Annotated in this window: 46 protein-coding genes and 1 pseudogene (1 of these 47 running past the window's edge); 32 read left to right on the top strand and 15 right to left on the bottom strand. The window is 71.9% G+C overall.

Annotated elements, in window-relative coordinates; all coding sequences use genetic code 11:
- Nucleotides 1-841 carry the 5' portion of a nucleobase:cation symporter-2 family protein gene (locus IE124_RS32045; protein WP_189513183.1) on the bottom strand. 659 nt of this gene lie to the left of the window's left edge, so the window shows 841 of its 1,500 coding nt (coding positions 1-841); it begins with the start codon at nucleotides 839-841; its stop codon lies off the left edge, out of view.
- A 669-nt stretch (nucleotides 842-1,510) separates the two neighbouring features.
- Between IE124_RS32045 and IE124_RS32040 the strand changes: the two genes are divergently transcribed.
- The 6 genes from IE124_RS32040 to IE124_RS32015 all read left to right on the top strand — a co-directional run bounded on the left by IE124_RS32040 (nucleotide 1,511) and on the right by IE124_RS32015 (nucleotide 10,659).
- The gene (locus tag IE124_RS32040) at nucleotides 1,511-3,601 is read left to right on the top strand and encodes a phosphocholine-specific phospholipase C (RefSeq protein WP_189513181.1); all 2,091 of its coding nucleotides are present in this window, start codon (nucleotides 1,511-1,513) and stop codon (nucleotides 3,599-3,601) included.
- A 197-nt stretch (nucleotides 3,602-3,798) separates the two neighbouring features.
- Nucleotides 3,799-6,036: an MMPL family transporter gene (locus IE124_RS32035; RefSeq protein WP_189513179.1), complete on the top strand. Its 2,238-nt coding sequence runs from the start codon at nucleotides 3,799-3,801 to the stop codon at nucleotides 6,034-6,036.
- Nucleotides 6,014-6,580: a GNAT family N-acetyltransferase gene (locus IE124_RS32030; protein ID WP_189513177.1), complete on the top strand. Its 567-nt coding sequence runs from the start codon at nucleotides 6,014-6,016 to the stop codon at nucleotides 6,578-6,580. Before IE124_RS32035 ends, IE124_RS32030 begins: the two co-directional genes overlap by 23 nt.
- Before the next feature lie 35 nt (nucleotides 6,581-6,615).
- Complete coding sequence (locus tag IE124_RS32025) at nucleotides 6,616-7,248, top strand: hypothetical protein (protein ID WP_189513175.1); 633 nt, start codon at nucleotides 6,616-6,618, stop codon at nucleotides 7,246-7,248.
- Nucleotides 7,249-7,409: 161 nt separating this feature from the next.
- On the top strand, nucleotides 7,410-7,595 hold the full coding sequence (locus IE124_RS32020) for a hypothetical protein (RefSeq protein WP_189513173.1): 186 nt from the start codon (nucleotides 7,410-7,412) through the stop codon (nucleotides 7,593-7,595).
- A gap of 7 nt (nucleotides 7,596-7,602) precedes the next feature.
- Nucleotides 7,603-10,659: a helix-turn-helix transcriptional regulator gene (locus tag IE124_RS32015; RefSeq protein WP_306432453.1), complete on the top strand. Its 3,057-nt coding sequence runs from the start codon at nucleotides 7,603-7,605 to the stop codon at nucleotides 10,657-10,659.
- Here IE124_RS32015 and IE124_RS35140 read toward each other — a convergent pair.
- The 3 genes from IE124_RS35140 to IE124_RS32005 form a co-directional block, all read right to left on the bottom strand.
- Entirely contained in the window at nucleotides 10,543-10,824 is a 282-nt protein-coding gene (locus IE124_RS35140) for a DUF6191 domain-containing protein (protein WP_229833080.1), read from the bottom strand. The genes IE124_RS32015 and IE124_RS35140 overlap by 117 nt on opposite strands.
- Before the next feature lie 14 nt (nucleotides 10,825-10,838).
- Nucleotides 10,839-11,981, bottom strand: a complete 1,143-nt coding sequence (locus IE124_RS32010; protein WP_189513169.1) for a PQQ-dependent sugar dehydrogenase — start codon at nucleotides 11,979-11,981, stop codon at nucleotides 10,839-10,841.
- Between the two features lie 104 nt (nucleotides 11,982-12,085).
- Nucleotides 12,086-13,108: an aldo/keto reductase gene (locus tag IE124_RS32005; protein ID WP_189513167.1), complete on the bottom strand. Its 1,023-nt coding sequence runs from the start codon at nucleotides 13,106-13,108 to the stop codon at nucleotides 12,086-12,088.
- Nucleotides 13,109-13,183: 75 nt separating this feature from the next.
- Here IE124_RS32005 and IE124_RS32000 point away from each other — a divergent pair, with 75 nt between their 5' ends.
- The 7 genes from IE124_RS32000 to IE124_RS31970 all read left to right on the top strand — a co-directional run bounded on the left by IE124_RS32000 (nucleotide 13,184) and on the right by IE124_RS31970 (nucleotide 23,692).
- Nucleotides 13,184-14,149: a 2-hydroxyacid dehydrogenase gene (locus IE124_RS32000; RefSeq protein ID WP_189513165.1), complete on the top strand. Its 966-nt coding sequence runs from the start codon at nucleotides 13,184-13,186 to the stop codon at nucleotides 14,147-14,149.
- 441 nt (nucleotides 14,150-14,590) lie between these two features.
- A complete protein-coding gene (locus IE124_RS31995) occupies nucleotides 14,591-17,458 on the top strand; it encodes a putative bifunctional diguanylate cyclase/phosphodiesterase (RefSeq protein WP_370468853.1) in 2,868 nt (955 codons plus the stop codon).
- Between the two features lie 228 nt (nucleotides 17,459-17,686).
- Nucleotides 17,687-19,531, top strand: a complete 1,845-nt coding sequence (locus tag IE124_RS31990) for an acetolactate synthase large subunit (protein WP_189513163.1) — start codon at nucleotides 17,687-17,689, stop codon at nucleotides 19,529-19,531.
- A gap of 31 nt (nucleotides 19,532-19,562) precedes the next feature.
- Complete coding sequence (gene ilvN, locus IE124_RS31985) at nucleotides 19,563-20,090, top strand: acetolactate synthase small subunit (protein WP_024756291.1); 528 nt, start codon at nucleotides 19,563-19,565, stop codon at nucleotides 20,088-20,090.
- Nucleotides 20,091-20,209: 119 nt separating this feature from the next.
- A complete protein-coding gene (gene ilvC, locus IE124_RS31980; RefSeq protein ID WP_055641191.1) occupies nucleotides 20,210-21,211 on the top strand; it encodes a ketol-acid reductoisomerase in 1,002 nt (333 codons plus the stop codon).
- A 237-nt stretch (nucleotides 21,212-21,448) separates the two neighbouring features.
- Nucleotides 21,449-23,038, top strand: coding sequence for a phosphoglycerate dehydrogenase (gene serA / locus IE124_RS31975; protein ID WP_189513161.1), 1,590 nt, complete (start codon nucleotides 21,449-21,451; stop codon nucleotides 23,036-23,038).
- 78 nt (nucleotides 23,039-23,116) lie between these two features.
- Entirely contained in the window at nucleotides 23,117-23,692 is a 576-nt protein-coding gene (locus tag IE124_RS31970) for a TetR/AcrR family transcriptional regulator (RefSeq protein WP_189513160.1), read from the top strand.
- Here the strand turns inward: IE124_RS31970 and IE124_RS31965 are convergent.
- Nucleotides 23,664-24,656, bottom strand: a complete 993-nt coding sequence (locus IE124_RS31965; RefSeq protein WP_189513158.1) for an NAD(P)-dependent alcohol dehydrogenase — start codon at nucleotides 24,654-24,656, stop codon at nucleotides 23,664-23,666. The two genes, IE124_RS31970 and IE124_RS31965, sit on opposite strands and share 29 nt — an antisense overlap.
- Before the next feature lie 138 nt (nucleotides 24,657-24,794).
- The gene (locus IE124_RS31960) at nucleotides 24,795-25,907 is read right to left on the bottom strand and encodes a PucR family transcriptional regulator (RefSeq protein WP_189513156.1); all 1,113 of its coding nucleotides are present in this window, start codon (nucleotides 25,905-25,907) and stop codon (nucleotides 24,795-24,797) included.
- A gap of 185 nt (nucleotides 25,908-26,092) precedes the next feature.
- Here IE124_RS31960 and IE124_RS31955 point away from each other — a divergent pair, with 185 nt between their 5' ends.
- Both IE124_RS31955 and pruA read left to right on the top strand, forming a co-directional pair.
- Complete coding sequence (locus tag IE124_RS31955) at nucleotides 26,093-27,019, top strand: proline dehydrogenase family protein (protein WP_189513154.1); 927 nt, start codon at nucleotides 26,093-26,095, stop codon at nucleotides 27,017-27,019.
- Between the two features lie 33 nt (nucleotides 27,020-27,052).
- The gene (gene pruA / locus IE124_RS31950) at nucleotides 27,053-28,684 is read left to right on the top strand and encodes an L-glutamate gamma-semialdehyde dehydrogenase (RefSeq protein WP_189513152.1); all 1,632 of its coding nucleotides are present in this window, start codon (nucleotides 27,053-27,055) and stop codon (nucleotides 28,682-28,684) included.
- An 80-nt stretch (nucleotides 28,685-28,764) separates the two neighbouring features.
- On the opposite strand, the gene IE124_RS31945 is transcribed toward pruA, so the two are convergent.
- Nucleotides 28,765-29,646: an alpha/beta fold hydrolase gene (locus IE124_RS31945; protein WP_189513149.1), complete on the bottom strand. Its 882-nt coding sequence runs from the start codon at nucleotides 29,644-29,646 to the stop codon at nucleotides 28,765-28,767.
- Nucleotides 29,647-29,757: 111 nt separating this feature from the next.
- Here IE124_RS31945 and IE124_RS31940 point away from each other — a divergent pair, with 111 nt between their 5' ends.
- The gene (locus tag IE124_RS31940) at nucleotides 29,758-30,294 is read left to right on the top strand and encodes a GNAT family N-acetyltransferase (RefSeq protein WP_189513147.1); all 537 of its coding nucleotides are present in this window, start codon (nucleotides 29,758-29,760) and stop codon (nucleotides 30,292-30,294) included.
- A gap of 7 nt (nucleotides 30,295-30,301) precedes the next feature.
- Here IE124_RS31940 and IE124_RS31935 read toward each other — a convergent pair whose 3' ends face one another.
- From IE124_RS31935 to IE124_RS31925, 3 genes are all read right to left on the bottom strand, one after another.
- Nucleotides 30,302-31,048: a hypothetical protein gene (locus tag IE124_RS31935; RefSeq protein ID WP_189513145.1), complete on the bottom strand. Its 747-nt coding sequence runs from the start codon at nucleotides 31,046-31,048 to the stop codon at nucleotides 30,302-30,304.
- On the bottom strand, nucleotides 31,045-31,386 hold the full coding sequence (locus IE124_RS31930) for a PadR family transcriptional regulator (RefSeq protein WP_189513143.1): 342 nt from the start codon (nucleotides 31,384-31,386) through the stop codon (nucleotides 31,045-31,047). The genes IE124_RS31935 and IE124_RS31930 overlap by 4 nt, the downstream gene beginning before the upstream one ends.
- A 140-nt stretch (nucleotides 31,387-31,526) precedes the next feature.
- The gene (locus tag IE124_RS31925; RefSeq protein WP_189513141.1) at nucleotides 31,527-32,528 is read right to left on the bottom strand and encodes an MDR family NADP-dependent oxidoreductase; all 1,002 of its coding nucleotides are present in this window, start codon (nucleotides 32,526-32,528) and stop codon (nucleotides 31,527-31,529) included.
- 101 nt (nucleotides 32,529-32,629) lie between these two features.
- Between IE124_RS31925 and IE124_RS31920 the strand changes: the two genes are divergently transcribed.
- From IE124_RS31920 to IE124_RS31910, 4 genes are all read left to right on the top strand, one after another.
- Nucleotides 32,630-33,514, top strand: coding sequence for a LysR family transcriptional regulator (locus IE124_RS31920; RefSeq protein ID WP_189513139.1), 885 nt, complete (start codon nucleotides 32,630-32,632; stop codon nucleotides 33,512-33,514).
- 263 nt (nucleotides 33,515-33,777) lie between these two features.
- Nucleotides 33,778-33,909 (top strand): hypothetical protein, encoded by a 132-nt coding sequence (locus IE124_RS35460; RefSeq protein ID WP_268246768.1) that lies wholly within the window; start codon nucleotides 33,778-33,780, stop codon nucleotides 33,907-33,909.
- Between the two features lie 124 nt (nucleotides 33,910-34,033).
- On the top strand, nucleotides 34,034-35,074 hold the full coding sequence (locus IE124_RS31915; RefSeq protein WP_189513137.1) for a 3-isopropylmalate dehydrogenase: 1,041 nt from the start codon (nucleotides 34,034-34,036) through the stop codon (nucleotides 35,072-35,074).
- A gap of 259 nt (nucleotides 35,075-35,333) precedes the next feature.
- On the top strand, nucleotides 35,334-36,422 hold the full coding sequence (locus tag IE124_RS31910) for a branched-chain amino acid aminotransferase (RefSeq protein WP_189513135.1): 1,089 nt from the start codon (nucleotides 35,334-35,336) through the stop codon (nucleotides 36,420-36,422).
- A gap of 115 nt (nucleotides 36,423-36,537) precedes the next feature.
- On the opposite strand, the gene IE124_RS31905 is transcribed toward IE124_RS31910, so the two are convergent.
- A complete protein-coding gene (locus IE124_RS31905; RefSeq protein ID WP_189513133.1) occupies nucleotides 36,538-37,959 on the bottom strand; it encodes a cytosine permease in 1,422 nt (473 codons plus the stop codon).
- A 251-nt stretch (nucleotides 37,960-38,210) separates the two neighbouring features.
- Here IE124_RS31905 and IE124_RS31900 point away from each other — a divergent pair, with 251 nt between their 5' ends.
- Nucleotides 38,211-39,227 carry an agmatine deiminase family protein gene (locus IE124_RS31900; protein ID WP_189513131.1) on the top strand — a complete coding sequence of 339 codons (1,017 nt, stop codon included), beginning with the start codon at nucleotides 38,211-38,213 and terminating at the stop codon, nucleotides 39,225-39,227.
- Here IE124_RS31900 and IE124_RS31895 read toward each other — a convergent pair.
- Nucleotides 39,202-39,597 carry a hypothetical protein gene (locus IE124_RS31895; RefSeq protein ID WP_189513129.1) on the bottom strand — a complete coding sequence of 132 codons (396 nt, stop codon included), beginning with the start codon at nucleotides 39,595-39,597 and terminating at the stop codon, nucleotides 39,202-39,204. The genes IE124_RS31900 and IE124_RS31895 overlap by 26 nt on opposite strands.
- A gap of 123 nt (nucleotides 39,598-39,720) precedes the next feature.
- Here IE124_RS31895 and sigJ point away from each other — a divergent pair, with 123 nt between their 5' ends.
- From sigJ to IE124_RS31870, 5 genes are all read left to right on the top strand, one after another.
- A complete protein-coding gene (gene sigJ / locus IE124_RS31890; RefSeq protein ID WP_189513127.1) occupies nucleotides 39,721-40,638 on the top strand; it encodes an RNA polymerase sigma factor SigJ in 918 nt (305 codons plus the stop codon).
- A 96-nt stretch (nucleotides 40,639-40,734) separates the two neighbouring features.
- Nucleotides 40,735-41,280: a TetR/AcrR family transcriptional regulator gene (locus IE124_RS31885; protein WP_229833082.1), complete on the top strand. Its 546-nt coding sequence runs from the start codon at nucleotides 40,735-40,737 to the stop codon at nucleotides 41,278-41,280.
- A 75-nt stretch (nucleotides 41,281-41,355) separates the two neighbouring features.
- Nucleotides 41,356-42,696 carry an MFS transporter gene (locus tag IE124_RS31880; protein ID WP_189513123.1) on the top strand — a complete coding sequence of 447 codons (1,341 nt, stop codon included), beginning with the start codon at nucleotides 41,356-41,358 and terminating at the stop codon, nucleotides 42,694-42,696.
- Between the two features lie 282 nt (nucleotides 42,697-42,978).
- Nucleotides 42,979-44,610: a citramalate synthase gene (gene cimA, locus IE124_RS31875; RefSeq protein WP_189513121.1), complete on the top strand. Its 1,632-nt coding sequence runs from the start codon at nucleotides 42,979-42,981 to the stop codon at nucleotides 44,608-44,610.
- A 64-nt stretch (nucleotides 44,611-44,674) separates the two neighbouring features.
- Nucleotides 44,675-46,027, top strand: a complete 1,353-nt coding sequence (locus IE124_RS31870) for a hypothetical protein (RefSeq protein ID WP_189513119.1) — start codon at nucleotides 44,675-44,677, stop codon at nucleotides 46,025-46,027.
- A 20-nt stretch (nucleotides 46,028-46,047) separates the two neighbouring features.
- On the opposite strand, the gene dnaN is transcribed toward IE124_RS31870, so the two are convergent.
- Nucleotides 46,048-47,190 (bottom strand): DNA polymerase III subunit beta, encoded by a 1,143-nt coding sequence (gene dnaN / locus IE124_RS31865; protein ID WP_189513117.1) that lies wholly within the window; start codon nucleotides 47,188-47,190, stop codon nucleotides 46,048-46,050.
- On the opposite strand from dnaN, the gene IE124_RS31860 reads away from it, so the two are divergent.
- Complete coding sequence (locus IE124_RS31860; RefSeq protein WP_189513115.1) at nucleotides 47,189-47,494, top strand: DUF4267 domain-containing protein; 306 nt, start codon at nucleotides 47,189-47,191, stop codon at nucleotides 47,492-47,494. The two genes, dnaN and IE124_RS31860, sit on opposite strands and share 2 nt — an antisense overlap.
- A gap of 125 nt (nucleotides 47,495-47,619) precedes the next feature.
- Here the strand turns inward: IE124_RS31860 and IE124_RS31855 are convergent, their stop codons facing one another.
- Nucleotides 47,620-48,231: a YceI family protein gene (locus IE124_RS31855; protein ID WP_189513199.1), complete on the bottom strand. Its 612-nt coding sequence runs from the start codon at nucleotides 48,229-48,231 to the stop codon at nucleotides 47,620-47,622.
- Nucleotides 48,232-48,459: 228 nt separating this feature from the next.
- Here IE124_RS31855 and IE124_RS31850 point away from each other — a divergent pair, with 228 nt between their 5' ends.
- The 5 genes from IE124_RS31850 to IE124_RS31830 all read left to right on the top strand — a co-directional run bounded on the left by IE124_RS31850 (nucleotide 48,460) and on the right by IE124_RS31830 (nucleotide 57,384).
- Nucleotides 48,460-48,969 carry a hypothetical protein gene (locus tag IE124_RS31850; protein WP_189513113.1) on the top strand — a complete coding sequence of 170 codons (510 nt, stop codon included), beginning with the start codon at nucleotides 48,460-48,462 and terminating at the stop codon, nucleotides 48,967-48,969.
- 139 nt (nucleotides 48,970-49,108) lie between these two features.
- A complete protein-coding gene (locus IE124_RS31845) occupies nucleotides 49,109-52,984 on the top strand; it encodes an endo-alpha-N-acetylgalactosaminidase family protein (RefSeq protein WP_189513111.1) in 3,876 nt (1,291 codons plus the stop codon).
- A gap of 120 nt (nucleotides 52,985-53,104) precedes the next feature.
- Complete coding sequence (locus tag IE124_RS31840; protein WP_189513109.1) at nucleotides 53,105-55,438, top strand: polysaccharide lyase 8 family protein; 2,334 nt, start codon at nucleotides 53,105-53,107, stop codon at nucleotides 55,436-55,438.
- Nucleotides 55,439-55,591: 153 nt separating this feature from the next.
- Complete coding sequence (locus IE124_RS31835; RefSeq protein ID WP_150265741.1) at nucleotides 55,592-57,175, top strand: acyl-CoA carboxylase subunit beta; 1,584 nt, start codon at nucleotides 55,592-55,594, stop codon at nucleotides 57,173-57,175.
- A gap of 14 nt (nucleotides 57,176-57,189) precedes the next feature.
- Nucleotides 57,190-57,384: an acyl-CoA carboxylase subunit epsilon gene (locus tag IE124_RS31830; RefSeq protein ID WP_150265739.1), complete on the top strand. Its 195-nt coding sequence runs from the start codon at nucleotides 57,190-57,192 to the stop codon at nucleotides 57,382-57,384.
- 214 nt (nucleotides 57,385-57,598) lie between these two features.
- Here IE124_RS31830 and IE124_RS31825 read toward each other — a convergent pair.
- Nucleotides 57,599-57,671 (bottom strand): annotated as a pseudogene (locus IE124_RS31825) (ATP-binding protein); the annotation flags it as partial.

Genomic DNA, 57,671 nt, shown 5'->3' with positions numbered 1-57,671 from the left:
ACGTGTCCCCGGTGGTCTCCACCATGGTGATCAGCATGACGATGAGCATCAGCACGATCGGGAACCACTCGAACTTCGGGGCGCCGAAGTGGAACGGGGTGGTGACACCGACCCAGTCGGCCGTGGAGACACCGCCGAACTCGACGTCGCCGAGCAGGGCGGCCACGACGGTGCCGCCGACCAGACCGAGCAGGATGCCGATGCTGCGCAGGAACGGTCCGCCGAACTTCATCAGGGCGAGGATGAAGAGCATCGTGCCGCCGGCGTAGGCGAGCTGGGTGGGTACACCGCCGTCACCGACCGTGGTGGCGCCGCCGACCGCGTCCCGGAGGCCGACCGGGATGAGGACGATGCCGAGCACCGTGATCACCGTGCCGGTGACCACCGGCGGGAACAGCCGCATGACGGCCCGGAACGCCTTGGGGGGCAGCCAGGCGAAGGCGAACGTCGCGATGCCGGCGGTGATGACGGCACCGTAGATGACGAGCAGCGCGGCGGTGCCCCCGCCCGCGCCGAGGCCGATGGCGATCATCGGCGAGACCGCGGTGAAGGTGACGCCCTGGATCAGCGGCAGCCGGGCGCCGACCCGGCCGATGCCCCACGCCTGGATGATCGAGGCGATACCGCAGGTGAAGAGGTCCGCGTTGATCAGGTAGACGAGCTGTTCGGGGCTCAGCTTCAGTGCGCTGCCGACGATGATCGGGACGATCACAGCACCGGCGTAGAACGCGAGTACGTGCTGGAATCCGTACAGCGCGAGCTTGGGGAGGGGGAGCACCTCGTCGACCGGGTGCGAGCTCTGCTCTCCGTTGGCGGAAAGCCGGGCGGCGACACGTGCCATCTCTGCCTTGCCCTTCAAGGAGGTAGGTGACTGAGAGGGAATGAGTGAGATCTGGTTGTCCCTGCTCGGAGTGGGTCGTCATCCCGTTGATCCGCCAGGGTTGTCCGTGCGTTCACGTCATCGAAGTCGCGCGGTGTTTCCGGCGCACTCCGGTCGTGTGTCCGGAATTGAACGCCTGTGGGGAGCACCACAGATATCGTCGACTGCCACAAACTGTTGAGCCCCTGGGTGGGGCAGGTACGGAGAATCGTCCACTGGCGGCCGGTCGTGCAAGGCGTGTATGGCGAGGGAGCGTTGAAGGTCGCCTTCCGCTCCTTTCCCCCTGCGCATGCGCGAACGCGCCCCGGGGCCGCGCCTCTGGTGTGCGGAGATGTGGGCGGCGAGGGTTTCGGTCGGCGAACGAGGCACAGGTGCGGCGGTGTCCAGCAGGTGGACTCCTCGTGGCCGGACGGCTGCATTCCCTCTGTCCGGGAAGTGCCTTGCGGCCACGGCGAATCCGGATCGTTACCCGCCGACGGTCCCGGTAGGGGCCGGGCAGGTCGTCCGGGACGTTCATCGTCGGGACGCGGTCGGGCCTCCTCCCGGCCACCCGGCGTCACTACCGTCCCCGCCGTACTGATCCTCATGGCTCGAAGGCGAACCATGGGACGTCGACTGGAGGTCGGGACCGTGACACCGGAGATTTCGCGCAGAAGGCTGCTCGCACTCGGCGGAGGCGCGTTCGGCGTCGCCGCGGCCGGCTCGTTGCTGCCGCCGTCCCTGCAGGCCGCGATGGCCGCGGAGCCCCCGGCCGGCGGGATGGGGGCGGTCCGGCACGTGGTGATCCTCATGCAGGAGAACCGTTCCTTCGACCACTACTTCGGCACCCTCCGCGGTGTCCGCGGCTTCGGCGACCGCAACGCCATCGAGCTGCCCTCCGGAAAGCCGGTATTCGAGCAGCCCGCCGCGCCCGGCAGGACCGTGCTGCCCTTCCCGATCCGCGGCGCCGCAGAGACGCAGCAGAAGGACCTCCAGTACATCGGCGACCTCGACCACTCCTGGAGCGGCGGCGGCAAGGCCTGGCGCGGCGGCTGGATGGACGGCTGGGTCTCGGCCAAGACCGCCGCCACCATGGCGTACTACGACCGGCGCGACATCCCCCTGCACTACGAGCTCGCCGACACGTTCACCATCTGCGACGCCTACCACTCGTCCATCCACACCTCGACGAGCCCGAACCGCAACCACCTCTGGTCCGGCTGGACCGGCTTCGAGGCCGACGGCACCCGCGCCGTCACCAACGCCGCCTACGCCGAGGGCACCCACCCCGGCTACGGCTGGCCCACCTACGCCGAGCGGCTCGAAGCCGCCGGGCGGAGCTGGAAGACGTACACGGAGTGGGAGAACTTCACCGACAACAACATCGAGTTCTTCACCACCTTCAAGAAGATCGCCCGGAAAGCCCTCGCGCCCACCGGCGGCCACACCTTCATGGAGTCCTTCTACGCCGCCGTCCGCGACACCGAGGACCTCACCGAGCGGAACCGCCTGCTCGGCCTCCTGGAGGAGGGCGTCGCGACGCTCACCGAGGCCGAGCGCTCCCTCTTCGAGCGCGGACTGCGCCGCGTCGAGAGCGGCACCCTCGCCGACGCCTTCCGCGCCGACATCGCCGCCGGCACCCTCCCCGAGGTCTCCTACCTCGTGCCCTCCGCGATCGACTCCGAGCATCCCGGCTCCTCCTCGCCGATCGCCTCCGCGAGCCTCGTCTACAAGGTGCTCGACGCCCTCGGCTCGCACCCGGACGTCTGGCGCCACACCGTCGTCCTGATCAACTACGACGAGAACGACGGCTTCTTCGACCACGTGCCGCCGCCGGTCCCGCCGGCCGAGAACACGGACGAGCGCTGGAAGGGCCAGCCCACCGGGCTCGGCATCCGCGTCCCGCTGCTCGTGGTCTCCCCCTGGTCCGTCGGCGGCTACGTCTGCTCCGAGACCTTCGACCACACCTCAGTGATCCGCTTCCTGGAGAAGCTGACCGGCATCGCCGAGCCCAACATCACGCCCTGGCGCCGGGCCGTCACCGGCGACCTCACCTCCGCCTTCGACTTCAAGCGCGGCCGCCGGCAGCCGCCCGTCGAGCAGCCCGGCCCGATCCCGCCGTTCACCGGCCGCTGGCGGCCGCAGCCCCCGACCGTCCAGCAGATGCCCGTCCAGGAGCCCGGCGCCCGCCCGGCCCGCCCCCTGCCGTACCAGCCGGACGCCTCCGCGACCGTCGCGCCCGGGGCCGTGACCGTGGCCCTGCGCAACACCGGCAGGGCGAGCGCGCACTTCGCCCTCTATCCGTACGCGGGCGAGTTCGCCGTCCCGCAGCACCGGGACGTCAAGGGGGCGGGGGAGTGGACCGTCCCCGTCACGGGTGATCGCTACCGCTTCACGATCACCGGCCCGAACGGCTTCCGCCGCGAGTTCGAGGGCCCCGCGGCAGGCGGCGCCGAGCTCGCCACGCGCCTCGACCACCATGACCGTGACCTGCACCTCACCGTGCGGAACACGGGCACGGCCCCGCTCGTCTTCACCGTCCGGCCGCTCGGATACGTCGACGAGCGCGACCTCGCCGACTGGACCCGCACGGTCGGGGTGAAGCCCGGGAAGACCCGTACGGTCGTGCACTCGGCCGCCGACGCGCACGGCTGGTACGACGTCGAGGTCACCGCGCCCGGTGGCTTCCGCCGCCGCCTCATGGGCCACATCGAGAACGGGCGTCCCAGCGTCTCCGGATGACCCCACCGTCTCCGGGCGGTTCCACTCCGTGCGCGGGGGTCAGGACCTCGGTCCCGAACCCCCGCGCACCGCTGTGAGCATCGACACGAAAGGGGCAAACGATCACGTTTGGCTGCAAGAGTGGGCGCAATTAGGTCATGCGTTCTTCTCGGGCTGTTCCCGTGCAAGATCCACGAACCACCCAGGGAGCACGTCCTTTGGCAGCCATCGCCCGATGGTGCATCCGGCACCGTCTCGTCGTCGTCGTCCTCTGGCTTCTCGCGCTCGTCGGCGTCGGCACCGGTGCGGTTCTCGCCGGCAGCGCCTACTCCAACGACTACGAGGTCCCCGGCACCGAATCGGGCCGGGCCACCGCCCTCCTCGACCAGGGCTTCCAGGGCCTCGGCGGCGACAGCGACACCATCGTCTGGCACACCGAGCAGGGCAGCGTCCGCGCCGACGCCGTCGAGCAGCGCACGACCGCGATGCTCGACAAGGTCGCCGAGCTCCCCGGGATCGCCGCCGTCACCTCCCCGTACGGGGCCACGCCCGGCCAGATCAGCGAGGACGGGCACACCGCCTACGCCACCGTCACCTTCGACGCGCAGGCCGACGACATCCCCGAGGCCCAGGCCAAGGCCCTCGTCGACACCGCGAAGGCCGTCGCCTCCGACGACCTCCAGGTCGAGCTCGGCGGCACCGCCGTCGCCCTCACCGAGGCCCCCGGCGGCCACATCGCCGAGATCGTCGGCGTCGCCGTCGCGGCCGTCGTCCTCTTCCTCGCCTTCGGCTCGCTCGCCGCCTCCGTGCTCCCCATCGCGACCGCGCTGGTCAGCGTCGGCATCGCGTACTCCGGGATCGTCCTGCTCGGCCATCTGATGACCGTCGCCGACTTCGCGCCCATGCTGGGCATGCTCGTCGGCCTCGGCGTCGGCATCGACTACGCGCTCTTCATCGTCACCCGGCACCGGAAGGGCCTGAAACGCGGCCTCCCCGTATCCGAGGCCGCCGAGATCGCCGTCGCCACCACCGGCCGCGCCGTCGTCTTCGCCGGAGCCACCGTCTGCATCGCGCTGCTCGGCATGCTGATCCTCCGGCTCAGCTTCCTCAACGGCGTCGCCATCGCCGCCTCCCTCACCGTCGTGCTCACGGTCGCCGCCTCCGTCACCCTGCTGCCCGCACTGCTCTCCCTCATCGGCATGCGCGCCCTCTCCCGGCGCGAGCGGCGGGCCCTCGCCGAGCGCGGGCCGCAGCTGGAGCTCCCCACCGGCTTCGCCGCCCGCTGGTCCGCCTTCGTCGAGCGCCACCCCAAGCTCCTCGGGGCCGTCGCCGCCGTCGTCATGGCCGTCCTCGCGCTGCCCACGCTCTCGCTCCACCTCGGCACCTCCGACCAGGGCAACGGTCCGGCCACCGCGACCACCCGGCAGGCGTACGACCTGATCGCCGAGGGCTTCGGGCCCGGCGTCAACGGCCCCCTCACCCTCGTCGCCGGGCTCGACGGCGCCGACGACCGGGTCGCCCTCGACCAGCTGCCGGCCGCGCTCTCCGCCACCCGCGGGGTCGCGTCCGTCTCCCCGGTCACCTACAACAGCTCCGGCGACACCGCCGTCCTCACCGTCGTCCCCGACTCCTCGCCCCAGTCCAAGGCGACCAGCGAGCTCGTGGACCGGCTCCGCCAGGACGTCCTCCCGAAGACCGAGGCCGGCACCTCCCTGGACGTGCACGTCGGCGGCGTCACCGCCTCCTACGACGACTTCGCCGAGATCATCGTCGGCAAGCTGCCGCTCTTCGTGGGCGTCGTCATCGCGCTCGGCTGCCTGCTGCTCCTGCTCGCCTTCCGCTCGATCGGCATCCCGCTCAAGGCCGCCGCCATGAACGTCGCCGCAGTCGCCGCGGCCTTCGGCATCGTCGTGGCGATCTTCCAGTGGGGCTGGGGGAGCGAGCTGCTCGGCCTCGGCAGCGCGGGACCGATCGAACCCTTCCTCCCCGTGATCATGGTCTCCGTCCTCTTCGGGCTCTCCATGGACTACCAGGTCTTCCTGGTCAGCCGGATGTACGAGGAGTGGCTGGAGACCGGGGACAACCGGCGGGCGGTACGGGTCGGCCTCGCCGAGACCAGCCGGGTGATCAACTCCGCGGCCGTCATCATGATCGCGGTCTTCCTCGCCTTCGTCCTCTCCGGTGACCGGGTCATCGCGATGTTCGGCATCGCGCTCGCCGCGGCCGTCGCCCTCGACGCCTTCGTCCTGCGCACCCTCCTCGTCCCCGCCCTCATGCACATGCTCGGCGGCGCGAACTGGTGGCTGCCGAAGCGGCTCGACCGGATCCTGCCCCGGATCAGCATCGAACCGCCCGAGAGCCGCGCCGCCGCGGACGCCCGTGCGAAGATCCCGGGGCAACGTGTGACGGCTTCGACGGTCGAGGAGAACGACGATGTTCGCGATATCGCTGGGTGACGACGGCGCCGAGCTGCGGCCCCTGGAGCCCTGGCAGGCGGAGGAGTTCCTCGCCCACATGGACCGGGGCCGGGAGTTCGTCGGAGAGCACATCGCGCTCCCGGACTTCGTCGCGGACCTCGACTCCGCCCGCTCATTCCTCCGCTCGTACGCCGAGAAGGCCGCGAACGACGCCGGACGCATCTACGGCATCTGGACCGAGGGCACGCTCGTCGGCGGCGTCCTCTTCCGGACCATGGACGTGCCGAACGGGATCGCCGAGGCCGGCTGCTGGCTGGAGCCCTCCTCCGCCGGGAAGGGCCTGATCACCCGGGCCTGCCGGGTCATCATCGACTGGGCGGTCGAGGAGCGCGGCATCCACCGCGTGGAGTGGCACGCCTCCTCGAAGAACGGGCCGAGCATCGCCGTCGCCCGCCGCCTCGGCATGACGAAGGAGGGCGTGCTGCGCGAGAACTACCCGCACCGCGGCACCCGCACCGACACCGAGGTCTGGGCCGTCCTCGCCCCCGAGTGGCGTGCGGCGAAAGAGCGGTCGGCGTCTTAAGGCCGTTCTCATGTGGGCCGCCTAGCGTGCGCCGCATGGACATCACGAAGACCGACGAGAAGACCGCCGAGACGGCGCCCGAGCCGAAGACCGAGGCCTCCTCGGAGGTCGAGGCGGCCACCGAGGCCACCACCGAGGCCACCGCGGAGACCACCGCGGAGCCGGACGCGCTGGACAAGCCGGACGCCCGGGCCGCCGCGGCCGAGCCGCGCGACGACGCCTCGGACGACGACGAGCCGGGCGACGACGACCTGGCCGACGACGAGTTCCTGGCCGAGGCGCCCGTCGGCACCGGCGTCGGCGCCGGCGGCGCGGCCGTCGTCTCCGCCGCCCTCGGCGCCGTGGCGCTCACCGGCACCTGGACGGGCAAGGTCGTCTCCGAGCGCGAGACGCTCATCGGACAGATCACCAGCCAGTCCGGCCCCCCGGCCCAGCAGATCTCCGAGATCTACGGCGACGCCTGGCACAGCACCGCCCTGGTCAACGGCGTCTTCTCGCTGCTGGCGCTGGTCACGGCCGTCCTCGTCCTGGTCCTCGCCCGCCCCGAGCGCCCCGTCTGGGTCCGGGCGGTCGCCCTCGGCGGCGCCGTCCTGGGCGGCCTCGGGCTGCTCCTGTCGGTCGGTACCTACTTCGACCTCTTCCTGAGCCTGCCCACCACCGGGTCCTGAGCGGGGTACCCGGGCGGCCTAAGGACCCCCTGAGGTACGCCTAAGGCCCCCCGTACGCCGAACATGCGGCACTCGCCCGATGTGACGGGACCCCCTGGGAATCGAGAGTAGAGGCATCGCAAGGAGCGATACCGAAACCCGAAGCCACCAGGGAGCACCCGATGTTCGCGTACGAACTCCACCGCATCAACCACGCCCAGCTCGTCCGCGAGGCCGCCGCCCAGCGCCTCGGCCACGAGGCCGCCGTCGCCAAGGGTCTGCGCCTCTTCGGTCGCCGGCACGGTGGCCACGGCACGGAGGGGCGGGTGACCGGCGGCGACCGGGGCCGCTTCGTCCGGGCCGCGTGACCCCCGTATGAGCGACCGTACGGATGGTTGTGCGATGCTCGGCGCCGTGGAGACCAGGTCAGTCAGCCCCGTCTTCGTCGGCCGCGCCGGCGAACTCACCGCCCTCGCCGAGGCGCTCTCCCGCGCGACCGCGGGAGAGCCCCAGGCGCTGCTCGTCGGCGGTGAGGCGGGGGTCGGCAAGACCCGCCTCATCGAGGAGTTCCTCGACGAGGCCTGCGACCGCGGTGCCGTCGTCGCCCTCGGCGGCTGCGTGGAACTCGGCGCCGACGGCCTGCCCTTCGCGCCCTTCGCCACCGCCCTGCGCTCGCTCCACCGCCGGCTGCCCGACGAACTGACCGCCGCCGCCGACGGCCAGGAGGGCGAACTCGCCCGGCTCCTGCCCGAACTGGGCGACCCCGGCAGCCACGAGCCCTCCGACGAGGACGCCACCGCCCGCCTCTTCGAACTCACCGTGCGACTCCTGGAGCGGCTCGCCGCCGACCGCACGATCGTGCTCGTCCTCGAAGACCTGCACTGGGCCGACACCTCCACCCGACACCTGCTCACCTACCTCCTCCGCACCCTGCGCCGCGGCCGGATCGTGATCGTCGCCAGCTACCGCGCCGACGACATCCACCGCCGCCACCCGCTGCGCCCCCTCCTCGCCGAACTCGACCGGCTCCGCAGCATCCGCCGCATCGAGCTCTCCCGCTTCACCCGCACCGAGGTGCACCGCCAGCTCACCGGCATCCTCGCCGCCGAACCCGCCCCCGGGCTCGTCGAGGAGGTCTTCGAACGCTCCGACGGCAACGCCTTCTTCGTCGAGGAGCTCGTCGTCTCCCACGAGGCCGGCTGCGCCCCCGGCCAGCTCAGCGACTCCCTGCGCGACCTCCTGCTCGTCCGGGTCGAGGCGCTCACCGAGGACGCCCAGCGGGTCGCCCGGATCGTCGCCGAGGGCGGCTCCACCGTCGAGCACGGTCTGCTCGCCGCCGTCGCACGGCTCACCGAGGACGAACTCATCGCGGCGCTGCGGGCCTGTGTCGGCGCCAACATCCTGCTCGCCGTCCCCGACGGCGACGGCTACCGCTTCCGCCACTCCCTCGTCCGCGAGGCCGTGAGCGACGACCTGCTCCCCGGCGAACGCTCCCGCCTCAACCGGCGCTACGCCGAGGCCCTGGAGGCCGACCCCTCGCTCGTCCGGCCCGACGAGCGGGCCACCCGCCTCGCCACGTACTGGTACCACGCGCACGACCCGGCCAAGGCTCTCCCGGCCGTCCTCCGCGCCTCCGTCGCCACCCGCAAGCGCTACGCGTACGCCGAGCAGCTCCGCCTCCTGGAGCGGGCCCTGGAGCTCTGGGACGAGGCGCCCGCCGAGATCCGCAGCGCGCTCCGGCCCATGGACTACGCCGAGGCCTACCCACCCTGCGGCTGCGACCCCGAGACCACCCCGCTCCGCTATCTCGACCTCCTCGCCGAGGCCGCCGTCGCCGCCCGGCTCAGCGGCGAACGCGAACGCGCCCTCAAGATCGGCAAGATGGCGCTGCGCCTCCTCGGGAGCGAGGAGGAGAACGACCCGCTCCGCGCCGCCTGGTTCTGGACGGAGAAGGCCCGCCTCCAGTCCAACCTCGGCCGCGGCGACGGCTGGGAGGAGATCGCCCGCGCCCAGGAGCTCGTCAAGGGCCTCCCGCCGTCGGCCGTCCACGCCACCGTCCTCGTCGGCGCCGCCGGCTGGGGCATGCTCCGCAACCCCGGCCCCGAGGCCCTCGCCGCCGCCGAACGCGCCGTCGCGTACGCCCGGCACGTCAAGGCCGAGTCGATCGAGCTCAACGCCCGCCTCACCCACGGCACCATCATGGTCGCCGCCGGCGACGTCGAGGCCGGTCTCGCCGAGATGCACGAGGTACGGGAACGGAAGACGGCCCTCGGCCAGTTCAACGAGGTCTCGCGCGCCCACACCAACATCTCCTCCTCCCTGGAGTCCCTCGGCCGCTCCCGCGAGGCCGTCGAGATCGCCGACGCCGGCATCCGGCTCGCCCGCTCCTACGGACTCGTCGACAGCGTCGGCTGGATCGAGGGCAACCGGGCCGAGTCGCTCTTCTCCCTGGGCCGCTGGGACGAGGCCCGGGAGGCCGCCGAGGAGCTCCTCCGCTCGGCGACCAGCACCAAGCCCCGCGCCTCGGCCTCGCTCCGCCTCGCCCAGCTCGCCGCCGCCCGGGGTGAACTGGACGATGCCCGCCGCCACCTCGCCGACGCCCGCGCGGTCTACGGCAACCGCGACCCGATCCCGCAGTACACCCTGCCCATGGCGCAGGTCGCGATCTCCGTCGCCGCCGCCGAAGGGCGCCTCGCGGACGTCCGCGCCCAGCTCGCCGACGCCCAGAAGGGCGGATTCCCGCCCGGCACCCCCCGCTACGGCTGGCCGCTCGTCCTCACCGCCGCCGCGGCGGAGGCCGACAGCCGGGGACTGCCCGCCGCCGACGAGGGCCGCGCCGAGGCCCTCGCCCTCATCCGCCGCTGTGTCCGCGACCTCGCCGCCCCGGCCCCCGTCTGGGCCGCGCACTCCCTCCAGGTGTCCCAGGAGCTCGCCCGGGCCGAGGGCAGCGAGTCCGCCACCCGCTGGGCCGAGGTCGTCGCCGCCTACGAGCCGCTGGACCGCCCCGCCCACCTCGCCCGCGCCCGCCACCGCCATGCCGACGCCCTGCTCGTCGAGGGCGGCCGCCGGGAGGAGGCCACGGCCCTGCTCCGCGAGGCCCACGCCACCGCGCTCCGCCTCGGTGACCGCCCGCTCCGCGAGGACGTGGAACTCCTCGCCGCCCGCGCCCGCCTCTCCCTGGCGCCGGAGAAGCAGCTCCCGGCGCCCGCGGAGCCCGGCGACGACGGCTTCGGCCTGACCCCGCGCGAGCAGGACGTCCTGCGCCTGGTCGCGGCCGGCCGCACCAACCGGCAGATCGCCGAGGAGCTCTTCATCTCACCGAAGACGGCGAGCGTCCACGTCTCCAACATCCTCGCCAAGCTCGGCGTCTCCGGCCGGGGCGAGGCCGCCGCCCTCGCCCACCGCCTCCACCTCCTCCACACGGCCCTCTGACCCCGGCTGCGGAATCCGTATCATCACGCGGCCCGAGGTGAGGTCTATCGGGCCGCGTCCCGGGTCCGCGTCCCCCGGATCCTCCCGGGTGAGGGCCTGTCGGCGCAGCTCGTCCTCGGCGTGCCGGCGCCCCGGTGCGAAGACCTCCGCGATCGGATCGAACACGGTCACCGCCTCCTTCACCTCACCTCCAGCCGGAGGATCCTGTCGTCCCCGGGCTCGGGCGTGCCCCGGGTGTCCGTCTCGCTGCTCACCAGCCAGAGCCGGCCGCCGCTTCCGGCGAGAACCGTGCGCAGGCGTCCGTACTCCCCTGAGAGGAACGCCTCCGGGTCTCCGGATCGTTCCGCGCCGGAGATCGGGATGCGCCACAGTCGCTCGCCCCTGAGCCCGGCCATCCAGATCGCGCCCCGCGCGTAGGCGATGCCGCTCGGGGAGGCCTCCGAGGTCGGCCACTGGGCCACCGGGTCCACGAACCCCTCCCGGCTCGCCTGCCCCTCGACCTCGGGCCAGCCGTAGTTCTTCCCCGACTCGATCAGATTCAGCTCGTCCCAGGTGTTCTGCCCGAACTCGGCCGCCCACAGCCGCCCGTCCGCGTCCCAGGCGATCCCCTGCACGTTGCGGTGGCCGTACGTGTAGACCACCGAGTCGGGGAAGGGGTTGCCCGGGGCCGGTCTGCCCTCCGGCGTCATCCGCAGGATCTTCCCGCCGAGCGAGGCCCGGTCCTGGGCGAGACCGGTCACCCCCGTCTCGCCCGTGCCCGCGTACAGCATTCCGTCCGGTCCGAAGGCGATCCGTCCGCCGTTGTGCACGGTCCCCTTCGGGATGCCGGTCAGCACCGGCTCCGGGGCCCCGAGCCGGTCGCCGTCCCCGCCTCCGTACCGCATGCGCACGATGCGGTTGTCCGAGGCGGCCGTCAGGTATGCGTAGACCCAGCCGTCGTGGACGGCGAGCCCCATGAGCCCGCCCTCACCGCCCGGCTCCACCCCCGGCACCTCGCCGAGGGAGGTCTTCGCGCCGCTTCTCCCGTCGACCCGGGTGATGGTCCGCTCGTCCCGCGAGCTGACCAGCAGGTCGCCTCCCGGCAGCTCGGCCAGGCCCCAGGGCGACTTCAGTCCCTCGGTGAGCGTGCCCGCCACCGACACCCGGCCACCCGGGGAAGCGGCCCCGGACGCCGAGGCCGACGCCGATGGCGACACCGACGCGGGCGGAGCCGTACCCGGACGCTCCCCGGCACCCTCCGAGGAATCGCCCGAGGAGCAGCCCGCGACGAGCATCAGCGCGGCGGCGCCCCACAGGGCCTTCAGCACAACAGGACGGCTCATGGTCAACGGTCCCCTTCGACGAGTCGAGCGGCATCCCTTCACTCTTCATACACCGCCCGACCCGATCGGGTTCCCGCCCGCGGACCCCGATTCCGCCGTGGCGCTCAGTCCCACGACCCCCGGGGCGCCGGCAGCGACGCGATCTCCGCGAGATCCCCCGCCGTCAGCCGCAGCCCGGCCGCCCGCGCGTTCTCCACGACCCAGCCCTCCCGCTTCGCTCCCGGCACCGGCACCACGTGCGGTCCACGGCCGAGCACCCACGCCAGCGCGACCTGCGCCGGGGTGACGTCGGTCCCGTGCCGCGCGGCGACCCGTCGCAGCCCCGCCACGAGCGGCTGGTTCGCCGCCATCATCTCGGCCGTGAACCGGGGGTGCCGGGCGCGCGGATCGTCCGACTCGAAGCCGCCGCCCGGGGTCAGCGTCCCCGTGAGGAAACCGTTCCCCAGCGGCATCGCCGCCAGGAAGCCCACTCCGCGGGCCGCGCACCACGGCAGCAGCCGGACCAGCGCCTCCGGCGACCACACCGACAGCTCGGCCTCGACGGCCGCCACCGGGAAGACCTGCTGGATCCGCTCCAGTTGGCGGATCGTTCCCTCATAGCCGTCGCGGGCGGTCCCGGTCGCGCCCCTGCGGGCCGACCGGGCGCCGACCGCGCACAGCCCGAGCGCCCGCACCTTGCCCGCCGAGACCAGCTCGGCCATGGCGCCCCAGGTCTCCTCGACCGGCACCTCGGGGTCCGCTCGGTGCAGCTGGTAGAGGTCGATCACATCGGTCTGGAGCCGCCGCAGCGAGGCGTCGCAGGCCCGACGCACGTATCCCGGCCTGCCGTTGGCGACCACGTGCCGACGCTCGCCGCCGTCGCCGACGAGCAGTCCGCACTTCGTCGAGACGAAGGCCTCGGCCCGCCTCTCCTTCAACACCCGCCCCAGAAGCAGCTCGTTGGTGAACGGTCCGTACATGTCGGCGGTGTCGAGGAGGCTCATGCCGGCGTCAAGTGCCGCGTGCACGGCCCGCAGTGAGCGGTCCCCCCGTTGCTGCGAACGGCTGTACGCCCAGTTCATCGGCATGCACCCCAGGCCGATCGCACCCACGTCGAGCGCCGTCGCCCCGATAGTCCTGCGCTCCACCTGCCGGTACCCCTCCCTGTGCCGTCCCCCAAAGTAACCAATGGAGCGCGGGATTCTTCGCATAGCCTCCCGGTCATGAGATTCGAAGACAGCGCCGCCGACGTGTGGCTTCCGGTTCCCGCGGACGAGATCGAGGGACTCCCCGCACCGGCCGAGTCCGGCCTGAACTACCGCTTCTGGGACGGCGGAGCGGACTTCCCGGCCGATCCCGCCCGCTGCGCCTTCTACGTCGTCCCGTACATGAAGGGGTCGGAGATCGCCGTACGGCCGCTGGCGGCGATGACCTCCCTGCGCGCCGTGCAGACGCTCTCCGCGGGCATCGACCACGTCACGCCCGGCATCCCCGCCCTGCGGCCCGGGGTCGCCCTCTGCAACGCGAAGGGCGTGCACGAGGCGAGCACCGCCGAGCTCACGCTCGCGCTGATCCTGGCCTCGCTCCGCGGCATCCCCGGCTTCGTGCGCGGCCAGGACGCCGAGGAGTGGCGGGCCGGCTTCTACCCCGCGCTCGCCGACAAGTCCGTGCTGATCGTGGGGTACGGGTCGATCGGCGCCGCCATCGAGGACCGGCTCGCGCCGTTCGAGTGCGCGCGGGTAGCGCGCGTCGCGCGCTCCGCGCGCGCAACGGAGCGCGGTCCGGTCCACGCTCTCGCGGATCTGCCCGCCCTCCTTCCGGAGGCCGACGTGGTCGTGCTGTCCACTCCGCTCACGCCCGCGACCCACCACCTCGCCGACGCGGACTTCCTGGCCAGGATGAAGGAGGGGGCGCTGCTCGTGAACGTGGCCCGCGGGCCCGTCGTGGACACGGCCGCGCTGCTCAAGGAGGTCGAGAGCGGCCGGATCACGGCGGCGCTCGACGTCACCGACCCGGAACCGCTGCCGGCCGGGCATCCTCTGTGGCACGCTCCCGGTGTCCTGATCAGTCCCCATGTGGGCGGTTCCACTTCGGCGTTCATGCCGCGCGCGAAGCGCCTGATCGCGGGCCAGCTGCGGCGGTTCGCGGCGGGGGAGGAGCTGGCGAACGTCCTCCTCACGACCGGTTGAGCCCCGGGGGACGCGGCCGGCCGGGGCGGGGGGTGTGCGCCCCCGACGCGCGCCGCTCACAAGCCCCCAGCTAGTCACGGAGAGTACTGCGACCCTGTCCCTGAGTGACGGCCCTGGTGTATCGTCCCGAAGCGGGGGGACTGCGTCGATGACGGGCTGACGCTGGGGAGCGAAGTGACGGGTCATCAGATTTCGAGGGGGGCGACGGGTGAAGCACGGCCGGAGGACCGACGATCCGACGCGGCGGCGACGCCGCCGGCCGGCCTCCCGCGCCTCGCTTCCGGCCTCGCGCGTTCGGTGCCGGACCAGGCCACGCCGTCCCGTGCGCCACGCGCCGCCGGACCGCACGACTGCGACGGGCACGCCCCAGGGAGTGCCGAGGAGCCGCCCGCGCGCCCGCACGAGCCGTCCGGGTGCGGCGGCGCGGCGCCGGAGGGGCCGGTGAGCGCGCCCGGGGCCGTCATCGCGCGCAGCCCCGTCGGCGGCGACTCCGGGCATCCCCGCCGGGATCGTTCCGGCATCGGCTCGATCGTCGCTCAAGTCGCCCTGGGGCTCATCTGCGCGGGCTACACGACCGGCGCCTCGCTCGGCTGGGGGTCACCGGAACTGGCCCTCTTCATGGGGGACTTCGGACTCAGCGCCGCAGCGCTCACGGCTGCGGTCTCCTGCTTCCTCTACGGCCGCGTCCACCGCGGCAGCGACCGCCCCGCGTGGCTGCTCTTCGCCTTCTCCTCCCTCATGGCCGCCTCGGGGAACGCGGTGTGGGGGTGGTACGAGGTCGTCCTGCGGACGCAGGTGCCCGACTCCTCCGTCGCGGATCTCTTCTTCTTACTCTTCGCACCGCCCGCCGTCGTCGGGCTCCTCGTCCTGGCCAAGAAGCCCGTCACCCGGGCCGGTTGGGTCTGCCTGGGGCTCGACGCCTGGCTCATCGGCGGTTCCCTGCTCACGCTCTCCTGGAGCCTCGCCCTCGCCCGTACCGCGCACTTCGAGGGCGAGTCCGTCGCCCAGGCCGCCCTGTCGCTGGCGTACCCGCTGCTCGACATCGTCCTGGTCAGCATGGTCCTGGCGCTGCACTTCCGGCGCTCCCAGGCGAACCGCTCGGCGACCAACACCGCGATCGCCGCGCTCGCCCTGACCGTCCTGTGCGACGCGCTGTTCACCTCGCCGCTGCTCCGCGAGAACTACGCCTCCGGCCAGCTCCTCGACGCCGGCTGGTTCGCCGGCTCCCTGCTCCTCGCCTACGCGCCCTGGGGGGTGCGGCGGGTGCCCGACTCCGCTGTGGCCGCCCGCGGGCCGTGGCTGCACAGCCGCCCGGTCGCGGGCTCGCTCGCCGCGCTCACCCCGTACCTCGCCGCCGCCGTCTGCACCCTCGGCATCCTGTACAACGTCGTCGAGGGCCGCAGGGTCGACCGGGTCGTCGTCCTCACCGGCTGCGCCGTGGTCCTCGCGCTCGTCGTCCGGCAGGGCATCATGCTTCTCGACAACATCGCGCTGACTCACGAACTGGCCCAGAAGGAGAACCACTTCCGGTCCCTCGTGCAGGGCTCCAGCGACGTCATCATGATCGCTGCGCCGACCGGGATCCTCCGCTACGTCAGCCCGGCCGCCGCCGGTGTGTACGGGCGCGAGGCCGACGAGCTCATCGGCTCCGAGCTCGCCTCCCTCATCCACCCCGAGGATCTCGGGGCCGTCGTCCACGAGGTGCGCCGCTTCCTCGCGGCCTCGCCCGCCGACGAGCCCACCACCCGCATCGAGTGCCGCTTCCGCTCGGGCCACGGGGGTGCCTCACGGTCGAGCGAAGCCGAGAGCGGTGGAGACTGGCTCAACGTCGAGTCGACCGTCAACCGCCACCAGGGCGGCCTCATCTTCAACAGCCGGGACGTGACCGAACGGGTCCGCCTCCAGGCCCAGCTCCAGCACAACGCGGAACACGACCCGCTCACCGACCTGCCCAACCGGGCGCTCTTCACCCGGCGGGTCCGGCAGGCGCTCAGCGGCCGCAGGTCCTCCGACCCCGGCACCGCCGTGCTCTTCATCGACCTCGACGGCTTCAAGGGGGTCAACGACCGCCTCGGCCACCAGGCCGGCGACGACCTCCTCGTCCAGGCCGCCCGCCGCCTCCAGGAGTCCGTGCGGGCCGGGGACACCGCCGCCCGGCTCGGCGGCGACGAGTTCGCCGCCCTGATCCTCGGCGACGGCGGCCGCGAGCAGGCCGCCCGGGAGGCCCAGGTCCAGGAGATCGCCGACCGGCTCCGGCTCACGCTCTCCCGGCCGTACCGCGTCGACGGCGGCAACGAGGTGCGGGTTGCCGCGTCCATCGGCGTCGCCTTCGCCGAGCCCGGCATGGAGGCCGGCGACCTCCTGCGCAACGCCGACCTCGCGATGTACCGGGCCAAGGCGGCCGGCAAGGACCGCGTCGAGCTGTACGCACCCCAGATGCAGGCCGAGGTCGTACGGCGCACCGAGCTGGCCGCCCGGCTGCGCACCGCCCTCCACGACGGTGAGTTCGCCCTGCTCCACCAGCCGGTCGTCGACCTCACCACCGGCCGGATCTCCGCCGTCAGCGCCCAGGCGCGCTGGCGCTCCACCCAGGGCATCCTCTTCACCCCCGCCGAGTACCTCCGCGTCACCGACGACGGCGAGCGCACGGCCGAGCTCGGCCGCTGGCTCCTCGAAGAGGCGGTGGAGCAGGCCGCCGAGCGGGCGGGAATCGGCCACCGCACGCCCGTGTCCATTCGGCTCTCCGCCCGCCGCCTCCTGGACCGCTCGCTCCCGCTCGGTTCCGTCGAGTCGCTGCTCACCCGGCACGGCCTGCCGTCCGGCTCGCTGATCATCGAGCTCGCCGACAGCGACCCCCGGGCCTCGCTCGACGAGCTGGAACAGCGCCTCGTGACCCTGCGCCGCCTCGGCGTGCGGATCGCGCTCGACGGATTCGGCAGCGGACATGTGGCGATCGACGCCCTTCGGCGGCTTCCCGTCGACATACTGAAGCTGGACCGAGGGCTCGTCGAGGGTGTGGTCGAGTCCGCCCGGCTCCGCAAGATCACCCGAGGGGTGCTCCGCATCGCCGGCGAGCTCGGCCTGCAGACCGTCGCCGAGGGCGTCGACGTACCGGAGCAGGTGCTCGCGCTGCGCGCCATGGGATGCAGTCACGCCCAGGGCATGGCCTTCTCGGGCCCGCTCGACGAATACCGCCTGCGCAGGGCCCTCGTACGGGACGAGTACCCGCTCCCCGGAGCGGTCCCCGTGAGGGCCGGAAACCGTCCCCCGATCCGCTCAAATACTGAGACGCCCGTCCCACCCACTTGACACCGGTGAGGTGGGAGAGGGAGGGTCAGTGCCATGCGCACCCGAATTCTCGTACTTGGAAAGCGCGTCGGCTAAAGCAGGGCCACCGTAGGCCCGGCTGAGAAAGCATCCGACGCGCTCCCCTCGCTTGCCTCACGGCACGAGGGGTTTTTTGTTGCACTGGATCACCCCCAAGTCGACGTAAACCCTCTCAAAACACCTCGCAAAAACCCTCTGCTTCGAGAAGAGATGCTGATGACCGACCAGGCCACCGGGCACCATCCGCAGCCGCGGCCCCGTAGCGGCGCGCAGCCCACCGTCGAGCACGTCACGGGCGCGCAGTCCCTCATCCGTTCTCTCGAGGAAGTCGGCGCCGACACCGTCTTCGGCATTCCGGGCGGCGCGATCCTCCCGGCGTACGACCCGATGATGGACTCGCAGAAGGTGCGCCACATCCTGGTCCGTCACGAGCAGGGCGCGGGCCACGCCGCGACCGGCTACGCGCAGGCCACCGGCAGGGTCGGCGTCTGTATGGCGACCTCCGGTCCCGGTGCGACGAACCTCGTCACCCCGATCGCCGACGCGCACATGGACTCCGTGCCGCTCGTCGCGATCACCGGCCAGGTCGCCTCGAAGGCGATCGGCACGGACGCCTTCCAGGAGGCGGACATCTGCGGCATCACGATGCCGATCACCAAGCACAACTTCCTGGTCACCAAGGCCGAGGACATCCCGCGGACGATCGCCGAGGCCTTCCACATCGCCTCCACCGGCCGCCCCGGCCCGGTCCTGGTCGACATCTCCAAGGACGCCCTCCAGGCGAAGACCACCTTCAGCTGGCCGCCGCAGACCGACCTGCCCGGCTACCGCCCGGTGACCAAGCCGCACGCCAAGCAGATCCGCGAGGCCGCGAAGCTGATCTCCGCCGCCAAGCGGCCCGTCCTGTACGTCGGCGGCGGTGTCATCAAGGCCGGCGCCACCGGCGAGCTGAAGATCCTCGCCGAGCTCACCGGCGCCCCGGTCACCACCACCCTGATGGCCCTCGGCGCCTTCCCCGACAGCCACCCGCTGCACGTCGGCATGCCCGGCATGCACGGCGCGGTCACCGCCGTCACCGCGCTCCAGAAGGCCGACCTGATCGTCGCCCTGGGTGCCCGCTTCGACGACCGCGTCACCGGCAAGCTCGACAGCTTCGCCCCGTACGCCAAGATCGTCCACGCGGACATCGACCCGGCCGAGATCGGCAAGAACCGCGCCGCCGACGTCCCGATCGTCGGTGACGCCCGCGAGGTCATCGCCGACCTGGTCCAGGCCGTCCAGGCCGAGCACAGCGAGGGCAACAAGGGCGACTACACCGCCTGGTGGAGCGACCTCAACCGCTGGCGCGAGACCTACCCGCTCGGCTACGAGGTGCCGGAGGGCGGCAGCCTCTCGCCGCAGCAGGTCATCCAGCGCATCGGCCAGCTCGCCCCCGAGGGCACGATCTTCGCCGCGGGCGTCGGCCAGCACCAGATGTGGGCCGCCCACTTCATCGACTACGAGCAGCCGGCCACCTGGCTGAACTCCGGCGGCCTCGGGACGATGGGCTACGCGGTCCCCGCCGCGATGGGCGCCAAGGCCGGCATGCCGGACCGCACGGTCTGGGCGGTCGACGGCGACGGCTGCTTCCAGATGACCAATCAGGAACTCACCACCTGCGCGCTGAACAACATCCCGATCAAGGTCGCCATCATCAACAACGGCGCCCTCGGCATGGTCCGCCAGTGGCAGACGCTGTTCTACAACCAGCGCTACTCCAACACCGTCCTGCACTCCGGCCCGGACGACGTCCAGGCGAACAAGGGCACCCGCGTCCCCGACTTCGTCAAGCTGTCCGAGGCCATGGGCTGTGTCGCCCTGCGCTGTGAGGACCCGGCCGACCTGGACAAGGTCATCGCCGAGGCGAACGCCATCAACGACCGTCCGGTCGTCATCGACTTCATCGTCCACGAGGACGCCCAGGTCTGGCCGATGGTCGCCGCGGGCACCTCGAACGACGAGGTCATGGCCGCGCGGGGCGTCCGCCCCGACTTCGGCGACGGCGAAGACGACTGACAGCGAAGAGCGAAAAGGAAGAGACCCAGACATGTCCACCAAGCACACGCTCTCCGTCCTCGTCGAGAACACGCCCGGCATCCTCGCCCGGATCGCCGCGCTCTTCTCCCGCCGTGGCTTCAACATCGACTCGCTCGCCGTCGGTGTCACTGAACACCCCGACATCTCCCGCATCACCATCGTGGTCAATGTCGAGGACCTGCCCCTGGAGCAGGTGACCAAGCAGCTCAACAAGCTGGTCAACGTCCTGAAGATCGTCGAACTCGAGCCCAGCGCTGCGATCCAGCGCGAGCTCGTCCTGGTGAAGGTCCGCGCCGACAACGAGACCCGCTCCCAGATCGTCGAGATCGTGCAGCTGTTCCGCGCCAAGACCGTGGACGTCTCGCCCGAGGCCGTCACCATCGAGGCCACCGGTTCGAGTGACAAGCTCGACGCCATGCTCAAGATGCTGGAGCAGTTCGGCGTCAAGGAGCTCGTCCAGTCCGGCACGATCGCCATAGGGCGTGGTTCCCGGTCCATCACGGACCGGTCCCTGCGGGCCCTCGACCGCAGCGCCTGAGAGTCATCGGAGGTCAACCGCAGGTCCATCCGGCGGTCCGACTGACGAGACCCCAAAGCTTCCCTCAAGCGCTCCCCCGTACGGTGGGACGCAACATCAGCACCTCAAGGAGAATCCCAGTGGCCGAGCTGTTCTACGACGACGATGCCGACCTGTCCATCATCCAGGGCCGCAAGGTCGCGGTGATCGGCTACGGCAGCCAGGGCCACGCCCACGCGCTGTCGCTCCGTGACTCCGGTGTCGACGTCCGCGTCGGCCTCCAGGAGGGCTCCAAGTCCAAGGCCAAGGCCGAGGAGCAGGGCCTGCGCGTCGTCTCCGTCGCCGAGGCGGCGGCCGAGGCCGACCTCATCATGATCCTGACCCCGGACCCGATCCAGGCCAAGGTCTACGAGGAGTCCATCAAGGACAACCTGAAGGCGGGCGACGCCCTCTTCTTCGGCCACGGCCTGAACGTCCGCTACGGCTTCATCGAGGTCCCCGAGGGCATCGACGTCGCCCTGGTCGCCCCGAAGGGCCCGGGCCACCTGGTCCGCCGTCAGTACGAGGAGGGCCGCGGCGTTCCGTGCATCGCCGCCGTCGAGCAGGACGCGACCGGCTCCGCCTTCGCGCTGGCGCTCTCGTACGCCAAGGGCATCGGCGGCACCCGCGCGGGCGTCATCAAGACGACCTTCAAGGAAGAGACCGAGACCGACCTGTTCGGTGAGCAGGCCGTGCTCTGCGGTGGTACCGCGGCGCTGGTCAAGGCGGGCTTCGAGACCCTGACCGAGGCCGGCTACCAGCCGGAGATCGCGTACTTCGAGTGCCTCCACGAGCTGAAGCTCATCGTCGACCTCATGTACGAGGGCGGCCTGGAGAAGATGCGCTGGTCCGTCTCCGAGACCGCCGAGTGGGGCGACTACGTCACCGGCCCGCGGATCATCACCGACGCCACCAAGGCCGAGATGAAGAAGGTCCTCGCGGAGATCCAGGACGGCACCTTCGCCAAGGAGTGGATGGCCGAGTACCACGGCGGCCTGAAGAAGTACAACGAGTACAAGACCCAGGACGAGAACCACCTCCTGGAGACCACCGGCAAGGAGCTGCGGAAGCTCATGAGCTGGGTGAACGACGAGGAGGCGTAAGCCTTCCGGGGCGGGGCCGGACAGTGTGTCCGGCCCCGTTCCACATCGTTGGACACCCCGTCCAACCACGGACGGGTGATCCTTCCAACGAGGCGTATGAGCTGCGCCGACACACCACTACACTTCTCAACAACATACGCGTCAGGCCCACAGCGTCGTGCGCTTTCACGCGGCAAGCCCCCTCCACCGCCTGCGGCCGTCGGGACGGCCGTCCGCACTGGATCTGTGAGGACTCACGTGAGCTCGAAACCTGTCGTACTCATCGCTGAAGAGCTGTCGCCCGCCACCGTCGACGCGCTGGGCCCGGACTTCGAGATCCGGCACTGCAACGGCGCGGACCGCGCCGAGCTGATCCCCGCCATCGCCGATGTGGACGCGATCCTGGTCCGCTCCGCGACCAAGGTCGACGCCGAGGCCCTCGCCGCCGCGAACAAGCTCCGGGTCGTCGCCCGTGCCGGCGTCGGTCTGGACAACGTCGACGTCTCCGCCGCCACCAAGGCCGGCGTCATGGTCGTCAACGCCCCGACCTCGAACATCGTCACCGCCGCCGAGCTCGCGTGCGGTCTGCTGGTCGCCACCGCGCGCAACATCCCGCAGGCCAACACCGCGCTGAAGAACGGCGAGTGGAAGCGCAACAAGTACACCGGCGTCGAGCTGAGCGAGAAGACCCTCGGTGTCGTCGGCCTCGGCCGCATCGGCGTCCTGGTCGCCCAGCGCATGTCCGCCTTCGGCATGAAGATCGTCGCGTACGACCCCTACGTGCAGCCGGCCCGCGCCGCCCAGATGGGGGTGAAGCTGCTGGCCCTGGACGAGCTCCTGGAGGTCGCGGACTTCATCACCGTCCACCTGCCGAAGACCCCGGAGACCATCGGCCTCATCGGTGACGAGGCGCTGCACAAGGTCAAGCCCGCGGTCCGGATCGTGAACGCCGCGCGCGGCGGGATCGTCGACGAGGCGGCGCTCTACACGGCGCTCAAGGAGGGCCGGGTCGCCGGCGCGGGCCTCGACGTGTACGCGAAGGAGCCCTGCACGGACTCCCCGCTCTTCGAGCTCGACCAGGTCGTCTGCACCCCGCACCTCGGCGCCTCCACGGACGAGGCCCAGGAGAAGGCCGGCATCGCCGTCGCCAAGTCGGTGCGCCTCGCGCTCGCGGGCGAGCTGGTCCCGGACGCGGTCAACGTCCAGGGCGGCGTCATCGCCGAGGACGTGAAGCCGGGTCTGCCGCTCGCCGAGAAGCTCGGCCGCATCTTCACCGCCCTCGCGGGCGAGGTCGCGGCGCGGCTCGACGTCGAGGTCTACGGCGAGATCACCCAGCACGACGTGAAGGTGCTCGAACTCTCCGCGCTCAAGGGCGTGTTCGAGGACGTGGTCGACGAGACCGTGTCGTACGTCAACGCCCCGCTCTTCGCGCAGGAGCGCGGTGTCGAGGTCCGTCTGACGACGAGCTCCGAGTCGCCCGACCACCGCAACGTCGTCACCGTGCGCGGCACCCTCGCCGGCGGCGAGGAGGTCGCGGTCTCCGGCACGCTGGCCGGCCCCAAGCACCTCCAGAAGCTCGTCGCGGTCGGCGACTACGACGTGGACCTGGCGCTCGCCGACCACATGGTCGTGCTGCGTTACGAGGACCGCCCGGGCGTCGTCGGCACGGTCGGCCGGATCCTCGGCGAGGCCGGTCTGAACATCGCGGGCATGCAGGTCTCCCGCGCGGAGGAGGGTGGCGAGGCGCTCGTCGTGCTCACCGTGGACGACACGCTGCCGGCGGCCGTCCTGGCGGAGATCGCCGAGGAGATCGGTGCCGCCTCGGCCCGCTCGGTCAACCTGATCTGACCGCTGCTCGCAGGGACTGTACCCGGCCTCTAGACATTCGTCTTACACGAGCGTCTAGCGTCCGGGTACAGTGCTGTCATGGGACATAAGGAAGACCTGCTCGCAGGCGCCAAGCGCTGCCTCCTGGAGAAGGGGTACGGGCGCACCACGGCCCGTGACATCGTCGCCGCCTCGGGCACCAACCTCGCCTCCATCGGCTACCACTACGGCTCCAAGGACGCCCTGCTCCAGCAGGCCTTCCTCTCGCTCACCGAGGAGTGGGGCGAGCAGGTCGGCCCGGGCGGCGAGGAGAAGCGGGAGCTGCCGGCCGATCCGTACGCGCGCTTCCACGCCGTGTGGGAGCAGGTCATCGGGGCGGCCGAGGCCAGCCGGCCCGTCTGGAAGCTCCAGACCGAGATCGTCACCCGGCTCGACGACGACGAGAAGCTGCGCGACGCGATCAAGGAGCCCCAGCGGGAGGGGCGCCTCGGCATGGCCGAGGGCTTCCTCGGCATCGACCCGGAGGCGGACCCGGAGAAGGCCCGGGTGGCGGGGCTGCTCTGTCAGGCCCTCGCGACCGGCGTGATGATCCAGTGGATGGTCGACCCGGAGACCGCGCCGAGCGCCGAGGACCTCACCGCCGGGCTCAGGGTCCTGATGGGGGAGGACAGCTGAGGACGACCTTCGCGCGGGCGTGCTCCTCCTCGACGTACCGGAGGGCCCGCGGCGCCTCGGCCAGCGGATAGGTGCGCTCGACCACCGGGGTGATGCCGCCGGTCTCGGCGAGCTCCCGCAGCGCCGCCAGGTTCTCCCGGCGCGGTACGGCCGTCAGGACGTGGAGGCGGCGGCCTGGGAGCAGGGAGAGCAGCTGTCCCTTGACGATCAGCCCCATCGGCCCGAAGACGCTGCCGCCCTCGAAGACGCCTCCGCCGGACAGGACGAGCGTCCCGGCGGGGGAGAGGACCCGCCGCAGCGCGGACAGTGACCGGTTGCCGACCAGGTCGAACACCAGGTCGTAGCGGTCCTGGCCGGTGGTGAAGTCGTCCCGGGCGTAGTCGATCACCCGGTCCGCGCCGAGCCCCAGGACCAGCTGCGCGTTCCGGGCGCTGCACACCCCCGTCACCTCGGCGCCGAACGCCTTCGCGAGCTGCACGGCGAAGGTGCCGACTCCTCCCGAGGCGCCGTTGACCAGCACTTTCATGCCGGGGCGCGTCTTCCCCAGGTCCCGCAGCCCCATCAGGGCGGTGTTGCCGGCCAGCGGGATCGCGGCCGCCTGCTCGAAGGTGAGTCCGGCGGGCTTGCGCTCCGTCGCCGTCTCCGGGGCGCACACGTACTCGGCGAAGGACCCGGGGGCCTCCCCGAAGACCTCGTCGCCGGGACGCAGGCCGGTCACCCCGGGGCCCACCGCCTCGACCCGGCCCGCGAAGTCCCGGCCCCGGATCCGCTCCTTCGGTCTTCGCAGGCCGAGGGCCAGCCGGGCCACGTACGGGTCGCCGCGCATCAGGTGCCAGTCCGCCGCGTTGACGGCGGCGGCGTGGACGCGGACGAGGACCTCCCGCTCGCGCGGTGCCGGCCTCTCGACCTCCGTGAACTCCAGTACGTCCGTCGATCCGTACCGGTCCTGCACCCAGGCCTTCATGACGCCCCCTCACTCTCTCCCGGTCGTACAAGGACGACGGTAGGGCGGCCGGGGGCGCCCGGCTATCGGGGGCGACCCCGACATGACCCTGAGGGGACGTCAGTCCGGAGGCTTAGGGCCTGTCCGGCGGATCAGGGCCTAGAGCTTGGCGGACTTCAGCGACATGTGGAGCAGGAGGCGGTCCTCGCCGTCGTCCAGGTCCAGTCCCGTGAGCTGTTCGACCCGGGACAGCCGGTAGTAGAGGGTCTGCCGGTGGATGCCCAGGGCCGCCGCCGTGCGGCCCGCCTGGCCCGCGTTGTCGAGGAACACCTCGGCGGTACGGGCCAGTTCGCTGTGGGCGGGGGCGAGCAGCGGCGCGACGGCGGGGTCGATCTCGGGGTGGTAGAGCGCGGCGAGCAGGCGGTACGGGCCGATCCCGGACCACTCCGCGACGGGACCGAGCGTCGGCTGCGCCGTGGCGGCGCGGGCCGCCGTACTGGCTTCGCGCCAGGCCGCCGGGAGCTCCGTGAGACCGCGGCGGGGGCTCGCGATGCCGGCCGGCACGGCACCGCGCAGCCGCTCCGCGGCCGTGTGGGCGGGGGCCAGGTCCTCCGCCGTGCGCAGCCGTACGAGCACGGCGAGGGACTCGGCCTCCGGGAGGGTGGCGACCGCCGCCGCGCCGGGTACCGCCCGGATCGCGGGGGCGTCGCCCTGCCAGGGGGTCACGCAGACGACGGTGTGCAGCCCGTCCGCGCTCGGGCCCAGGGCCGCCCGGAGCGCCGCGACGGCCATGTCGCTCTGCCAGCCGCGCCCGGCGGTGAGGACCGCGACGAACTCGCGGGAGAGGTCGGCGTCCGCGCGCTCCTCGTCGGCGAGGAGCCCGCCGATCCGGGTGGCGACCTCCATCGCTGCCGCGAGCTGGGCGGGCGTCGGTCCGGGCTCGGCGTCCAGCAGCCAGACGTATCCGAGGACGACGCCCCGGTGGCGTACGGGAAGGCAGATCCGGTCCCGGAACACCCCGGCGTCCGGGGCGGCCGGGATGCGGACCGGGCCCGTCGCGCGCGTGATGCCGAAGCCCTCGAACCAGGCGCGGACCGCCGGGGTCGACTTCCTGGTCAGGATCGACCGCGTCCGGACCGGGTCCATCGCGGTGTCGTCGTCGCTGTCGTGGGCCCCGAAGGCGATCAGCCCGAAGTCGCGGTTCTCCAGTGTCGCCGGGGCGCCGAGCAGCGCGGAGATCTCGTCGACCAGTTCTTGGTAATCGCCCTTCACAGCGTCATTCTCGCACCCCTTCAGACATGTGTATGAGGTGCCGCGCACGGATGCGTGACAGCTGTCGATGGCAGAGGATCGGAGCGATCCATAGGTTTCACGGTGGTTCTCCGTGCTGTTCCCGTTTTCTTACGAAAGATCGGGTAGAGCACCCTTCGTCACCCTGTGCTCTCTGGAGGTGCCCCGTGCTGGGTCCCGTGATTCTCGCCGCGTCGCGCAGCGACAAGATGCGCCGTCTCGTCTCGGCCGCGCCCGGGACCAAGCAGGTCGTCGCCCGCTTCATCGCCGGTGAGACGGTCGGCGACGTCGTCCCGATCGTGCAGGAGCTGACGGACCGCGGCCTGGAGGTCACCCTCGACGTCGTCGGTGAGGACATCACCACCGTCGAGCAGTCGTACGCCGCCCGGGACGCCTATCTGGAGCTCATCGGCCGCCTCAAGGAGCTGGGCCTCGGCGCCCGCGCCGAGATGTCCGTCAAGCTGTCGATGTTCGGGCAGTCGCTGGAGAACGGCCACGAGCTCGCTCTCGCGAACGTCCGGCCCGTCGTCGAGGCCGCCGCCGAGATCGGCACCACGGTCACCCTGGACGCCGAGGACCACACCACCCTCGACTCGATGTTTGCCATCCACGAGGAGCTGCGGAAGAGCTTCCCGCAGACCGGCTGCGTCATCCAGGCGTACCTCTTCCGCACCGAGGACGACGCCCGCCGCCTCGCCGAGAACGGCTCCCGCGTCCGGATCGTGAAGGGCGCCTACAAGGAGCCCGCCTCCGTCGCCATCCAGGACAAGCCCGAGATCGACAAGGCGTACGTCCGGATCATGAAGATCCTGATGGACGGCGAGGGCTACCCGATGATCGGTTCCCACGACCCGCGCCTGATCTCCATCGGCCAGGAGCTGGCCCGCCGCGCCGGCCGCAAGCTGGACGAGTACGAGTTCCAGATGCTGTACGGCATCCGCAGCGAGGAGCAGAACCGTCTCGCCGCCGAGGGCCACCGCATGCGTGTCTACACCGCGTACGGCACCGACTGGTACGGCTACTTCATGCGCCGTCTCGCGGAGAAGCCGGCCAACCTCCTCTTCTTCGTCCGCTCCATCCTCACCAAGGGCTGAGCCCCCCACCTCTCACAAGGAGTATCGAGACTCATGGACGCTGTCACCCAGGTCCCCGCTCCGGTCAACGAGCCGGTGCACAGCTACGCCCCCGGCTCCCCCGAGCGCTCCCGTCTGGAGACCAAGCTCAAGGAGCTGGCCGAGAACCCGCGCGAGCTGCCGATGACCATCGGCGGCGTGAAGCGCCTCGGCGGCGGCGAGGAGTTCAAGGTCGTCCAGCCGCACAACCACAAGGCCGTCATCGGCACCTTCCGCGGCGCCACCACCCAGGACGCCCAGGACGCCGTCGACGCCGCCCTCGCCGCGGCCCCGGCCTGGCGCGCGATGGCCTTCGACGACCGCGCCGCGATCATCCTGCGCGCCGCCGAGCTGCTCGCCGGCCCCTGGCGCGAGACGCTGGCCGCGTCCACGATGCTCGGCCAGTCGAAGACCGCCCAGCAGGCCGAGATCGACACCCCGTGCGAGCTCGTCGACTTCTGGCGCTTCAACGTGGCGTACGCCCGCCAGATCCTGGCCGAGCAGCCGCCGGCCAACTCCCCGGGTGTGTGGAACCGTCTGGACCACCGCCCGCTGGAGGGCTTCGTCTACGCGATCACGCCGTTCAACTTCACGGCCATCGCGGGCAACCTGCCCACCGCCCCCGCCCTCATGGGCAACGTGGTGGTCTGGAAGCCGTCCCCGACGCAGACCCACTCCGCCGTGCTCCTCATGGAGCTCCTGGAGGAGGCCGGCCTGCCGAAGGGTGTCATCAACCTGGTGACCGGCGACGGCATCGCCGTCTCCGAGGTGGCCCTGAACCACCCCGACCTGGCCGGCATCCACTTCACCGGCTCGACCAAGACCTTCCAGCACCTGTGGAAGACGGTCGGTACGAACATCGAGAAGTACCGCTCGTACCCGCGGATCGTCGGCGAGACCGGTGGCAAGGACTTCGTCGTCGCCCACCCGAGCGCCGACCGCGCCATCCTGAAGACCGCGCTGACCCGTGGCTCCTTCGAGTTCCAGGGCCAGAAGTGCTCCGCGTCCTCGCGCGCCTACGTCCCGGCCTCCATCTGGAACGACGGCTTCAAGGAGGAGTTCGCGGCCGAGGTCGACGGCATCACCATGGGTGACGTCACCGACCTGTCGAACTTCATCGGCGCCGTCATCGACGAGCGCTCGTTCGCCAAGAACAAGGCCGCGATCGACCGTGCCGCGGCCGACCCGACCTGCACGATCGTCGCCGGTGGCACCTACGACGACTCGGTGGGCTACTTCGTCCGCCCGACCGTCATCGCGTGCACCGACCCGGAGAACGAGGTCTTCAAGGCCGAGTACTTCGGCCCGATCCTCGCGATCCACGTGTACGAGGACGAGAAGTACGACGAGATGCTGACCCAGATGGAGTCGGTCTCGGACTACGCCCTCACCGGCTCGGTCATCTCCGGCGACCGCGCGGCCGCCGCGTACACGATGGAGAAGCTCCGCTTCGCCGCGGGCAACTTCTACATCAACGACAAGTCGACCGGCGCCGTCGTCGGCCAGCAGCCCTTCGGCGGCGGCCGCGCCTCGGGTACGAACGACAAGGCCGGCGCCCCGCAGAACCTGATGCGCTGGACGCTGACCCGCGCCATCAAGGAGACGCTGGTCCCGCCGACCGAGTACGGCTACCCGCACATGGGCTGATGCCCCTCCGGGCCTCCCTGAGGCCCACCCCCTGACACCGCCCCCCTCCTCGGTCCCCCAACTGAGGACGGGGGCGGTTCTCATTCCCCGGCGCGGCGCTTCAGGAAGTCGCCGATGAGGTCCGCTATCGCCGGCGCGTGGGTCTCCAGGGCGAAGTGGCCCGTGGGGAGGAGGTGGATCTCCGCGTCCGGGAGGTCGCGGAGGAAGGCTTCGGCGCCCGCCGGGACGAAGACCTGGTCGCCCTCGCCCCAGACGGCGAGGAGGGGGACCCGGGAGGTGCGGAAGTACTTCTGGAAGGCGGGGTAGAGGGCGAAGTTGGAGCCGTAGTCGGCGATCAGGCCGAGCTGGATCTCGTCCTGGCCGTCGCGGGCCATGAGCGTGGCGTCGTGGTGCCAGGCGTCGGGGCTGAGCAGGTCGCGGTACTCGGCGGGGACGCCGGTCTCGTACTGCCACCTGATGCCGTCGAGGGAGCGGATGGCGCGGACCGGCTCCTCGGTCTCGGGGGTGCGGTTCTCGATGAGAGCGAGGACCGGGGCCCAGGCCTCGGCGCCGAGGCCCTCCTCGTAGGCGTTGCCGTTCTGGCTGATGATCGCGGTGACGCGCTCGGGGTGGGCGAGGGCGAGGCGCAGGCCGATGGGGGAGCCGTAGTCCTGGACGTAGAGGGCGTACCGGTCGAGGCCCAGGGCCTGGGTGAACTCGTCGGTGAGCGCCGCAAGCTCGGCGAAGGTGTAGTCGAAGTCGGCTGCCGAGGGGGCCGCGCTGCGGCCGAAGCCCAGGTGGTCGGGGGCGATCAGCCGGTAGTCGTCGGCGAGCAGCGGGATCAGGTCGCGGAACATGTGCGAGCTGGTGGGGAAGCCGTGCAGCAGGAGCAGGACGGGCGCGCCGGCCGGGCCGGCCTCGCGGTAGGCGATCTCGTGGCCGCGGACGGTGGCGGTGCGGTGGTGGATCGGCAGCACGGTCATCCCTCTAACCCCTTACATGCGCGTGACTGGTTACGGCTTGACCCAATCAGGCTCGGGATAACCTGTCAATGGCTTTTAAAGGGTTAGGTGAGGTTGTGGGAGGGTGAGCCCATGACCTTGAGGATCGCGCCCACCCACGAGCTCGGGGCCGGCCGGCTCCGTTCCGTCCGCGAGATGCTGGACTCCGCCTTCGACGGCGACTTCGCCGACGAGGACTGGGACCACACCCTCGGTGGCGTCCACGCCTGGATCGAGGACGGGCGGGGCATCGCCGCGCACGGCGCCGTCGTCCTGCGGCGGGTGCTCCACGAGGGGCGTTCGTACCGGATCGGGTACGTCGAGGGGGTCGCCGTCCGGGGCGACCTCAGGCGGCGGGGGCTCGGCGGGGCCGTGATGGCCGGGCTGGAGCGGGTCATCGACGGCACGTACGCCTTCGGGGCGCTCAGCGCCTCGGACGAGGGGGCCGCGCTCTACCGGGCCCGCGGCTGGCGGGTCTGGGAGGGGCGGATCGAGGTCCTCGCTCCCCGGGGGATCGTCCGGCTCGCGGACGAGGAGGGGTCGGTCTTCCTGCGGGCGGCGGGCGGGCGGGAGCTGCCCGGGGCCGCCGCGCCGCTGGTCTTCGACTGGCGCGACGGCGACGTGATGTGAGCGAGGGTCAGGGCGTGGGGCGGCGCTGCTCCTCGCGGCCCTTGGTCGTCTCCAGGTGGGACGTGACCAAGGACGAGAACATCGAGACGAGGGCGATCGTGATCGCGAGCCCGCCCGTGCCGAGCACCCCGATGAAGCAGGCCGCGGCGGCGGAGCCGACCACCACGAGCCACACCGCGAGCGCCAGCTTGCCGCGGCGGCTCAGGAACAGCTGCTTGAGCGGGGTGGCGGGCGGGGCCTCCAGGGCGCCGGCGGGGCCCGCCGTCGCCGCGCGGGGCCGCTTGAAGTAGCCGTACACCATCCATTCGCCGCACAGCTCCCAGCCCTCGGGCTCCAGCTCGGCCAGGACCTTCGTCCGGCGCCGGCCGGTGACGACCTCGCGGCGGTACTCCCACCGCAGTGCCGCCGTCGTGGAGCGGCGGCAGACGAACCGGCCGAGCGAGTCCAGGGACTCCACCTCCCAGCCCTCGTCGCCGTGGACGGTGAGCATCCGGACGTCGTTGAAGATGTCGGCCGTCCAGGTCCAGTTCTCCGCCTGCTCGTCCGGCTCGGCGGGCCGCGGGGCGAGCCCGCCGAGGCCCGCCGCGAAGGCGGCGGCCGGGCCGAACTCCTCCTCCGGGTGCGCTCCGGTCTCGGTGAGGTGTCCGCGGAGGTCCTCGACCGTGGCGGTGATCTGCTCCTCGGGCACGCCCGCGGTTCGCAGGGCCTCGGTCAGCTCGGTGAAGTACCGCTCGGCGTCCTTGGTGGTGCTCATGTCGTTCTTCCCCCTGGGTGCAGCGTGGTCTCGACGGCGCGGTGGAAGCGCAGCCAGTCGCGGCTCTCGGTGGCGAGGTGCTCGCGCCCCCGCTCGGTGAGCCGGTAGTAGCGGCGGCCCGGCCCGCGCTCGGCGGCGCGGAACTCGGCCTCCACCAGACCGGCTTCCTCCAGGCGGTTCAGCACGGGATAGAGCGTCCCGCCCTTGATCTCGCCGAGCCCCGCCTCGGCGAGTGCCTTGGCGATCTCGTACCCGTAGCTCTCGCCGTCGGTCAGGCGGGAGAGGACGAGCAGGTCGAGGACTCCCTTGAGCCAGCTGGATCTGCGGTCTGCGGCCATGGGTGTATTGGAGCACCAGCTAGGTAGGAATGCAAACTAGGTAGGGATGTCGGGCTCGGTTTCCCGAAGACACCCCCTAGGTCCTGTCGTCGAACTCCCGTCGTCCGCCCGCAGGGCAGGCGGGAGTTTGACGACAGGACCTAGGCGGCGACCAGCATCTTTCCGAGGTTCTCGCCGCGCAGCATCCCCAAGAAGGCCTCGACGATGTTCCCGAAGCCCTCCACCACCGTCACGTCCAGGGGCAGCGCCCCGCTGCGCAGGTGGGGGACGGCGAGCTCGTACAGCTCCTCCAGGGCGTCCGTGTGGTTGCTGACGAGGAAGCCTTCGAGCCGGATGCTCTTGCCGACCACGTCGAAGAGGTTGCGCGGGGCCGGCGGAGCGGAGAGCGAGTGGTACTGGCCCACCGCGCCGACCCAGGCGATCCGGCCGAACGGCCGCAGCGCGCCGATCGAGGCCTCCAGGTGCTCGCCGCCCACCCCGTCCAGGACCGCGTCGAGCCCCGCCGGAGCCGCCTTCGCGAGCAGCTCGCCGACCGGCCCGTCGTGGTAGTCGAAGGCCGCGTCGAAACCGACCCGCTCCGTCAGGTACGCCACCTTCCGCGCCGAGCCCGCGCTGCCCACGAGCCGCCCCGCGCCCAGCAGCCGGGCGAGCCGGCCCGCCGCCGTGCCCACCCCGCCCGCCGCCGCGGAGACGAAGAGGTCCTCGCCGGGCTTGAGCCGCGCGATCCGGGTCAGGCCCACGTAGGCCGACAGGCCCGTACCGCCGAGCAGGCTCAGGTGGGCGGCGAGAGGCACACCGGGGCCGAGGTCCGGGACCGGGCGCGTCTCGTCCTTCGAGACCAGGGCGTGGGTGCGCCAGCCCTTGCGGTGCAGGACGAGGTCGCCGGGGCGCAGGGCGGGGTCGCGGGAGTCGAGCACGCGGCCCAGCGTGCGGCCCTCCATGGGGGAGTTCAGGGTCCAGATCTCGTCCGAGTCCATCGCCTCGCGGTGGTACGGGTCGACGGACCACAGGACGTTCTCGACGAGGGCGGTGCCCGGCTCCGGGGCCGGGACGGGGGACTCGACGAAGGCGAAGTGTCCGGGCGTGGGGAAGCCGGTGGGGCGGGCGGTCTGCTGGACGGTGATCATGGTGTCGTTCGTCATGGACCAGACCGTAGGAGGCGATCCGCGGCGCGGGCAGGGGGTAGCGTCGATGGCTGCGGCCCATCCATGAATGCCGCTCATACGACGAGGTGGGAGCCGTGATGACCGAGGACCTGGCCCCGCGCGAACTGCGCGTCCTGGTGGCCGTCGACCGCGAGCGGGGCTTCTCCGCCGCCGCCGTCGCCCTCGGCATGACCCAGTCGGCCGTCTCGCACTCGGTGCGGGGCAGCGAACGCAAGCTGGGCGCCGTCCTCTTCGAGCGGGGGCGGAGCGGGGCCACCGCGACAGCCGCGGGCGAGCGGGCGCTCGCGCACGCCCGACGGGTGCTCCGGCTCCTGGACGTGATGGCGGCCGAGGTGCGCGGCGCGCGGAGCGGTGCCGAACCCGACGTCCTCGCCGGACCGCTGCGCATCGCGGCCTTCCGCAGCGCGGCGCTGCATCTGCTGCCGGGCGTCCTCGGTCGGCTGACGGCGCGCCACCCCGAGCTCGTGCCCGAGGTGCGGATCGTGCGGGAGGTCGGGCGCGGCACCGCCGGTGAAGTCCTCGACGGGCGGGCGGACCTGGGGATCGCGACCATCGGGACCACCTCGCCCGTGCCGCCCGAGCTGGTCGGGGGCGCCCTGCTGGAGGAGGGGTACGCGCTGGTGCACCCGGCGGGGCATCCGGCGCCGCGCTCGCTGCCGCTGGTCGACTGGACCGAGAACTGCACCTCGTACACCAGGGAATGGTGGGCGCGGCAGGAGTGGCTGCCGCCGGCGACGGTGCAGGCGGAGGACGACGGAGCCGTCCTCTCGTTGGTGAGCACCGGATACGGGATGGCCGTGATGCCGGAGCTCTCCCTGGTCGGAGCGCCGTCCTCGGTCGAGATCACCGATCTCGGCCCGGAGCGCCCGACCCGCTCGGTGGGCTACGTCACCACCCCCGAGCTGGCGGCCTCCCTCGCCGTGCGCGCCCTCATCCGGGAGCTGCGGGCCGTCGCGGGGTGACCCTCGCGCGACCCCTGGAGGACTCTCGGTCCCACGCCGTCTCAGATAGTAGGAAGTCCGAGTAACTGTGGAGACAGATGCGGTTCCCTGCCCTAGCTTTGTAGGAGCCGAACGTCTCGCTATATCAGCGAATGGCGGTCGAGAGCGCGACGCCCCTGTGCAGGCAACCCCTGCGGCGGCGCTCCCCGCCCCTGCCGGCACCTTCGATCACCACTGATCTCCGCACTTTCGGATCATCACTGATCTCAAGGAGTCGATCCCTCATGGCAACTCAGACCGCCCGCCGCGTCCGCCACTCCGCCGCCCGTTCCAACGACGAGGCCCGCCAGAACGCGGCCGCCGCCCTCCAGCGCGCCCTCGACCGCCGTGACAACGGCGGCTCGACCGGCCACTGATCCGAAGGTCCGAAGGGTCCCCGCACGGGCCCCTTCGGGCCTCCGCTCGCCCGTTCGGGCTGTCCGTTCGTCCACATGATGGACGGAACGTGTCAGACGATGGGACGAAGAGTAGGGTGCCGACATGTCTCACAGCATCAATCTCGCAGTCATTCCCGGCGACGGCATCGGCCAGGAGGTCGTGGCCGAGGGCCTCAAGGTCCTCTCGGCCGTCCTTCCCCAGGACGTGAAGCTGGAGACCGAGGAGTACGACTTCGGCGCCAAGCGCTACCACGCCACCGGTGAGACCCTCACCGACGCCGACCTCGCCTCCCTCAAGAAGCACGACGCCATCCTGCTCGGCGCCATCGGCGACCCGTCGGTGCCGTCCGGAGTCCTGGAGCGCGGCTTCCTGCTGAAGCTCCGCTTCGCCTTCGACCACCACGTCAACCTGCGCCCCTCGAAGCTGCTCCCCGGCGTCGCCACCCCGCTCGCCGGTCAGCCCGAGATCGACTTCGTCGTGGTCCGCGAGGGCACCGAGGGCCCGTACACCGGCAACGGCGGCACCATCCGCAAGGGCACCCCGCACGAGGTCGCCACCGAGGTCTCGGTCAACACCGCCTTCGGTGTCGAGCGGGTCGTCCGGGACGCCTTCGCCCGCGCCCAGGCCCGTCCGCGCAAGAAGCTGACGCTGGTCCACAAGAACAACGTGCTGACCTTCGCCGGCCACCTCTGGACGGACATCTTCACCAAGGTCGCCGCGGAGTTCCCCGAGGTCAGCACCGACTACCTGCACGTCGACGCCGCGACGATCTTCCTCGTCACCGACCCGGCCCGCTTCGACGTCATCGTCACCGACAACCTCTTCGGCGACATCATCACCGACCTCGCCGCGGCCGTCTCCGGCGGCATCGGCGTCGCCGCCTCGGGCAACATCAACCCGAGCGGCGAGTTCCCGTCCATGTTCGAGCCGGTCCACGGCTCCGCGCCGGACATCGCGGGCCAGGGCAAGGCCGACCCCACGGCCACCGTCCTCTCCGTCGCCCTCCTGCTGCGCCACCTCGGCTACGAGACCGAGGCCGTCCGGGTCGAGGAGGCCGTCTCGGCCGACCTCACCGAGCGGGGCAGCGCCGTCCGCACGACGGCCCAGGTCGGCGACGCGCTCGCCGCGCGAGTAGCGAGCTGACCCGCGCAGCCGACTGACATACGACAGCAGCCGCCGGGTCGCACCTGCACCCGGCGGCTGTACCTGTGCGGCCGCAGGGTGCCACCATCGAACTCTGGACCGCGCTCACCCGTTTCCCGCACCGGTCCCCGCGAGCGATAATCGGACGTGGGGCCGTGGCATACGGGCATGCTCGGACGTCCACGCAGTCATGGACTTCGGTCGATGACCGGGTCGGGCGCGCGGTCCTACACACACAACCGGTGAAGGACACGCACTCATGACGACGCCCACGATCGAGCTCAAGCCCTCCTCCAGCCCGCTGTCCGACGCGGAGCGCGAGGCGATCCTGGCCAACCCGGGATTCGGCCGCCACTTCACCGACCACATGGTCACCATCCGGTGGACCGAGGGCCGCGGCTGGCACGACGGCCAGCTCGTGCCGTACGGCCCGCTGCACCTGGACCCGGCCACCAACGTCCTGCACTACGCCCAGGAGATCTTCGAGGGCCTGAAGGCCTACCGCCGCCCCGACGGCTCGGTCGCCAGCTTCCGCCCCGACGCCAACGCCCGCCGCTTCCAGGCCTCGGCCCGCCGACTGGCCATGCCGGAGCTGCCCGTCGAGACCTTCGTCGAGGCCTGTGACGTGCTCGTCAAGCAGGACAAGGCGTGGGTTCCGGCGCACGGCGGCGAGGCCTCGCTCTACCTGCGTCCGTTCATGATCGCGACCGAGGTCGGCCTGGGCGTCCGCCCGGCCAACGAGTACCTCTTCGTCGTCATCGCCTCCCCGGCCGGCCCGTACTTCCCCGGCGGCGTGAAGCCCGTCTCGATCTGGCTCTCGGAGAACCGCGTCCGCGCCGTCCCCGGCGGCGTCGGCGACGCCAAGACCGGCGGCAACTACGCGGCCTCCCTGCTCGCGCAGGCCGAGGCGGCGGAGAAGGGCTGCGACCAGGTCGCCTACCTCGACGCCGTCGAGCACAAGTGGGTCGAGGAACTGGGCGGCATGAACCTGTACTTCGTGTACGGCGACAAGCTGGTCACCCCGACCCTCACCGGTTCGCTCCTCGCCGGCATCACCCGTGACTCGCTGCTCAAGCTGGCGGCGGACCTCGGCCTGAAGCCGGAGGAGGGCCGCGTCTCCATCGACCAGTGGCAGGCCGACAGCGCCGACGGCACCCTGACCGAGGTCTTCGCCTGCGGCACCGCCGCCGTCATCACGCCCGTCGGCACGGTCAAGTCCGAGCGGGGCGAGTGGCAGCAGTCGGGCGGCGAGCCCGGCGAGGTCACGATGAAGCTGCGCGACGCGCTGCTCGCCGTCCAGACCGGCCGGGCCGAGGACGCCCACGGCTGGATGCACGAGCTGGGCTAGGCCTGTCCGGCGGATCATGGCCGGGGCCACGGCGTCTGGCCCTGGTCGCCGCACGCCGCACAGCGCAGTGGCCGCCACGCCGTAGCGGTAGCGGCCACTGCCAGGGCGGTGGCCGCTACTCCGTAGCAGCCAGGGCTTCCGGAGCCGTGACGGTCCGGGGAGCCCTGTTCGGCGTCAGTACGGCGTACAGCGCGCCGCCCACCAGTCCCGACAGCACGAAGCTGCAGTCGATCCCGCCCGTCAGGGCGAGCAGCGGCCCCTCGTAGAGCGGCGTCGACACCCCGGCCAGGCCGACCGCCGCGCCGATCGCCCAGGATGCGGTGGCGCGCGGGTGCCAGCCTGCCGAGAACCAGTAGATTCCGCCGCGCGAGCGGTTGTTGTAGACCTGGAGCGCCTCCGGGTCGTACGTCCCGCCGCAGCGCGCGTGCCCGATCAGGGTGATCACGGCCCACGGGGTGCCGATCGCGGTGAGCAGCAGGACGAACGAGGTCATCGCCGTCTGGGCGTCCGAGGCGAAGTGGCCCAGGAAGACGAAGGCCGTCGCCACCGCCGCGACCACGAGCGTGGCGCGTGCCCGGGTGGCGCGGGGCAGGATCGCGTCGAGGTCGAGTCCCATCGAGTAGAGCATCAGCCCGGCGTTGCCGACGGATCCGGCCGTCGCCGCGAGGAGCAGCGGCACCAGGTACCAGGCGGGCGAGGCGGCGACGAGCGGCCCGGCGTAGTCGAGGGCCCCGCGGGCCGCGAGCGCCGTGTACGTACCGAAGAGCTGGGGGACCAGCAGGCCGACGAGCAGGCCGAGACAGGTGGCGTACCAGACCTTCTTCGCGCTGTGCCGCGCGGGCGAGATGTACCGGGTGTAGTCGCCGAGCAGGGTGATGAAGGCGACGGGGCCGCTGAGCCCGGCGGCGACGGCGGAGAGCAGCCAGGTCGGCCAGAACGAGCCGAGCAGGTACGGGGTCTCCGGTACGGCGGCCGTCGTGACGTCCCCGGCGTAGGCGACGACACCGATCGCGAGGAGCACGGTCATGCCGACCGCGAGCGCCTTGCTCAACTTGAGCAGCAGCCGGTAGCCGAAGACCGCGGCGACGACCGTGCCGGCGGCGAGCAGGGCGTAGACGACGGCGTGCGAGGCGCCGCCGGTCGGCAGGCCGACCAGCCGGGCCAGCGTCCCCACCATGACGTCCCCGCCGATCCACAGCGTCAGCGCGGTGTATCCGAGCGACAGCAGCAGTCCGACCACGGAGCCGACGAGCCGGCCGCGGACGCCGAAGAAGGCGCCGGAGGAGGTGGAGAGGTTGGTGGCGGTGCGGAGCGACACGAGTGCGAGCGGGGCGGTGACGGCGACCCCGACGACGGTTCCGGTGACGACCGAGGTGACCGAGGCCCAGAGGTCGAGCCCGAAGGAGACCGGGAGCCAGCCGAAGACGATCACCCCCAGGCAGAGGTTGGAACCGAGCAGGATCGACACGAGATCGCGGGGACCGCTGGTGCGTTCGGCCTCGGGGATGGTGTCGACTCCGCGCTGTTCTATCGGCATGAGGACTCCTGGGGAGGGGAGCGGGGCGAGAGCGGCTCGCACGTGAAGACGTTTAGAGTGACGCTCAATGTGACCCATGCTCGTCGGCCACGTCAATGTTTGGCAGCAGGCTTCCCAACATTTAGAGTGGCGCTCAAACAGGAGGTGCTTCGACGTGCGACCGACCCCCACGGAACGCGACGTCGCGGACACCGTCTGCGAGGCGGCCGGGTCCGTCTCCCCCCGCCTCTCCTTCCTCTAGGACGTGAACCATGACCTACCGCATGCCCGCCGAGTGGATGCCGCACGAGCGCACCTGGATGGCCTGGCCCAGCCCCAACCCGACCTTCACCAACGAGGAGGAGCTCGCCGAGGCGCGCGCCGCCTGGGCGTCGGTGGCCCGGGCCGTACGCCGCCACGAGCCGGTGACGATGGTCGTCGCCCCCGGCGACAAGGACTCCGCCCGCGCCCTCCTCGGTGACGACGTCGACCTGATCGAGCGCGACCTCGACGACGCCTGGATGCGGGACATCGGCCCGACCTTCGTCACGAACGGCACCGAACTCGCCGCCGTGGACTGGGTGTTCAACGGCTGGGGCGGCCAGGACTGGGCCCGCTGGGAGCACGACTCGAAGATCGCCCGCCATGTCGCGGACGCGGCCGGCGTCCCGGTCCTGTCCTCCCCCCTCGTCAACGAGGGCGGCGCGATCCACGTCGACGGCGAGGGCACGGTCCTGCTGACCGACACCGTCCAGCTCGGCTCGGGCCGCAACCCGGAGTGGACCCGCGCGCAGGTCGAGGCCGAGATCCACGCCCGGCTCGGCACCACGAAGGCGATCTGGCTCCCGCACGGCCTCAGCGGCGACTACGGCCTCTACGGCACCCAGGGCCACGTCGACATCGTCGCCGCCTTCGCCCGCCCCGGCACGGTCCTCGTCCACAGCCAGCAGGACCCGGCCCACCCGGACTACGAGCGCTCGCGGATGTACGTGAGCATCCTGCGCGGCCAGACGGACGCGCAGGGCCGCCCCCTGGAGGTCGTCGAGATCCCGGCCCCCACCGTCCTCAAGGACGAGGAGGGCGACTGGGTCGACTACTCCTACATCAACCACTACCTGTGCAACGACGGCGTGATCCTCTGCGCCTTCGACGACCCGCACGACGAACTCGCCGCCGAGATCTTCCGCCGCCTCTTCCCGGACCGCACGGTCACCCTCGTCGACGCCCGCACGATCTTCGCGGGCGGCGGCGGCATCCACTGCATCACCCAGCAGCAGCCGCGCGTGTAGTCCGTACCGTGGCGGCGAGGGCCAGCACGCTCAGGGCGAACATCACGATGCCCAGGGGGACGTGGACCGACGGCACGTGCGCGACGCCGAGCACCACCTGTGCCGAGGCGAGCGCGAGGAAGCCGGAGGCGTAGAGGACCGGGCGGGGGGAGCCCCCGCCCGGCCGCCACGCCAGGACCGCGGCGAGCACGTACAGCATCGACGCGCCGTACATCACCTTCGAGCCGGCGTCGTGCAGCACCGCGCCGACGGAACCGGACAGCAGCATGCCGGCGGTGACCGCCTGGAAGAACAGGGCCAGGGTCTGCAGGGCGACCGCGACCTGCGAGAACGTGAACCTGCCCGGTGCCGGAGTCGTCTGTACGGCCATGATGTGGTCCCTTCTTCTGCCTCGCGGCGGTGGATCGGTACTCTCTCGACAGTCCGACGACACAGCCCCGCGAAATGTGAGGTGAGACGTCGGACCCACGGGGGAACGGGGAGCGGTCGCACCATGAGCACACAGCCCGAGTCGGACGTGGGCGCCGTCGTCGGCGAGCGGCGCCATCTCACCAACGTCGCCTACCGGTTGCTCGGTTCGCTCGCCGAGGCCGAGGACGCCGTGCAGGAGACGTACGCCCGCTGGTACGCGTTGTCCCCGCGGCAGCAGCAGGCCATCGCCTCGCCCGGCGCCTGGCTGACCACGGTCGCCGGCCGGGTCTGCCTCGACGTGCTCGGCTCGGCGCGGGCGCGCCGCGAGCGGTACGTCGGGGCGTGGATACCCGAGCCGCTGCCCGACCGCGCGGAGTGGGGCGGCGCGGACGACCCCGCCGACCGGGTCACCCTGGACGAGTCGGTCGGCATGGCCTTCCTCGTCGTCCTGGAGTCGATGACCCCCGCCGAGCGCGTGGCCTTCGTCCTCCACGACGTCTTCCGGTACTCCTTCGCGGAGATCGCCGAGACCCTCGACCGTTCGCCCGCGGCCTGCCGCCAGCTGGCTTCCTCGGGCCGCCGGCGCATGCGCGCCGCGCAGGCCCCCGCCGCCCCTTCGGCGGGGCAGGCCGGTCTGGTGCGGCACTTCAAGGAGGCGTGGGAGGCCCGGGACATCGAGGCCCTCGTCGGCCTCCTCGACCCCGACGCCGCGATGGTCGCCGACGGCGGCGGCCTGGTCGGCACCGTCCTCCACCCGGTCGAGGGCGCCGAGGGCATCGCCGCGTACCTGATCCACATCGCCGAGAAGGCCCCGGGACTGAAGCTCCTGGAGCGGACGGTCAACGGCCGTCCCGGTCTCGTCGCCCAGCACACCGGCGTGACCGTGACCGTCGCCGCGTTCGATCTCGAAGGGGACCGCGTCACCCGCATCTGGGCCGTCCGCAACCCGGAGAAACTCCGCGCGTGGACCGGGAACGGACCCGCCGAGGCCATCCTGTAGAACATACGGGTGAGTCAGAGCAGCGACCCGACCCCACCCCACGCCCGCCGCCGCAACCAGGCCGCCCCGCCCCGCGAGGACGTCCTGGCCGCCGCCATGGACACCATCGCCGAGCGGGGGCTCGACGGGCTCACCATGGCCGGGCTCGGCCGGCAGGTCGGGATGAGCAGCGGACACCTGCTCTACTACTTCCGCACCAAGGACGAGCTGCTGCTCCAGACCCTGGAGTGGAGCGAGGGGCGGCTCGGCGCCGCACGGAGCGCCCTGCTCGCCCGGCCGGGGACGGCGCGCGAGCGGCTCGACGGCTATGTCGACGTCTACGTCCCCGCCGGCCCGCGCGACCCGCACTGGACGCTGTGGCTGGAGGTCTGGAACCGCTCGCAGAACGCCGACGACGACGCCCGCGTCCGGCAGGCCGCCATCGAGGGCGCCTGGCACCGGGACCTGGTCGCGATCCTCGCCGAAGGGGTCTCGCGGGGGGAGTTCCGGTCGGTCGACCCGGACCGGTTCGCCACCCGTACGAGGGCTTTGCTCGACGGCTTCAGTGTGCATGTCGCGGTCGGGATCCCGGGCACCGGACGGGAGCAAGTCCTCGGCCACGTACGGGAGTTCATCGAGCAGGACCTGCTGCCACGACCGTAACGCACGTAAGTACACAGGATCGTTGTGCGCTACAGCCTTGTTGCCCGTGCGTGACCTCCGGCACGGTTCCGGTCCATGGGACGAGAGCACTGGAAGAAGATCTGGGTCGGCTCCGCCGGCAACATGGTCGAGTGGTTCGACTGGTTCGTGTACGCGAGCTTCGCCACCTACTTCGCGGGGGCCTTCTTCCCCGAGGGGAACGACACCGCCAAACTCATGAACACCGCCGGCATCTTCGCCGTCGGCTTCTTCATGCGGCCCGTCGGCGGCTGGCTCCTCGGCCGGGTCGCCGACCGCAAGGGCCGCAAGACGGCGCTCACCCTCACCGTCACCCTGATGTCCGCCTCGGCGCTCCTGATCGCCGTCGCCCCCACCTACGCCGTCGCCGGCTACGGCGGCGCCGCCGTCCTCCTGATCGCCCGCCTCCTCCAGGGCCTCTCCGTCGGCGGCGAGTACGCGGCCAGCGCCACCTACCTCACGGAGGCCTCGGCGCCGGAGCACCGCGGCTTCGCCTCCAGCTTCCAGTACGTGTCGATGACCGCGGGACAGGTCCTCGGCCTCGGCCTGCTGATCGTCCTCCAGCGCACGATGTCCGACGCGGCCCTGCACAGCTGGGGCTGGCGCATCCCCTTCGTCATCGGCGCGCTCGGCGCGGCCGTCGTCTTCTACCTGCGCCGCACGATGCTGGAGACGGAGGTGTACGAGGAGAGCGCGGGCGACGGGGTCGCGAGCGGCGAGCAGGGCACCCTCAAGGCGCTCTGGGCGCACCGCCGCGAGGCCTTCCTCGTGGTCGCCCTCACCATGGGCGGGACCGTGGCCTACTACACGTACACCACCTACCTCACCAAGTACCTCTCCAACTCCGCCGGACTGCCCAAGCAGACCGCGACCCTGGTCTCCTTCTGTGCCCTCATCGTCTTCGCCTGCCTGCAGCCGCTGGCCGGCCGCCTCTCCGACCGGATCGGCCGCCGCCCGCTCCTCATCACCTTCGCGGTCGGATCCACCGTCCTCAGCGTGCCGATCCTCGCGATGCTGAAGCACGCGGGCTCCTTCTGGCCGGCCCTCGGCCTCTCCCTGCTCGCGCTGCTCGTCGTCACCGGCTACACCTCCATCAACGCCTGCGTGAAGGCCGAGCTCTTCCCGACCGGCATCCGCGCCCTCGGCGTCGCCCTCCCGTACGCCATCGCCAACGCCCTCTTCGGCGGCACCGCCGAGTACGTGGCGCTCTGGTTCAAGGACGCGGGCATCGAGTCGGGCTTCTCCTGGTACGTGGCGGGCTGCGCGGCCGTCTCCCTGGTCGTCTACCTGGTGATGCGGGAGACCCGGGACATCGACCTCGGCCGGGTCGGCGCCGCCGGCTCGTCCGGCCCCGGCACCCTGCCCGGACAGAAGAAGGATCAGCTGCCCGTATCGTGAGACCGCCGTCCCGGCGGCCCCCCACCTGTGTCAGACTTCCGGCGTGCTTGCTACCACGATGATTATCGGCAGCAGCGCGCCGGTCCGCAGTGGCCACTGAACCGCGGCACAACCCCCGCGGCAGTGGACACCGTGCCTCAGACCCGCGCGCAGACCTCTCGCACCCGCGAGGGGTTTTTTCGTTTTCCGGCCCCACCCACGCCGGAAGCGGACAGCGCGTGAGAATGGGGGCAAGTGGATCCAGACCTTCCGGAGCCACATCCGACAGGAGCCATCACAGTCATGACCACGGAGAACGACGAGAGCCCGCGCCTCGACGGCCGCCATGTCGACGACAGCTTCCACGTCTTCGACACGACGCTGCGCGACGGGGCGCAGCGTGAGGGCATCAACCTCACCGTCGCCGACAAGCTGACCATCGCGCGCCACCTCGACGACTTCGGCGTCGGCTTCATCGAGGGCGGCTGGCCCGGCGCCAACCCGCGGGACACGGAGTTCTTCGCCCGCGCCCGCCAGGAGATCACCTTCAGGAACGCGCAGCTCGTGGCCTTCGGCGCGACCCGCAGGGCCGGCGGCAACGCGGCCGAGGACCCGCAGGTCAAGGCGCTGCTCGACTCCGGCGCCCCGGTGATCTGCCTCGTCGCGAAGTCCCACGACCGGCACGTCGAGCTCGCGCTGCGGACGACCCTCGACGAGAACCTGGAGATGGTCCGCGACACCGTCGCGTACCTGACCTCCCAGGGCCGACGCGTCTTCGTCGACTGCGAGCACTTCTTCGACGGCTACAAGGCGAGCCCCGACTACGCCAAGGCCGTCGTCCGCGCCGCGTACGAGGCCGGCGCCGACGTCGTCATCCTCTGTGACACCAACGGCGGCATGCTCCCCGCCCAGATCCAGGCCGTCGTCTCCACCGTCATCGCCGACACCGGGGCCCGCCTGGGCATCCACGCCCAGGACGACACCGGCTGCGCCGTCGCCAACACCCTCGCCGCCGTCGACGCCGGCGCCACCCACGTGCAGTGCACCGCCAACGGCTACGGCGAGCGGGTCGGCAACGCCAACCTCTTCCCCGTCGTCGCGGCCCTGGAGCTCAAGTACGGCAAGAAGGTCCTCCCCGAGGGCGCGCTCGCCGAGATGACCCGGATCTCGCACGCCATCGCCGAGGTCGTCAACCTCACGCCCTCCACGCACCAGCCGTACGTCGGCGTCTCCGCCTTCGCGCACAAGGCCGGGCTCCACGCCTCCGCCATCAAGGTCGACCCCGACCTCTACCAGCACATCGACCCCGAGCTCGTCGGCAACACCATGCGGATGCTCGTCTCCGACATGGCCGGCCGCGCCTCGATCGAGCTCAAGGGCAAGGAGCTCGGCGTCGACCTGGGCGGAGACCGCGCCCTCGTCGCCCGCGTCGTCGAGCGGGTCAAGGAGCGCGAGCTCCAGGGCTACACGTACGAGGCCGCCGACGCCTCCTTCGAGCTGCTGCTCCGCGAGGAGGCCGAGGGCCGCGCCCGACGCTACTTCCGTACGGAGTCCTGGCGCGCGATCGTCGAGGACCGCCCCGACGGCACGCATGCCAACGAGGCCACCGTGAAGCTCTGGGCCAAGGGCGAGCGGATCGTCGCCACCGCCGAGGGCAACGGCCCGGTCAACGCCCTCGACCTGGCGATGCGGGTGGCCCTGGAGCGGATCTACCCGCAGCTCGCCAAGTTCGAGCTGGTCGACTACAAGGTCCGCATCCTGGAGGGCCGCCACGGCACCGAGTCCACGACCCGGGTCCTGATCACCACCAGCGACGGCCACGGCGAGTGGGCCACGGTCGGCGTCGGCGAGAACGTCATCGCCGCCTCCTGGCAGGCCCTGGAGGACGCCTTCACGTACGGGCTGCTGCGGGCCGGGATCGAGCCCGCCGAGTAGCCGCCGCGGGGAATCGGTTCGGTCCTCTATGTCTTGTTTGTTGCCATTCGGGTAACTTCAATATATGAGGACCAGGCCGTTTTCCCTCCTGTCAGCCCTCTCCGGGTTGATCCTTCTGCTGCTCCTGGCCCTGGCCCCCTCCGTGGGCGCCAGGGCCTCGGGGATCTCCGACGCGGCCGCCGCCCTCAAGCAGGGCCCGGTCTACGTCGACCCGGGCGCCGCCGACCAGCTCTCGCAGGCCGACGCGGACGCCCTCGCCCAGAAGATCAAGGACGCGGACAAGCCTCTCTTCATGGCCGTCCTGCCGGCGAACGCCGACTTCCCGCCGGAGGACCTCTTCCAGAACCTGCGCACCCAGACCGGCATCACCGGCCTGTACGCGATCCGTCTCGGCGACGGCTTCGACGCGAAGGCCGACTCCTCCGTCATGTCGCAGCAGGCCGTGCAGAACCTCGTCACCTCCGTACGCCAGCCGGGCGTCGACGCGGCCACCGAGTTGAACAACTTCGCCGACCAGGCCCTCCCCACCCTCCGCGGCTCCGCCCCCGCCTCCTGGGGCACCGCCGGGGCGGACTCCGGGGTCCCCGTCGCCGGACTCGTCACCCTCGGCGCGGTCGTCGCCGTGAGCGGCGGAGCCGCCTACGCCGTCGTCCGCCGCAAGAGGCTCCGCAAGGAGGCCGAGGAGCGGGAGGCCCTCGACAAGCTGCGCGTCGTCGTCGACGAGGACATCACCGCCTTCGGCGAGGAGCTCGAACGCCTCGACTTCCACCCCGCAGAGCCCGGCGCCGACGACGCCAAGCGCGGCGACTACGAAAACGCGCTCGACTCGTACGACAAGGCCAAGTCGCTCATGGCCTCCGCGGCCCACCCGCACGACGTCCGCGGGGTCACCCAGGCCCTGGACGACGGCCGCTTCTCCCTCGCCCTCCTCGCCGCCCGCCGCGAGTCCCGCCCGCTGCCGGAGCGGCGCGCCCCCTGCTTCTTCGACCCGCGCCACGGCCTCTCCATCGAGGACCGCACCTGGACGCCGGCCGGTGGCGCCCCCCGCCAGGTCCCCGTCTGCGCGGCCGACGCCGCCCGCCTCGACGACGGCCTCGACCCCCTCGCCCGTACGGTCGACACGGACGCGGGCCGCCGCCCCTACTGGGAGGCGGGCCCCGCCTACGGCCCCTGGGCGGGCGGCTACTTCGGCGGCGGCCTCCTCCCCGGCCTCCTCGTGGGCACGATGCTCGGCTCCGCGCTGTCCACCCCGGCGTACGCCTCCGAGTACGGTGGCGGCGACTTCGGCGGCGGCGACTTCTCCGGCGCCGACTTCTCCGGATCCGACTTCGGCGGCGGCGACTTCGGCTCGGGCGGCGGCTTCGGCGGCGGCGACTTCGGCGGGGGCGGCGGCTTCGACGGCGGCGGCGGATTCTGACCCGGCTCCTGCCGAGGTGATCAGACCAGCGGCTTCACCGACATCAGCAGGTGCCGGTGGGCCGGGTCCTCGGCGTCGGTGAGCAGGGCCCGCTGGCCGGGGCCGAGGAGGTGGAAGCGGACCTCGGGGGCGTCGAGGGAGGTCAGCGCGTCCAGGAGGTAGCCGGGGTTGAAGGCGACCGTCATGGAGTCGGCTCCGCCGAGGCTGCCCGGCAGGCGCTGGGAGGCCACGTCGTCCTCGTACCCCGCCTGAAGGTGGACCCCCGAGCCGGTGAAGGTCAGCTGGACCGGGCTGTCGCCCTCGGCGACCACCGCCACCCGCTTGACGGCCTCGGTCAGCGGCGCCCGCTCGGTGACCGCCAGGGCGTGGTCGCCGAGGGCGAAGAGCTTGTCGTGGCGGGGGAGCCGGCCGTCGAGCAGCCGGGTGGTGGTGCGCAGGCCCCCGCTCTCGAAGCCGATCGACCCGGAGTCGAGCGCGAGACGGGCCGGCCCGCCGCCCGCGAGGGAGCGGGCGATCTCGGTGAGCCGGCGAGCGGGGACGACCACGTCGGCGGTGTCGCCGGGCTCCCCGGGCTCCGGTGACGTGGCCGCGTCCGGCGCTCCCGCGCCGAAGTCCGGGTACCACTCCAGCGTGCGGACCGCGTACCGGTAGCGGTCGGTGGCCGCCACCGTCATCGTCGAACCGTCGAGGGCGAGCCGTATCCCCGTCAGGACCGGCAGCGAGTCGTCCCGGCCCGCCGCCACGGCGACCTGGCCCACGGCCGCGGCGAACGCGTCCCCGTCCACCAGGCCACGGACCTCCGGCAGCGCGGGCGCGGCGGGGTAGTCGTCGAGCGGCAGCAGGGAGAGGCCGAAGCGGGCGCCGCCCGAGGTCACCGCGAGGCGGGCGCCCTCCACCGCGAGCTCCACGGGCCCGTGTGGGAGGACCTTGCAGATGTCGAGGAGCCGGCGGCCGAGGACCAGCGCCCGACCTTCGACGCCCGTGTCGGCCTCGACCTCGACGCGCGCGGAGGCCTCGTGGTCGAGCCCGGACACCCGAAGCCGCCCCCCGGCCGCCTCCAGGAGCAGGCCGCCGAGCACGGGCATCGGGGAACGGGCCGGCAGGACGCGCGCGGCCCAGGCCACGGCATCGGTCAACACGCCGCTGTCGATTCGCATTTCCATGCCCCCGACGCTAGGCGCCACCACTGACAACGGCGCGATCGTGCTCACCCTGCTGGCCCTCGGCAGGCGTCGCCCGCTGGCCTGGGTGATGCTGCTCCTCGCGATCGTCCCCTTCGTGGACGCGTTCGCCGTCCTGAGCCACGGCGGCTCGTACGCCGCCGCGCTCGGCATCCACGCGGCCACCGGCGTGGGCGTCCTCGTCACGGCCGGCCTCCTCTTCGCCACCTCGTCCCGGGACGAGGTCGCGGCCGAGAACGACCGCCCGGTCCCGGGGGTCGTCGAGGCGGCGGCGAAGGCCGCCTGATCCTCTGCCCCCGGCCGGGCAGGGAAGCGCCGGGCAGGGAAGCGCCGGGCAGGGAAACGCCGAGCGCCCGCCTTCCGCTGCTGCGGAGGGCGGGCGCGCTCGTGTGTCCGGAGGGGCGTCCCAGGTCAGGAGGCGTTCTTGATCGCGGAGATGTCGAAGTTCAGCTTGACCTTGTCGCTGACCATCACGCCACCGGTCTCCAGGGCCGCGTTCCAGGTGAGGCCCCACTCGGAGCGCAGGATCTCGGCCGAGCCCTCGAAGCCGACGCGCTCGTTGCCGTAGACGTCCGTGGCCGTGCCGTTGAACTCCAGGTCGATGGAGAGCGGCTTGGTGACGTCCTTGATGGTGAGGTCGCCGGTGATCCGGTACTTGTCGCCGCCCAGCTGCGCGGCCTCCGTGGAGCGGAAGGTCATCAGCGGGAACTGCTCGGCGTCGAAGAAGTCGCCGCTGCGCAGGTGGCCGTCACGGTCGCCGATGCCGGTGTCGATGGAGGCGATCTTGACGTCGATGGAGGCGGTGGAGGCGCCCGGGTTCGAGCCGTCGAGCTTCAGCGCGCCCTCGTGCTCGGCGAAGGTGCCGCGGACGTTGGTGACCATGGCGTGGCGGACGGTGAATCCGATGCTGCTGTGCGCCGGGTCGATGTTGTAGTCGCCGGTCAGGCCGGCCAGGGCCGGGTCCACGGGGAGGGTGGCGGTGGCGACGGCGGACTCGTTGTTCTTGCGGTTGAAGAGACCCATGACGTACAGCTCCTTGATCGGTGTTTGTTGAACCTTCAACGAGAACGACTGTAGACCTATTCCGTTCAAGTTTCAACTTCTCTGGAGGAAGTTCACCCGCACGGCCCAGGAAGACACCCGACGCCCCCTATCGGACGCGCGTAGAACTGCGGCACCATCTCCCTGCGCGACGAGCACCACCTGCACAGCCGTCCCCACCCGTCACGGTCACCAGCAGGAGGAACCCCCGTGAAGCTCCGCTCCGTCCTCACCGCACTCGCCCTCGTCCTCGGCGCCCTCTTCGCCCCCGGCTTCGGCGCCCTCTCCACCGCCACCGACGCCCACGCCGTCACCAAGATCAGCCACGCCACCGCGACCTCGATGTTCCGGGCCTCCGGCATCACCTGGTCGTCCTCCGGCAACTGCTCCAACCGCAACGTCTCGACGTGCACGTCCTTCGAGCAGCTCAACCTCGCCACCGCCCAGGGCGCCCAGACCCTCAGGAGCGCCAGCGGCTGCGCCCTCAACATCACGGGCGGCACCGAGACCGGGCACGCGAGCGGCACGTACTCGCACTGGAACGGCTACAAGCTCGACTTCGCCAAGTACACCTGCCTCGGCAACTACATCAAGAACACCTTCACCTACATCGGCGTCCGCGGTGACGGCGCCCCGCAGTGGAGGTCCGGCGCGGGCAACGTCTACGCCGACGAGGGCAACCACTGGGACGTGACCTTCTACAACTGCGGCGGCTGCTGACCCCTCCGCAACCGGAAGCGCACTCAAGGAGCCCCCTCCGGCGTTCACTTGGACTAACCGGAGGGGGTTCTTGGACTGGAGGGGCCCGCGCGGCGCGATCTCGTTGACGGCCCCGCCGGGGCGCGGCTGACTGGTCCGCATGTCCCTCCCCCCTTCGCGAAGAATCCGTGCGGCATGCGCACTCGCGGTGGCCTCGGCCACCGTGCTCGCCCTGTCCGGGCCCGCCCTCGCCGACGCCGCGGCCACGGCCGCCGCGGACCGCACGGCCGGCCCCGCCCCGGCCGCCTCCGCCGCTCCCGTCATCGCCTCCGCCCGGCTCTCCGTCGCCGTCGCCGAGGACTTCCCCCGCGTCCTCTCGTACACCGACCGCGCGACCGGCGCCCGCCTCCTCGGCAGTACGGCCCCGGTCACGCAGGTGGTCCTCAACGGCACCCCGCACGCCGTCCAGGCCAAGGGCGCCCCCGTCCTCGCCTCCTCCTCCGCCGCGTACACCCTCGCCTTCCCCGGCCTGCCGGGCGTCGAGATCGACGCGAGCCTGCGCGTCGAGGGCCGGACCACCACCTTCCGGGTCACCGCCGTCCGCGACACCGACACCTTCCGTGTCGGCACGCTCGACATCCCCGGCCACGACCTCGTCTCCGTGGGTTCGGCGGACGGCGGCGCCGCCACTGCCTTCACCCGCCTCGACCCGGACTCCACCCGTACCGCCGACGTCTTCGCCCAGGTCACCGACGCCACCGCCACCGAGGCGAACCCGGTCGGCGCGAGCTACGCGATCGTCAGCACCGGGCAGCTGGCCGCCGCCGTCGAGTCCAACTCCAGCTACGACAAGCCCGCCGGCGCCTCCGCCCGCGACGGCGCCCGCTTCTGGCACCAGGCCCGCAAGAGCGGCGCGGAGACCCGCGTCGGCGTCTGGTCCGGCCAGTGGACGTACCGCGGCGCGGGCGCCCCGCAGCCCGAGAGCGGCGACGGCCTGCCCTGGGCGAAGGTCGTCGTCACCCCCGACGCCAACGCCGACGGCGCCACCGACTGGCAGGACGGCGCCATCGCCTTCCGTACGATCGGGATCAAGGCGCCCGGCAGCGAGCAGACCCCCGACCGGGTCGTCGCCCACATCCCCTTCAACTTCGCCTCACAGGCCACCCACCCCTTCCTGCGCACCCTCGACGACGTCAAGCGGATCTCGCTCGCCACCGACGGCCTCGGCCAGTTCGCGCTGCTCAAGGGGTACGGCTCCGAGGGCCACGACTCGGCCCACCCCGACTACGGCGGCAACTACAACAAGCGCGCCGGCGGCCTCGCCGACCTCAACACCCTCCTCAAGGAGGGCCGCAAGTGGGGCGCGGGCTTCGGCGTCCACGTCAACGCCACCGAGTCGTACCCCGAGGCGAAGAACTTCAGCGAGACGCTCGTCGACAAGACCAAGCCCGGCTGGAACTGGCTCAACCAGAGCTACTACATCGACCAGCGCAGGGACATCAACAGCGGTGACCTCGCCCGCCGCTTCCAGCAGCTGCGCGACGAGACCGACCCCAACCTCTCGGCCCTCTACATCGACGTCTACTACACCCACGGCTGGATCGCCGACAAGACCGTCCAGGCCGTCCAGAAGCAGGGCTGGAACATCGCCACCGAGTGGTCCGAGAAGTTCGAGCGGGCCTCCCTCTGGTCGCACTGGGCCAACGACCTCGACTACGGCGGCGCCACCAACAAGGGCCTCAACTCCCAGATCGTGCGCTTCATCCGCAACGGCGAGAAGGACGTCTGGAACAACCACCCCGTCCTCGGCCAGACCGCCCTCGTCGACTTCGAGGGCTGGACCGGCGAGACCGACTGGAACGACTTCACCGCCAACATCTGGCAGCGCAACCTCCCCGCCAAATACCTCCAGCAGCAGAAGATCACCCGCTGGGACGGCAACGACCTCGCCTTCACCGGTGGCGTCCGCGGCACCGTCGAGAACGGCAGCCGCACCTTCTACGAGAACGGCCGCAAGGTCCTCGACGGCGAGAGGTACCTGCTGCCCTGGGACGGCGGCAAGAAGCTCTACCACTACAACAAGTCCGGCGGCACGACCAGTTGGTCCGTCCCCGCCGGCCCCCGCTCGTACTCCGTGTACGAGCTCACCGACAACGGCCGGGTGAAGACCGCCACCGTGCGGCCCGTCGGCGGGAGGATCACCCTCGACGCCGTCGCGGGGCGGCCCTACGTCCTCTACCCCGACCGTGCCCCGGCGCAGCGCCCCGCGAAGTGGGGCCAGGGCACCCCGGTCAAGGACCCCGGCTTCAACGACGCCGGGCTCGGCACCTGGACCAGGACGGGCACCGTCACCCGGGACACCGACGCCCAGGGCCGTAACAGCGCGAAGCTCGGCGGCGCGGCCACGGCCTCCGTGGGCCAGCGGATCACCGGCCTCACCCCCGGCGCGCGCTACACCGCCTCCGCCCTCGTCGAGGTCGAGCGCGGCGAGGCCCGCCCCACCACCCTCTCCGTCGGCGGCAGGGCCGTCACCGTCGAGCGCTCCGCCCTCGACGACAGGGTCGCCGCCTCCGACTGGAACGGCACCCGCTTCCAGCGCGCCAAGGTCACCTTCACCGCCCCCGCCGACGGGACCGCCCGGCTGCGGATAGAGGCCGCGGGCGGCAGCACGGCGACCGTCCGGATCGACGACGTCCGGATCGTGGCCAACGCACCGGCCACCAAGCCCGGAGCCGCCGCCTACGAGGACTTCGAGGCCGTCGACCAGGGCTGGGGCCCCTTCCTCAAGGGGGACTCCGGCGGGACGACCGACCCGCGCACCCACATCGCCCAGCTGCACGCCCCGTACACCCAGGCCGGCTGGAACGGAAAGCCGATCGACGACGTCATCGGCGGCGCCGAGTCCCTCAAGTCGCACGACGAGAACAGCGGCCTCGTCTACCGCACCGCGCCCTGGACCGTCCCGATGGAGGACGGTCACCGCTACCGCGTGGAGTACGACTACCAGTCCAGCCACGCCGGCGCGTACGAATGGGTCACCGGCTACGACCGGACGAGCGGTGACGGGCCGGCCGTCGAGACCCGCCGCACCCCGATCGGCCGGCAGCAGACCACCGGGCACTTCTCCGAGACCGTCACGGCCGGCTGCGGCGACACCTGGACCGGGCTCCGCAAGCGCGGCGACGCCCCCGACGGCGCCGACTTCGTCCTCGACGCCTTCACCGTCACCGACCTCGGCCCGGCCGTCGAGCGGGCCGCCTGCGGCACCCTCGCCGTCACCGCCCCCGAGACCCTGGAGCCCGGCCGCGCCAACGAGGTCAGGGCGACCTTCGGCAACGACGAGACCGCCGCGGTCACCGGCGCCCGCGCCACGCTCACCCTCCCCGAGGGTTGGAGCGCCGAACCGGCCGCGCCCGTCGCCCTCGACCCCGTCGCGGCGGGCGGCACCACGACCGTCACCTGGCGGGTCACCCCGCCCGTGGACGCCGCCTACCGGCCGTACACCCTCGGCGCCGAGGTCGCGTACGACCTCGGGGGAGGCGCCCGGAAGCTCACCGCCGCCACCACCGTCCGCACCCTGCCCCCGCCGCCCACCGCCGACAGCTGGGCGAGCGACCTCGACTGGACCTCCGCCACCAACGGCTGGGGACCCGTCGAGCGCGACCTCTCCAACGGCGAGACCGGGACGGGGGACGGCTCCCCGCTGCGGATCGGGGGAGTGACGTACGCCAAGGGGCTCGGCAGCCACGCCCCCGCGAAGGTCCGCTACTACCTGGGCGGCCGGTGCACCTCGCTCACCGCCGAGGTCGGCGTCGACGACGTCCAGACCAGCCGGGGAACCGTCCGCTTCAGCGTCCTCGCGGACGGTACGGAGAAGGCGAAGTCCCCGGTCCTCAAGGCCACGGACACGGCCTGGTCGCTGACCGCCGACGTCACCGGCGCCTCCTACGTCGAGCTCGTGGCCGACGACGGCGGCGACGGGAACGGCAACGACCACGCGGACTGGGGGAACGCCCGCTTCCACTGCGGCCCCTGACCGGGCGGGAGAGGGGGGTAAGCGCTTTCGTCGAGCCTAGCCGTGCTCATTGATTGCGTCGGAGAACCGGTGTTACACCAGGCGCCGAACGGTCTCCACCACTTCCCCCGGGAGGCTCCCGTGCCCGTCCCCGCCTGGTCCCGCCGTACGTTCCTGATCACCGCCTCCGCCACCGCGGCGGCCTTCGGACTCCCGCTCCCCGCAGCCGCGGCAGAGCCGGAGTTCGAGGCCCTCCGCCTCCGCTGGCTCGACCTCCAGCTCGGCTCCGGCTTCGACGCCGGGGCCGAGCCCTACGCCTCCCGGCTCGCCGAGACGGGCACGCTCGCCAGGGCGTTCCGCGCCTCCATGGCCCCGGCGCCCGCCTCGCTCTGGCCCGGCGTCACCTTCGACCCGCCGGCCGGCATCACCCAGAGCTACAGCCGCCTGTGGACCATGACCCAGGCGTACGCGCAGCCCGGCACCGGCCTGACCGGCGACGCCGGCCTGCTCGCCGACGTCCTGCGCGGCCTCGACCTCCTCTCCGCCACGGTCTACCGCGCGGGCGCCCCCCGCTACGGCAACTGGTGGGAGTGGCAGATCGGCAGCCCCCGCCTCCTCATGGACATCGTCGCCGCACTCCACCCGCACCTCGGCGCCGAACGGATCGCCGCCGCCTGCGCCGCCGTCGACCACTTCGTCCCCGACTCGGTGCTCACGGACTACACCGGCACCTCCACCGGCGCGAACCGCGTCGACCTGTGCCGCTCGGTCGCCCTGCGCGGGGTCCTCGGCGCGAACCCCGCCAAGATCGCCCTCGCCCGGGACGCCCTCTCGCCCGTCTTCCCGTACGTGACCAAGGGCGACGGGCTCTACGCCGACGGCTCCTTCGTCCAGCACACCTGGGTCGCCTACTCCGGCACCTACGGGCAGGTCATGCTCGACGGCCTCGGCCGCCTCTTCTCGCTCCTGGCCGGGTCCGCCTGGGCAGTCACCGACCCGAACCGGCAGATCGTCCTCGACAGCGTCGAGAAGGCCTACGCGCCCCTGATCTACGACGGCCTGATGATGGACAGCGTCAACGGCCGCGCGACCAGCCGCGGCCTCCTGAAGAACGACGACCGGCAGATCATGCGCTCCGACCACTTCCACGGCCAGGGCGTGATCGCGGCGATGACCCTCCTCGCCGGTGGGGCCTCGCCCGCCGAGCGCGACCGCTGGCACGCGCGCGTGAAGGGGTGGATACAGCGGGACACCGTCTCCCCGGTCCTCGCCGCCCGCCAGTTCGGCGTCGCCGACCTCGCCCGACTGCACGCCGTGGCCGCCGCCCCCGTCCCCGCCGCGCCCGAACCCACCGGCCACCGGCTCTTCACGGCCATGGACCGGGCCGTCCACCGCCGCCCCGGCTGGGCCGCGAACATCGCCATGGCCTCGGACCGGATCTCGTACTACGAGTGCGGCAACGGCGAGAACCCGCGCGGCTGGCACACCGGCGCCGGCATGCTCTCCTGGTGGACCCCGGACCTCGGCGACCAGTACACCGACTGGTTCTGGCCCACCGTCGATCCGTACCGCCTCCCCGGCACCACCGTCTCCACCAAGCGCCTCGCCGACCGGGCCGGCGGCGAGTGGGGCGCGCCCAGGCCGGCCGTGCGCTGGGTCGGCGGGGCCACCGACGGCGAATACGCGGCCGTCGGCCAGCACCTCAAGGGCCTCGGATCCACCCTGGAGGCCCGGAAGTCCTGGTTCTGCGCGGCCGACGCCGTCATCTGCCTCGGCGCCGGGATCACCGCGACCGACGGCGTGCCCGTCGAGACGGTCGTCGACAACCGCCTGCTCGGCGAGACCGGGACGCGGGCCTTCGCCACCGGCGCCGGCTGGGCGCACCTGGAGGGCCACGGCGGCTGGGTCTTCCCCGGAGGGACCGGGGGAGGGACCGGGAACCTCCGCACCGTCCAGGAGGACCGCACCGGGGCCTGGGGCGACATCAACACCACCAGCTCCACCGAGCGCCGCACCCGCCGCTACCGGACGCTCTGGCTGGACCACGGGACGGACCCGGTCGGGGCCTCGTACGCGTACCTCCTCATGCCAGGGGCTTCCCGGTACCGGATCGCCGCCCGCGCCGCCGACCGGGACTGGCTGCACGTTCTCGACAACACCGCCGAGCGTCAGGCGGTCGCCGTTCCGTCCCTCGGACTGACCGCGGCGAACTTCTGGCAGGCCGGTACGGTGGGCCCCCTCACCGTCACCGCCCCCGCGAGCGTCCTCGCCCGCAGGCGCCGCTCGGTCCTCGACCTGAGGATCGCCGAGCCGCCCCGCACGGGTCTGCCGCTGGAGTTGGTCTGGGACCGCCCGGTCCGCCGGGTGCTCGCCCACGACCCCTCGGTGGAGGTGCTGGGCACGGGCGGATCGCTCCGCCTGCGGATCACCCCCGGTACGGCCGGAGCCACGCACCGTTGCGAGGTCCTTCTCTAGCGCTATGTGAGAACCCCACAAACACGGGGGGTGCCTGGCTGTTGACTCGGGCTGGATGGGCGGCGCTTCTGTCCAGCCCCACCAGGAATCGACACGGGAGACTGTACGGAGTCGACGGCAGAGTTTTCTTGCTCGACTTCGTAGGGTCGGTACATGACCGTTGTGGACCAGATCCCGAGCGAGCCCGCTGATGCCCGTGGCCGAGTGGCCGAGCTGCACGTCCTGCGCGAGCAGGCGCTCCGCGGCCCGAGTGACCGCGCCACCGAGGCGCAGCACGCGAAGGGCAAGCTGACCGCTCGCGAGCGCATCGAGCTGCTGCTCGACGCCGGATCCTTCAGCGAGGTCGAGCAGCTGCGCCGGCACCGGGCGACCGGCTTCGGCCTGGAGGCGAAGAAGCCCTACACCGACGGTGTGATCACCGGCTGGGGCACGGTCGAGGGCCGCACGGTCTTCGTCTACGCGCACGACTTCCGGATCTTCGGCGGCGCGCTGGGCGAGGCCCACGCCACGAAGATCCACAAGATCATGGACATGGCCATCGCGGCCGGCGCCCCGCTGGTCTCCCTGAACGACGGCGCCGGCGCCCGCATCCAGGAGGGCGTCTCGGCGCTCGCCGGCTACGGCGGCATCTTCCAGCGCAACACCAGGGCCTCGGGTGTCATCCCGCAGATCTCGGTGATGCTCGGCCCGTGCGCCGGCGGCGCGGCCTACAGCCCCGCGCTGACCGACTTCGTCTTCATGGTCCGCGAGACCTCGCAGATGTTCATCACCGGCCCGGACGTCGTCAAGGCGGTCACCGGCGAGGAGATCTCGCAGAACGGCCTCGGCGGCGCCGACGTGCACGCCGAGACCTCGGGCGTCGCGCACTTCGCGTACGACGACGAGGAGACCTGCATCGCGGAGGTCCGCTACCTCCTGTCGATGCTCCCGCAGAACAACCGCGAGAACCCTCCGACCGTCACCTCCGAGGACCCGGCGGACCGCCGCTCCGACGTCCTGCTCGACCTGGTGCCCGCCGACGGCAACCGCCCGTACGACATGCACAAGGTCATCGAGGAACTCGTCGACGAGGGCGACTACCTGGAGATCCACGAGCGCTGGGCGCGCAACATCATCTGCGCCCTGGCCCGGCTCGACGGCCAGGTCGTCGGCATCGTCGCCAACCAGCCCCAGTCGCTGGCCGGTGTCCTGGACATCGAGGCGTCCGAGAAGGCCGCCCGCTTCGTGCAGATGTGCGACGCCTTCAACATCCCGATCATCACCCTTCTGGACGTACCCGGCTTCCTGCCGGGCGTCGATCAGGAGCACGGTGGAATCATCCGGCACGGCGCCAAGCTGCTTTACGCCTACTGCAACGCGACCGTGCCCCGGATCAGCCTGATCCTGCGCAAGGCCTACGGCGGCGCCTACATCGTCATGGACTCCCAGTCCATCGGCGCCGACCTGACGTACGCCTGGCCCACCAACGAAATCGCGGTCATGGGCGCCGAGGGCGCCGCCAACGTGATCTTCCGCAAGCAGATCGCCGAGGCCGAGGACCCCGAGGCCATGCGCACCCGCATGGTCAAGGAGTACAAGGCCGAGCTGATGCACCCGTACTACGCGGCGGAGCGCGGCCTGGTCGACGACGTCATCGACCCCGCCGACACCCGCCAGGTGCTCATCCGGTCCCTCGCGATGCTCCGCACCAAGCACGCCGACCTGCCGTCCCGCAAGCACGGCAACCCGCCTCAGTAAGAGGAGCCACACTCGTGACCACCCCTGCCAATCTCCTCCGCGTCGAGAAGGGGCACGCCGACCCCGAGGAGCTGGCCGCCATCACGGCGGTCCTGCTCGCCCGCGCGTCCGCTCAGCCCACCGAAGCCCACGACGGCCGCTCCACGGCCGGCTGGCGCCGTCTGGAGCGCCAGTCGGGCTTCCGCCCCTCCCACTCCTGGCAGGGCTGACCCCCGCCGCACCGAAGGCCCCCGCTCCCACCCGGAGCGGGGGCCTTCGGCGTACTCCCGGTTCCCGGGGCGGAGGGCCTTCGACGCAGCTCCTGTCCTCGGGGGCAGCGCCTTCGGCGTAGCCCTGTCGCCGGGGGCGGCACGACGGAGGCCCCGCGCACCGGTCCGGTGCGCGGGGCCTCCGCGAGACGATCCGTACAGACGTCCGTCGGGACTACCGCAGGCGGGCCATGAGGGCGTGCTCGACGAGGGTGATGAGCGCGCTCTTGGCGTCCGCGCGGTGGCGG

It is taken from the genome of Streptomyces narbonensis, assembly GCF_014649015.1.
GTDB classification, from domain to species: Bacteria; Actinomycetota; Actinomycetes; order Streptomycetales; family Streptomycetaceae; genus Streptomyces; species Streptomyces narbonensis.
This window is presented reverse-complemented; position numbering and strand designations above follow the sequence as displayed.

Bases quoted from the DNA above. Each gene is read 5' to 3' on its own strand.
- dnaN (WP_189513117.1), bottom strand. From the start codon at position 47,190: ATGGAAATGCGAATCGACAGCGGCGTGTTGACCGATGCCGTGGCCTGG.
- IE124_RS31970 (WP_189513160.1), top strand. From the start codon at position 23,117: ATGGGACATAAGGAAGACCTGCTCGCAGGCGCCAAGCGCTGCCTCCTG.
- IE124_RS31900 (WP_189513131.1), top strand. From the start codon at position 38,211: ATGACCTACCGCATGCCCGCCGAGTGGATGCCGCACGAGCGCACCTGG.
- IE124_RS31920 (WP_189513139.1), top strand. From the start codon at position 32,630: ATGACCGAGGACCTGGCCCCGCGCGAACTGCGCGTCCTGGTGGCCGTC.
- IE124_RS31910 (WP_189513135.1), top strand. From the start codon at position 35,334: ATGACGACGCCCACGATCGAGCTCAAGCCCTCCTCCAGCCCGCTGTCC.
- IE124_RS31845 (WP_189513111.1), top strand. From the start codon at position 49,109: ATGTCCCTCCCCCCTTCGCGAAGAATCCGTGCGGCATGCGCACTCGCG.
- IE124_RS31990 (WP_189513163.1), top strand. From the start codon at position 17,687: ATGCTGATGACCGACCAGGCCACCGGGCACCATCCGCAGCCGCGGCCC.
- IE124_RS31930 (WP_189513143.1), bottom strand. From the start codon at position 31,386: ATGGCCGCAGACCGCAGATCCAGCTGGCTCAAGGGAGTCCTCGACCTG.
- IE124_RS32000 (WP_189513165.1), top strand. From the start codon at position 13,184: ATGAGATTCGAAGACAGCGCCGCCGACGTGTGGCTTCCGGTTCCCGCG.
- IE124_RS35460 (WP_268246768.1), top strand. From the start codon at position 33,778: ATGGCAACTCAGACCGCCCGCCGCGTCCGCCACTCCGCCGCCCGTTCC.
- IE124_RS31885 (WP_229833082.1), top strand. From the start codon at position 40,735: ATGGACACCATCGCCGAGCGGGGGCTCGACGGGCTCACCATGGCCGGG.
- IE124_RS31880 (WP_189513123.1), top strand. From the start codon at position 41,356: ATGGGACGAGAGCACTGGAAGAAGATCTGGGTCGGCTCCGCCGGCAAC.
- IE124_RS31915 (WP_189513137.1), top strand. From the start codon at position 34,034: ATGTCTCACAGCATCAATCTCGCAGTCATTCCCGGCGACGGCATCGGC.
- sigJ (WP_189513127.1), top strand. From the start codon at position 39,721: ATGAGCACACAGCCCGAGTCGGACGTGGGCGCCGTCGTCGGCGAGCGG.
- IE124_RS31895 (WP_189513129.1), bottom strand. From the start codon at position 39,597: ATGGCCGTACAGACGACTCCGGCACCGGGCAGGTTCACGTTCTCGCAG.
- IE124_RS32010 (WP_189513169.1), bottom strand. From the start codon at position 11,981: ATGAGCCGTCCTGTTGTGCTGAAGGCCCTGTGGGGCGCCGCCGCGCTG.
- IE124_RS32015 (WP_306432453.1), top strand. From the start codon at position 7,603: ATGAGCGACCGTACGGATGGTTGTGCGATGCTCGGCGCCGTGGAGACC.
- IE124_RS31870 (WP_189513119.1), top strand. From the start codon at position 44,675: ATGAGGACCAGGCCGTTTTCCCTCCTGTCAGCCCTCTCCGGGTTGATC.
- cimA (WP_189513121.1), top strand. From the start codon at position 42,979: ATGACCACGGAGAACGACGAGAGCCCGCGCCTCGACGGCCGCCATGTC.
- IE124_RS32030 (WP_189513177.1), top strand. From the start codon at position 6,014: ATGTTCGCGATATCGCTGGGTGACGACGGCGCCGAGCTGCGGCCCCTG.
- IE124_RS31855 (WP_189513199.1), bottom strand. From the start codon at position 48,231: ATGGGTCTCTTCAACCGCAAGAACAACGAGTCCGCCGTCGCCACCGCC.
- IE124_RS32020 (WP_189513173.1), top strand. From the start codon at position 7,410: ATGTTCGCGTACGAACTCCACCGCATCAACCACGCCCAGCTCGTCCGC.
- IE124_RS31935 (WP_189513145.1), bottom strand. From the start codon at position 31,048: ATGAGCACCACCAAGGACGCCGAGCGGTACTTCACCGAGCTGACCGAG.
- IE124_RS31860 (WP_189513115.1), top strand. From the start codon at position 47,189: ATGCCCCCGACGCTAGGCGCCACCACTGACAACGGCGCGATCGTGCTC.
- pruA (WP_189513152.1), top strand. From the start codon at position 27,053: ATGGACGCTGTCACCCAGGTCCCCGCTCCGGTCAACGAGCCGGTGCAC.
- ilvN (WP_024756291.1), top strand. From the start codon at position 19,563: ATGTCCACCAAGCACACGCTCTCCGTCCTCGTCGAGAACACGCCCGGC.
- IE124_RS31945 (WP_189513149.1), bottom strand. From the start codon at position 29,646: ATGACCGTGCTGCCGATCCACCACCGCACCGCCACCGTCCGCGGCCAC.
- IE124_RS31925 (WP_189513141.1), bottom strand. From the start codon at position 32,528: ATGACGAACGACACCATGATCACCGTCCAGCAGACCGCCCGCCCCACC.
- IE124_RS31905 (WP_189513133.1), bottom strand. From the start codon at position 37,959: ATGCCGATAGAACAGCGCGGAGTCGACACCATCCCCGAGGCCGAACGC.
- IE124_RS31835 (WP_150265741.1), top strand. From the start codon at position 55,592: ATGACCGTTGTGGACCAGATCCCGAGCGAGCCCGCTGATGCCCGTGGC.
- IE124_RS31965 (WP_189513158.1), bottom strand. From the start codon at position 24,656: ATGAAGGCCTGGGTGCAGGACCGGTACGGATCGACGGACGTACTGGAG.
- IE124_RS31940 (WP_189513147.1), top strand. From the start codon at position 29,758: ATGACCTTGAGGATCGCGCCCACCCACGAGCTCGGGGCCGGCCGGCTC.
- IE124_RS32025 (WP_189513175.1), top strand. From the start codon at position 6,616: ATGGACATCACGAAGACCGACGAGAAGACCGCCGAGACGGCGCCCGAG.